Raw genomic sequence first — 55923 nt, forward strand, 5'->3', positions numbered from 1 at the left:
CGCCCACGGATTCGTGCAGCATGTCCACCTCACCGGATTCGATCGCGGCCAGCCATGCGGCGCTGTCTGTGCCCAGGTCGATATATTCGATCCGGTCCACATAGGGCCCGCCATAGACATCGGTGCCCCACCAGCTGTGGTCGGCATTGCGCACCAGGACAGCTTTGACGCCCACTTCCAGTTCTTCGATGATGAAGGGGCCGGTGCCCACATTCTGCAACTGATCGGGGTTGTAGGAACTGTGCACGATTGCGGCCGGATAGTCCGAGAAGTTGGCGATCACGGCGATATCAGGGGTGGAGAGGTTCAGCTTGACCGTCATGTCATCGACAACCTCGATCGCGCCGTCGCGCGCCTTGCCGGTGGCGTCGTCGATCAGACCGCCGACGCGCGCCGCCATCGAGTTGCCTTCGACATCACGCTCGCACCAGCGTGCGATGTTGCGCGCCACGTCTTCGGCGGTGAAGGCGTCACCGTTGTTCCAGGTCACGCCGGGACGGACCTTGAGCGTATATTCGGTCGCGTTGTCGTTGGTTTCCCAGCTATCCAGCAACATGCCGCGGAAGCTGCCGTCACTGTTGTATTCCACCAGATATTCCAGCGTGCCACGTGTCACGTTGGCGATTTCCGACCAGTCGGCGGTGCGGGTGTCCTTGAGGGCTCGCAGGCTCATCTGGCACTTGATCGTGCCGCCCTGCGCGGGGGTCGCCTGTGCCTTTGCCGGCATGTTCAGCCCACCCAGCGCATAGGCCGTGGCGGCGGCCACGCCAAGGCTGGTGGTGCGGGCCAGGAATTCCCGGCGGCTGAGCTTGCCCGCCTTGAACTCTTCGGCATACATCAAGGCGGCCTTGTGGACGGGCTTGCCTTTGAAGGTCGTATGTTTCATCTCGAACTCCCTGTCACGAGTTTGTGCTTCTTGAAGGTTGATCGGTCGCTGCCTGCAGGCCTGCGACACTGTCGCAGCGCACCGGCCCCTTACGCCCCTCATCCTTGCGGGCATTCGGCACCAGATTGACCATCGCGTCAACGCACGCATTCGTCATTCTGTGAGCGGAAAGCGACATCGCCCTCTAACAGAAACGACATCGATGTCGCTGGCAAGCCTTAAACGGGATGCTCACGTGGATTTCAGGATTCCTGGCTGCGCAGCGCCGCGGGCTGGACCGTCCGGGCTGGCGTGCCCTCGCGCTGCGCGCTGCGGCGCAACATGCTGGGGGATTGCCCTGTGTGGTGCTGCACGAAACGCGAGAAATAGGCCGGGCTCGAGAAATTGAGACTCTGGCCGATATCCTGTAGCGGACGGTTCGTCGTCTCGATCATGTCGCGCGCCGCATAAAGGCTGCGCTGGGTCAGGATATCCGCCGCCGTCAACCCCGACGCCTCGCGGCACGAGCGGGTCAGATGGGTAGGTGTGACGCCCAGTTCGGTCGCGTAGTCGCCCATCAGCTTGGGCGTGGCGTAGTCCCGAGCCACCATCGCGCAATAGGCCTGCACCAGACGATGCGCCGCCGGGATCCGGGGACCTTCATCGGCATGTTCCATCATCTGGCGGCGCAGCCAGACAGACAGGAGCATCGAATGGGCGCGCATCGCCTCGTCCGCATAGGGGCGTTGCGCGGTCTGTTCGCGCTGCATCACGTCAAGGATACCCGAGATCTCGGCCTGCGCCTGCACATCCCGGATCCGCAGATGCTGCGGTTCTTCCGGCAGGCCCAGATCACGCCCGTCCGGGCCACGGGCTGACAGATGCGCCGCCAGACCGAATCCCTGCTTGCCCAGATCCAGCGCCAGCAATGTGCCTGCGGGCACAAAGACCGCGTTATGGGTGCCGATGCCGCTGCGCAGCCCTTGCAGGATCATCCGGCCCTGACCGCGCGTGATCCAGAGCAGGATCGGATAATCAAGACTGTGCAGATGTTCCAGCCGCCAGGACGCGCCGCGCGCCATCTGGGCGATGCTGCCGATCCGGACACCGCCCGTCACCGGGGCAGAGCGGCCCGCGGAAAAAGTCGCATTCTGATCCATTCGTGCCGCGCTGGCCTGCATGGGGTCGTGCTCCGTGTCTTGGCTGGACAGGGGGAAAACCTGACCTGTGCCAGAACCCTATAGCAGAGGCTTTGTTGAAAAAAGACAAGTTTGCAAGGGTCAGGCGCTTTCTGGCCGATAGACCGGCCAGTCGCGCATCCGCGCCCTGAACCATGTGCGTTGCCGCTTGGCGAATTGCCGCGTGGCGATGGTCGCGGCCTCTTGCGCGGCGGCAAGTGTCATGCGTCCTTGCAGATGGGCGATCAGTTCGGGCGCACCGATGGCCTTGGATGACAGATGATCCGGGTTCCAGCTGGTCAGATTGGCGCGTGCCTCCTCCAGCGCGCCCTCGGCCAGCATCGCGGCGAAACGGCCCGCGATTCGGGCGTTGAGCCAGTCTTTCGGTGCATCCACAAGGATCGGGACGGTATCGGACAGCGGCAAAAGGGGGGGCGGCGTCGCGTCCTGCCACTCTGCCAGACCGCGGCCCGTGCCATGCCACACCTCCCATGCGCGCTGGACACGCATCGGGTTCTGCCGGTCGATCCGCGCCAGCGTCGCCTCATCAAGATCCGCCAGAAGCGCCCCGATCCCGCCCGCGCGCAGCCGTGCCGTGGCCTCGGGGCGCACATGGTCGGGCAGGGTGGGGATCTCGGCCAGTCCTTCGGTTAATGCGGTGAAATAGAGGCCGGTGCCCCCGACGATGATGGGACGCGGCCCCGAGCGCAGCACAGGCGCCACCTCGCGCAGCCAGTGGCCCACGGAATAGGGCGCATCGCCCGCCACATGCCCATAAAGCAGATGCGGCACTCGCGCCTCATCCTGCGCGGAGGGGCGCGCGGTCAGCACACGCCAATTGGCAAAGACCTGTATCGCATCGGCATTCACGATCACGCCGCCCTGCGCCTCGGCGATCCGCAGGGCCAGGGCGGATTTGCCGCTGGCGGTGGGGCCCGCGATCAGCACAGGACGGTTGGAGGGAAGCTGGGTCAGGTCGGGCATTCTCATGCCCCGCCTGATAGAGCAAACGGGACAAATCGCAAAGGTGGCGCTTCGCGGATTGAACCCGTCCGCGTTTTACGACATTTTGCGCCCGATCAGCCAACCCGGAACGGAGCCCCCATGCCCAACGACGACGACACGCATACCTCGCCGCAGGCGCAGACCAAGTTTCGCCGTGTGATGCTGAAGATTTCGGGCGAGGCGCTGATGGGCGACCAGGGCTTTGGCCTGCACCCGCCCACGGTTCAGCGCATCGCGCAGGAGGTCAAGTCGGTTCATGATCTGGGCGTCGAGATCTGCATGGTGATCGGCGGCGGCAACATCTTTCGCGGCCTTCAGGGCAGCGCGCAGGGGATGGAGCGCACGACGGCGGATTACATGGGGATGCTGGCCACGGTGATGAACGCGCTGGCGATGCAGTCGTCCCTTGAGGCGTTGAACATCCATACCCGCGTGATCAGCGCCATCCCGATGGATCAGGTCTGCGAGCCGTATATTCGCCGCCGTGCGGTGCGCCATCTTGAGAAAAAGCGCGTCGTGATCTTTGCGGCAGGCACGGGCAATCCCTATTTCACCACCGACACGGCCGCGACCCTGCGGGCCAATGAAATGGCCTGCGAGGCGATCTTCAAGGGCACCAAGGTGGACGGCGTCTATGACAAGGACCCCAAGAAACATGCCGATGCCAAACGCTATTCCCGCGTCACCTATGACGAGGTTCTGGCGCAGCATCTGGGCGTGATGGATGCCAGCGCCATCGCTTTGGCCCGCGACAACAACCTGCCGATCATCGTCTTCTCGTTGGACGAGCCGGGCGGGTTCAAGGGCATCCTGGCGGGCAAGGGCACCTATACAACCGTCCACGGTTGAGAGTAATGTGAGCAAAACCCGCCTATGCGGGAGACGGAATGAGGGAAGTGCAGCACGATGTCCGACGAAGATTTCGAGATTGATACCGATGACCTGGAGCGGCGGATGGAAGGGGCCATGGCGGCGTTGAAGACCGAATTCGCGTCATTGCGCACGGGCCGCGCCTCGGCCTCGATGCTGGAACCTGTGATGGTCGAAGCCTATGGCCAGCGGACCCCGATCAACCAGGTGGGCACGATCAACGTTCCCGAACCGCGCATGGTGACGGTGAACGTCTGGGACAAGTCGATGGTCGGTGCCGTGGAAAAAGCGATCCGCAACAGCGGGCTGGGCATCAATCCGCAATTGAACGGCACGATCATCATGCTGCCGATCCCCGAGTTGAACGAAGAGCGCCGCCGCGATCTGACCCGCGTCGCCGCCCAATATGCCGAACATGCCCGCGTCGCCGTGCGCAATGTCCGGCGCGACGGGATGGACCAGATCAAGAGGGCCAAGACCAAAGGCATGTCGGAAGATGACCAGAAGTTCTGGGAAACAAGCGTGCAGGAATTGACGGACAAGTACACCAAGATGGTGGACGCCGCCCTGGAAGGCAAACAGGCCGAGATCATGCAGGTCTGACGACCTGCCGTTTCGCCGAAAGGAAAGCCAGTCATGGCGCGCCAGATCTCTGACAGCCCAGCCGATGCCGATGGCGACCCCCAGCCGTGCGGCGCTGTGCGGTCTGGACCCTGCCACGTGGCCATCATCATGGACGGCAATGGCCGCTGGGCCACGATGCGGGGGCGCCCGCGCCTGTTCGGGCATCATGCCGGGGCCAAGCGCGTCCGCGAGATCGTCGAAGCCTGCCCTGACCTTGGGGTGAAATACCTGACGATCTTCGCCTTCTCGACCGAGAACTGGAAGCGGACGCAGGTCGAAGTGGCCGGGCTGATGAGCCTTTTTCGCCGCTACATCACCCGTGAAGCACGACAGCTGCGTGACGAGGGTGTGCGGGTGCGTTTTATCGGTGACCGGGTGCGGCTGGACACCAAGCTGGTCTCGCTGATGGACGAGCTGGAACTCATCACCTCGCAGAATGACAGGGTGCATCTGACCATCGCGCTGAACTATGGCGGCCGCGACGAGGTGGCCCGCGCCACCAAACGGCTGGCGCAGGACGTGGCGCTGGGACGTCTCAACCCCAAGGACGTGGATGAGGAAACGCTGCCAAAGTATCTGGATACCTGCGTGCTGCCCGATCCCGATCTGGTGATCCGCACCAGTGGCGAGGCGCGGATCTCGAACTTCCTGCTCTGGCAATCGGCCTATGCGGAATACGAGTTTGTCGATACGCTCTGGCCTGATTTCAGCCGCGACGAATTCGCCCGGCTTGTGCAGGCATATGGCACGCGCGACCGGCGTTACGGCGCAGTCAGAGCGTGAGGCGGCGATGACCACGGCACCGTCCAAATGGGATGATCTCAAGACGCGCACCCTGTCGTCGCTCTTCATGATCGTCGTCGGCGCAGGCGAGATCTGGCTGGGCGGGCCATGGTTTCTGGCACTGATCGTGCTGGTCTGCGGCCTCATGATCTGGGAATTGGTGCGGATGCTGACCCCCGGTGCCGAGTCCTTGGCGCGCGGTCTGGGCGCCTTGTCCGGGTTGGCGGTGCTGATCGCGATCATGGCCCCCTCAACTCTGGACGTGCTGGCGCTGCTGACGCCGCTGGCCGCGGGGATCGTTCTGCTGGCGCGCCATCGTGTGATCTATGCGCTTTATGCGCCGGTGATCCTGCTGGCCGCCTATGCCCTTGTCACCCTGCGTGATCGCGACGACGGCCTGACATGGCTGATCTGGCTGGTGCTGGTCGTGGTCATCACGGATGTCGCGGGCTATTTCGCGGGGCGTATGATCGGCGGGCCAAAGTTCTGGCCTGCGGTCAGCCCCAAGAAGACATGGTCCGGCACCATCGCGGGCTGGATCGGGGCAGGGGCGCTGGGGGCGGCCTTCATGCCGATCACCGGGGCGGGTGCTACGCTTATCCTGATCAGCATGGCCACGTCTTTCGCCTCGCAGATGGGGGATATCGCGGAAAGCGCCATCAAGCGGAAAATGGGCGTGAAAGACAGCTCGCGCCTGATCCCTGGTCATGGCGGCGTTCTGGACCGCTTTGACGGGCTGATCGGCGCGGCGCTTCTGGCACTGGTGGTGATGTTGCTTTACGGACAGGTGCCCGCCCAGTGATGAAACGTGTCACGGTCTTTGGCGCAACGGGATCGATCGGGCAGAACACCCTCGATCTGATTGCCCGCGCACCTGCGGAGTATCAGGTCGTGGCGCTGACAGGCGGGCGCAATGTCGCGCAACTGGCCGCTGATGCCCGGCGTCTGGGTGCGGAACTGGCGGTCACGGCCCATGACGACCTTCTGGGTGAATTGCGCGAGGCTTTGGCGGGTTCTGGGGTGCAGGCCGCAGCCGGGAAAGCGGCCCTGATCGAGGCCGCGGCCCGTCCGGCGGACTGGACCATGTCGGCCATCGTGGGCGCGGCGGGGCTGGCCCCCGGGATGGAGGCGCTGAAACAGGGGGCGACACTGGCGCTGGCGAACAAGGAATCGCTGGTGACGGCAGGCCCCTTGCTGATGGCGACGGCGGCGAAGCACGATGCACGCATCCTGCCCGTGGACAGCGAACATTCCGCGATCTTTCAGGCGCTGGTCGGAGAGGATCTGGCGGCGGTCGAGAGGATCATCATCACGGCCAGCGGCGGGGCCTTCCGTGACTGGCCGATCGAACAGCTGGCACGCGCCACATTGGCCGAAGCCTCGTGCCACCCCAACTGGGATATGGGTCAAAGGATCACGATCGATTCCGCATCCATGTTCAACAAGGCGCTGGAAGTCATAGAAACCAAAGAGTTTTTCGGCGTTTCCCCCGACCAGATCGAAGTGATCCTGCACCCTGAATCCCTTGTGCATGCGCTGGTCGGGTTCCGGGACGGGGCCTTGATGGCGCATGTCGGGGCCTCGGACATGCGCCATGCCATCGGATATGCGCTGCACTGGCCCGAACGGCGGGACCTGCCCGTGGCGCGTCTGGACCTTGCGGCCATCGGCACGCTGAACTTCCGCACCCCTGATCCGGCCCGCTATCCCGCGTTGAGTCTGGCGGGCGAGGTGATGCGGCGCGGTGGTCTGGCAGGGGCAGTGTTCAACGCCGCAAAAGAGCGCGCGCTGGATGCCTTCATCGCCGGACGCATCGGTTTTCTGGATATGGCGGCTGTCGTCGAAGAGGTGCTGACGCGGATGTCATCCGAAAGCAGCCTCATTGATGCCGAGATTACTCTTGATACCGTGGCCCATGTGGACCATCTGGCAAGGATACGGGCCGATGAGGCCATGCCGGCCCGCGCGCGCTGAATCACCGCGCCTTACCTAACGAAAGCAGGACAAGACTTGGATATTGCATCGCTTCTTCCCCAGTTCGGCAGTCTTGCCATGACCCTTGCGGCCTTTGTCGTGGCTTTGTCGGTCATCGTGGCGGTGCATGAATACGGCCATTATATCGTGGGCCGCTGGTCGGGAATCCATGCGGATGTCTTTTCGCTTGGCTTCGGCCCGGTGATCTATGCGAGCCATGACAAGCGGGGCACCAAATGGCAGGTGGCGCTTCTGCCCTTTGGCGGGTTCGTGAAGTTCCGTGGTGATGCGGATGCGGCCTCGGCCGGTGTGGATGGCGAGGCGATCCGCGAGATGACGCCCGCCGAACGCCGCAGCACCATGAGCGGTGCCCCGCTCTGGGCGCGCACGGCGACGGTGGCGGCGGGGCCGATCTTCAATTTCGTGCTGGCGATCGTGGTCTTTACCGCCATCGGCTTGACGCGCGGTGTCGCGGTCGAGCCTCTGACGGTTGGTGAGTTGCGCCCCGTTGCCGTCGCGCATGAGGTGATGCCGGGCGATGTGATCCTGGCCATCGACGGGCAGACCCTGCCGCAGATGAGCGAGGCGGGGTTCGGCGCCCTGACCGACAGCCTGCCTGCTGTTCCTTTGCTGGAATATCAGGTGTTACGGGACGGGCAAGAGGTCACGGTGCAGGGCCCGCATCCCATGCCGCCCGTCATCACGCAGCTGGCCCCGCAATCCGCAGCCATTGCCATTGATCTGCGCGCCGATGATGTGATCGTGGCGGTGGATGGCGATCCGATCCATGCATTCCGCGAATTGCGTGAGAAGGTCATGGCCGCCGAAGGCGCGCCGTTGCAACTGGACGTTCTGCGCGACGGGCAAGCGCTGCAATTCACCCTGACGCCGCGCCGCGTGGACGAACCGCAAGCGGGTGGCGGGTTCGAGACAAACTGGCGTATCGGGATCATCGGCGGTCTGTTCTTTGACCCCATGACCGAGTCTCCCGGCCTGGTCGAGGCGTTGGTAAACGGCGTCTCGAGCATGTGGGAGATCATCGTCGGCTCGATCTCGGGCCTGTATCACATGATCACAGGCGCGATCAGCACCTGCAACATGTCCGGCCCCATCGGGATCGCCGAAGTCTCGGGCGCGATGGCCAGTCAGGGCACGGTGAATTTCATCTATTTCATCGCCGTTCTGTCCACAGCGGTAGGCCTGCTGAACCTGTTTCCCATTCCTGTTCTGGATGGCGGACATCTGGTCTTTTACGCCTATGAGGCGGTGGCCGGTAAACCGCCCAGCGACAAGGTGTTGCGCGTGCTCATGGGGATCGGCCTGACACTGATCCTGTCGCTGATGGTCTTTGCCTTGGGCAACGATATCTTCTGCCCGTGACGGCATTCCGCGCCCGCATTCCGCGGGCGTATCGTGTCATTTGCGATGAAGCAGGCTGTCGGTCAAAAATCGGCCATAATTTGCCGATAGGCATCATCGTATCCGTATCGGATTGCGAGAGTCAGACAGATGCAGACCATCCAGAACAGTGCCCGCGGCCTTGGCCTGATGCTTTCCCTGAACTGGGACCGCCTGCTTTATCTGGCGACCATCCTGCTGGCATTGACCGCAGGCGCGTCATTGCCGCTGTTGTTCCCCTGACGCGCGCTTGATCCCGCGCGGCGGGAAAGGTGCCGAAACACAACCATTTGCTGTCCATTTATGGCACGCCCGCATCATATGCTGCGGGCGATCCGTTTTTCCGTGCATGGGCTTTTGACAACGGGTCACAATGCCGATAGTGACGGTATCAACAACAAAGCATGACTGGGTTGACCGATGACCAATCACATGGGAGAGCGGCGCCGCGTCCGCAACAGGCACAAAACCGGCAAAGCCAGGTTGACGGGATGGGTGGCGCCGCTGGTGCTGGCCGGTCTGTCCTTCGGCGCGGTGATGCAGGCCGATCTGGCGCAGGCCCAGTCCTACAGTTTCAATACGGTGCAGGTCGATGGCAACCAGCGGATCGAAGCGGGCACAATCCTGAGTTATGCCGGGATCGCGCGGGGTCAGACGGTGTCGGCCGCCGAGTTGAACGACGCCTATCAGCGCATTCTGGGCAGCGGCCTGTTCGAAGAAGTCTCGCTTGAGCCACGGGGCGGCACGCTGGTGATCAGCGTGACGGAATTCCCGACCATTAACCAGATCAGCATCGAAGGGAACCGGCGCCTCAAGACCGAGGCGCTGGAAACCGTGATCCAGTCGCAATCGCGCCGCGTGTTCAACCCGTCCACGGCCGAGCGTGACGCCGCCGCCATCGCTGATGTCTATTCGCAGGCGGGGCGACTGGCCGCGACCGTGAACCCGCGCATCATCCGGCGCAGCGACAATCGCGTCGATCTGGTGTTCGAGATTTTCGAAGGCGGCATCGTCGAAATCGAGCGTATCGGTTTCGTCGGCAACCGGGTCTTTTCGGATGCGCGCCTGCGCCGCGTGCTGGAAACCAAACAGGCCGGTCTTCTGCGGGCCTTGATCCAGCGCGACACCTTCGTGGCGGACCGCATCGAATTCGACAAGCAGGTCCTTCAGGACTTCTATTTCTCGCGCGGCTATGTCGATTTCCGCACGACCGCCGTGAATACTCAGCTTTCGCGCGAACGCGATGGTTTCTTCATCACCTTCAATGTCGAGGAGGGACAGCAGTTCCGCTTTGGCACGGTGACCACAACATCGGATCTGACCGATGTGAATCCCGATGAATTCGCAGCGGCCCTGACGATCCGCGACGGCAGCGTCTACTCTCCCATGACGGTCGAGAACAATATCGCCCGGCTGGAGCGTCTGGCGATCCAGAAGGGGCTGAACTTCGTGCGGGTCGAGCCGCGCATCGTGCGGAACGATCGCGATCTGACGCTGGATGTGGAATTCGCGCTGGTGCGCGGCCCGCGGATCTTCGTCGAACGGATCGACATCGAGGGCAATGCCACAACGTTGGACCGTGTGGTCCGCCGTCAGTTCCGGGTGGTCGAGGGCGATCCCTTCAACCCGCGCGAGATCCGCGAAAGCGCCGAGCGTATCCGCGCCCTGGGCTTTTTCAGCGACGCCCGTGTGAACGCCCGCGAGGGATCCACGCCCGATCAGGTGATCGTCGATGTGGATGTCGAAGAACAACCGACCGGCAGCCTGTCCTTCGGCGGCGCATATGGCACCAACGGGGGCTTCTCGCTGATCGCCAGCTTCAGCGAAAGCAATTTCCTTGGGCGTGGTCAGCGTCTGGAACTGACCTTTTCGGGGGCCGAGGAGAATCAGGCCTATGAGATCCGTTTCACCGAGCCCGCGCTTCTGGGCCGTGATCTGGCGCTGGATCTGGAACTGGGCTACCGCGAGACCAACAACTCGTTTGCGGATTACGACACCGCCATCGCCCGCTTCAGCCCGGGTCTGACCTTCCCGATCAGCGAGTCGGGGCGTCTGCGCGCCTTCTACAAGGCCGAAAGCGTCGAGATCAGCAACTATGCCTTCACAGGCACGCTTCTGGATGCCGAGGAGGAACAGGGGCAACTCTGGAGTTCCGCTGTCGGATATACTTACAGTTTCGACAACCGCCGCACCGGGCTTGATCCCGATACCGGCTTCCTGCTGCAGTTCGGGCAGGAATTCGCGGGTCTGGGCGGGGACAGCACCTATATCAAGACCACGGCCAAGGCGCAGGCACAGACCACGATCCTGAACGACGAGATTACCTTGCGCGCCTCGATCGAGGGGGGGATGCTCAACTTTTCCTCCGGCACCAGCCGCGTGACGGATCGTTACCTGATCGGTGGCTCGATCATGCGCGGTTTCGCGCCCGATGGCATCGGTCCGCGCGAAGTGGGCACCGACAGTTCGGGGGCGGCCTATAATGACGCGCTTGGCGGCAATGTCTATGCCGTCGCCAAGATCGAGGCCGAGTTCCCGCTGGGCCTGCCAGAGGAATACGGTATCCGCGGCGGCGTCTTCTATGATGTCGGCTCGGTCTGGGATCTGGATCTGTCCAACGCCAATGTGCTTTATGAAGATTTCTCCCTGCGCCATGTGATCGGCGTGTCCATCTTCTGGGACTCGGTCGTGGGTCCGTTGCGTTTCAACTTCTCGAAGGCGCTGGAGAAGGAAGATTTCGACGACGAGCAGACCTTCAACCTGACCGTTTCGACGCGGTTCTGATGTCGCGTTGTGGCCTGTCCGCACGCGGCGGGCTGGCCGCCCTGCTGGTGCTGTTGGCGCTGGCGGCAACGCCTGCGCCTGTGACGGCACAGGATAACCAGTTGATCCGCAGCCCGGTGCTTTCGCTGGATCAGGACCGCATGTTTGCCGTGTCCGCATTCGGGCAGAGGATCGAGGCCGAGTTGCAGGCGGATGGCAGCCTTCTGGAAGCCGAGAACCGCCGCATCGAGGCCGAGCTTGAAGCCGAAGAGAAGGACCTGACCGCGCGGCGCCCGGCGATGAGCGCGGACGCCTTCCGGGCGCTGGCCGATACCTTCGACACCAAGGTCCAGCGCATCCGCAACGAGCAGACCGCAAAGGCACGCGCGCTCGGACTGCGCACCGAAGAGGCGCAGCGCCAGTTTATCGAAGCGGCCCGTCCGGTGCTGGAACAGATGATGGTCGATGCCGGCGCCGTGGTGATCATCGACCCGCGCAGCGTCGTGATGAGCCGTGCGGCGATCGACGTGACCGAAGAGGCCATCCGCCGGATCAATGCGAATATCGGAGATGGCACCGGTGAGGCCATGCCGCAGGACCTGTCACCGGACAGCCCGGCCCGTCCCGCCACGCCGGATGCTCCCGCCACACCACAGGACTGACCGCCGATATGCTTGCCCCTGCGGGGGCGAATTGTTACTGACAGACACGACACGATGACGGCCGGGCAGGGCTGCGGGCCGCAACTGGCCCCGACCATGTCCGGTGAAACAGACCCGGACGTGGCCCGGGCCAGACAGGGGGGCAGATGACAGAGCCTTTGAAGAGCGCCGATATCCTCATGATCCAGCGGATATTGCCGCATCGCTATCCTTTCCTGCTGGTGGACAAGGTGGTCGATATCGACGGCACCGCCTCGGCTGTGGGTATCAAGAATGTCACCATGAACGAGCCGCATTTTCAGGGCCATTTCCCTGGCAACCCGATCATGCCGGGCGTCACCATCGTGGAGGCCATGGCCCAGACAGCGGCTGTCATGGTGGGTGTGGCGCTGGACATGGCCGACAAGGAATTGCTGGTCTATTTCATGGCCATCGACGGCTGCAAGTTCCGCCGCAAGGTGGTGCCCGGCGATGTGTTGCGCATGACGATCACCACCCTGCGCGGCAAGCCCGGCGGCAAGGTCTGGCGCTTCAAGGGCGTGGCCGAGGTGGAGGGTGAAATGGCGGCAGAATGCGAGTTCACCGCCATGATGGACCTGCCCAAGGAGTAACCCATGCCCAGCTGGATCCATCCCTCTGCCATCATCGAGGACGGCGCCCAGATCGGCGCGGATGTCATGATCGGTCCCTTCTGCCATGTCGGCCCGCAGGTCCGTCTGGCCGATCGCGTGCATCTGCACAGCCATGTCGTGGTCACCGGCCGGACCGAGGTGGGCGAGGCGACCGAGATCCATCCCTTCGCCGTGATTGGCGGCATTCCGCAGGACCTCAAGTTCAAGGGCGAAGACACGCGTCTGGTGATCGGTGCGCGCAACCGCATCCGCGAACATGTCACCATGAATACCGGCACCGAAGGCGGCGGCGGCATCACCCGCGTGGGCGATGACGGGCTGTTCATGGCGGGCTGCCATGTGGCCCATGACGTGCAGATCGGCAACCGGGTGATCGTGGTCAACAACGCGGCCTTGGCCGGGCATTGCATTATCGCCGATGACGTTATCATCGGCGGGTTGTCGGGCGTGCATCAATGGGTGCGCATCGGGCAGGGAGCCATCATCGGGGCGGTCACGATGGTCACCAATGATGTGATCCCCTACGGTCTGGTGCAGGCTCCGCGCGGGGTGCTGGACGGGCTGAACCTTGTGGGGCTCAAGCGGCGTGGCGTGCCGCGTGCCGACATCACCGCGCTGCGGGCCGCCTTCCAGATGCTGGCGCAGGGCGAGGGCGCGTTTCAGGATCGTGCCCGCCGTCTGGGCGAAGAGACGCAGTCGGACTATGTCCGCCAGATCGTCGATTTCGTCACTGCCGGGTCGGACCGGTCCTTTCTGACGCCGGGCTGATGCTGGCGCTGATCGCAGGACGGGGGCAATTGCCGGGTCATGTGGTGGCCCGCCATGGCGCACCTGTGCTGGTCGCGGCGCTTGAAGGCTTTCCCCCGGACCACCTGACCCCCGATCTCACCTTTCGCGTTGAACGGCTGGGATCGTTCATCGCCGATCTGAGATCACGCGGCGTGACAGAAATCTGCATGGCGGGCGCGATTGGCCGGCCAAAGCTGGACCCCGCGCTGATCGACACGGCCACCATGCCCTTGGTGCCGCGGATGATGCAGGCGCTGGGGCAGGGCGACGATGGCGCGCTGCGCGTGGTGATCGCGCTGTTCGAGGAGGCGGGCTTCACTATCCGCGCCGCGCATGAGATCTGTCCCGATCTGCTGCTGCCTGAAGGCATCCCCACCCGCGCGCAACCGGAACCAGAGCATGAGTCCGCCGCCCGTCTGGGCATGGCCACGATTGCCGAGATGGGCCGTAGTGATACCGGCCAGGCCTGCGTGATCCGGCGCGGTGATGTGCTGGCCCGCGAAGGCGCGGATGGCACCGATGCGATGTTGGCGCAACTGGCCAAGGGCGGCACCGGCAGCAGTGACCCCGACCCGCTGACATGGGGATTTACGGCGATCACCGACGCCGCGACAACCGCCCTTGATTGGCTGGGCGGACGCGAGACGACAGACCACAATGACGCGATCCTCTGCAAGGCCCCTAAACCCGCGCAGGACCGCCGCGTGGATCTTCCGACCATCGGCCCCGGCACCGCAATGCGCGCGGCGGATGCCGGCCTCGACGGGATCGTGATCGAGGCGGGAGGCGTCTTCGTCCTTGACCTGCCTTCGGTGCTGCGAATCCTTGACGAACGCGGCCTCTTTCTTTGGGTGCGCCGCCCATGAAGGTCTTTCTGATCGCGGGCGAATCCTCTGGTGACAAGCTGGGGGCTGCATTGATGACGGGCCTCAAGCAACTGACAAACCCTGTCTTTTCCGGTGTCGGCGGCCCCTTGATGCAGGCCGAGGGGATGGAGAGCCTGTTCCCGATGGATGAGTTGAGCATCATGGGCTTGGCCGAGGTGCTGCCCAAGTATTTTCACCTGAAACGCAGGATCGCGCAGACAGCCCAAGCCGTGCTGGCCGCAAAGCCCGATGTGCTGGTTACCATCGACAGCCCGGATTTCTGCCTGCGTGTCGCGAAACTGGTCAAGGCGCAAAGCAATATCCGCATCGTGCACTATGTGGCGCCTTCCGTCTGGGCCTGGCGGCCAGGGCGCGCCGCCAAGATGGCCCGCGTGGTTGATCATGTGCTGGCGCTTCTGCCTTTCGAGCCACCCTATATGCAGGCCGCCGGGATGGACTGCGATTTCGTCGGCCACCCGGTCGTGGCTGAACCGCTGGCAAGCGAGGCTGAAGCGCAGGCTTTCCGCGCACACCACGGCATCGGTGAGGCGCCGCTCTTGCTGGCGCTCCCTGGGTCGCGGCGAGGCGAGGTGTCGCGGCTGGCCCCCCGTTTCGGCGCGGCATTGGCGCAGGTGATGCAGGCGCAGCCCGACCTGCGGATCGTGGTGCCGACCACCCCTAATGTCACGGCACTGGTCCGGGATCTGACGGCCAGCTGGCCCGGCGCGCCGATCATCCTTGATCCGCACAGCATGAACCCAATCGCCTATCATGCTGAAAAACGGGCCGCGTTCCGCGCCGCTGACCTTGCTTTGGCCGCCTCCGGCACTGTCTCGCTGGAACTGGCCGCCACTGCCACGCCTATGGTCATCGCCTATGACATGAACCCGATCAGCCGCGTCCTTATCGGGCGGATGCTGAAGATCGAGACGGTGACGCTGGTCAATCTGGTGTCGGACACCCGCGCCGTGCCGGAATGTCTGGGCCGCAATTGCACGCCCGAGACGATTGCCGCCGCCCTGAAAGACGTGATGCGCAGTCCCGACCTACAGCAAGAGGCGATGCGTCTGACCATGGAACGCTTGGGCGCAGGTGGCCCGCCACCGGGGCTGCGGGCCGCTCAGGCGATACTTGAACACCTGCCCGCAAGCACCTGACACTCGGCCTTCATCTTGCCAAAAATACTCATGGCAACGCCGCCCCAATCGCGGCCTTCAGCCTTTCCAGATCCAGCCGCCACCCAGAACCCGGCTGCTGCCCGGATCATAGAACACGCAAGCCTGCCCCGGTGACACGCCTTCCTCGGGTGTCAGCAGTTCGACCGTGGCCGTGGTCGGCGACAATGGCCGGATCACCGCCTCGCGCGGGGGGCGCGTCGAGCGGACCTTGACCGCCACATGCCATTCATCCGCACTGTCGAAGGGCGCATCGCCCAGCCAGTTGATCTCGCGCAGGGGCACGACCCGAGTCGAGAGCATGTCTTTCGGCCCGACGATCACGCGCTTGGTATCGACGTCCAGCTTGACCACATACAGCGGGTCTTCAAGCCCCCCGATCCCAAGCCCGCGCCGTTGCCCGATCGTATAATGGATCACGCCCTTATGCGTGCCCAGAACGCGGCCTTCGACATCGACGATCTCGCCGGGTTCCGCGGCGCCGGGGCGCAGCTTCTCGATCACCGCGGCATAGTTGCCATTGGGCACGAAGCAGATATCCTGACTGTCGGGCTTATCCGCCACCGGCAGGCCATATCGCGCAGCCAATGCCCGCGTTTCCGCCTTGGAGGTCAGATGCCCCAGCGGAAAGCGCAGGTAATCCAGTTGTTCCGCCGTGGTCGAGAACAGGAAATAGCTCTGATCCCGCGCCGCATCCGCCGCTGCGTGCAACTCGGGTCCCATCGCCCCCAGCTTGCGCTGGATGTAATGCCCCGTGGCCATGCAATCCGCCTCAAGATCGCGTGCGGTTTCCAGCAGGTCCTTGAACTTCACCCGCTCGTTGCAGCGGATGCAGGGCACCGGGGTCGCCCCCGCCAGATAGCTGTCGGCGAATTCGTCGATCACCGCATCCTTGAAAACGTTCTCGTAATCCAGAACATAATGCGGGAATCCCATGGTTTCCGCCACGCGCCGCGCGTCATGGATATCCAGCCCGGCGCAGCAGGCACCCTTCTTGGCCAGCGCCGCGCCATGATCGTAAAGCTGCAGCGTCACGCCCACCACGTCATAGCCTTCCTCGGCCAGTTGCGCGGCCACCACCGAACTGTCCACGCCGCCCGACATCGCCACGACCACACGCGTCTGCGAGGGCGGCTTGGCAAAGCCCAGCGAATTCAGCGGGTGATCGGTGTCGAGGGCCATCATGGCCTCCTTGGTCAGGGGAGCGGTTGAGAGCGGCGGGGCCTCTATGCGGCCCCGGAAACTCCACGGGAATATAGGAAAATCCTAGATACTCTCAACCCCCTGTTTCACCGGCTGTTAAGCGCGCTTGCCCAATCTGCGGCAAATGGAAAGGATAAAAGGCATGTTTCTGAAAAAGGTGGATGGGCCGCGGGCCGTGACACTGCCTGACGGCTCGGTGATGACACGCGCCGATCTGCCTCCGGCTGACACCACCCGCTGGGTGGCCAGTCGCAAGGCGGCCGTGGTGCGCGCGGTGCTGCATGGACTGATCTCTCGCGCCGAAGCGCTGGAACGATACGGATTGAGCGATGATGAATTCGATGGCTGGCTGCGGGCCATCCGCGATCATGGCGTCGCCGCACTCAGAGCGACGGCGGTGCAAAAGTATCGACAACCATGAGCTGTAGTGATAGTTTCAAGGTCTCGGGTAACGGTGGATTAACTATTTTTGGTCAGGGTAGGTGAATATCGTATCCCCTGATGGAGTGTGTTCATGCGAGTGCTGCTGGTTGAAGACGACCCTACGACATCCAAAAGCATCGAAATGATGCTGACCCATGCCAATCTGAACGTCTACACGACGGATCTGGGAGAGGAGGGGATCGATCTGGCCAAGCTCTATGACTATGACCTGATCTTGCTTGATCTTGGCCTGCCCGACATGCACGGACATGAGGTGTTGCGCCAGCTCCGCCTGGCCCGGGTCGAAACCCCGATCCTGATCCTGTCGGGGGCCGATGACACCGACAACAAGATCAAGGGCTTCGGCTTTGGCGCGGATGACTATCTGACCAAGCCCTTTCACCGCGAAGAACTGGTGGCGCGCATTCACGCGATCATCCGCAGGTCCAAGGGACATTCGCAGTCGGTGATCCGGACCGGCAAGATCAACGTCAATCTGGATGCCAAGACCGTCGATGTGCTGGGCAAGGGGGTGCATCTGACCGGCAAGGAGTATCAGATGCTGGAACTGCTCAGCCTGCGCAAGGGCACGACCCTCACCAAGGAGATGTTCCTGAACCATCTCTATGGCGGCATGGACGAGCCCGAGTTGAAGATCATCGACGTCTTCATCTGCAAGCTGCGCAAGAAACTGGCCACGGCCACGGGTGGGGACAATTACATCGAAACGGTCTGGGGCCGGGGCTATGTGCTGCGCGACCCTGATCCTGCCAGCCTTGATGGTCACCGCCTGGCGATCGGGGCGTGACGGGTTGACGTCATCGAAAGACAGGGTCTTGCACCACTCACGGACTGGACCTTGATCCCAAGCCCCCTTATCACTTTGGCACGAAACAAGCGCCGGGTGACAAGGGGGCTGTGGTGACGGACAGGATGCAGAACACCGCGACAGAGGCCGCCATGTCGCGCGCGCCAGAAGATCTGACCCTGTCCGAGGCCCGCGCCGAACTGGCGCGTCTGGCCCGCCTGATCGAGGCTGCGAATATTGCCTATCACCAGAAGGACGCACCCGAGATCTCGGATGCGGACTATGACAGCCTCAGGCAACGCAATGCGCGGATCGAATCGCTCTTTCCCGATCTCAAGCGCGCCGACAGTCCCAGCGAGCAGGTCGGCGCACGTTTGGCTGACGGCTTCGGCAAGATCACCCATGCGGTGCGGATGCTGTCGCTGGGCAATGCCTTCGAGGATGAGGAGATTGCCGAGTTTGACGAGTATATCCGCAAATACCTGAACCTGGGCAGCGCCGATCTGACCTATACGGCCGAACCCAAGATCGACGGGTTGAGCCTGTCGCTGCGCTATGAGGATGGCCATCTGGTGCAGGCCGCCACCCGCGGCGATGGCGAGGTGGGCGAGAATGTCACCGAGAACGCCCGCACCATTGCCGATATTCCCACCCGTCTGAGCGGCGCCCCTGACCTTCTTGAAGTGCGCGGTGAGGTCTATATGAGCCACGCGGATTTCGCGGCGCTCAACGCCCGGCAGGCCGAAACGGGCGGCAAGACCTTTGCCAATCCGCGCAATGCCGCGGCCGGATCGCTGCGCCAGCTCGACGCCGCGATCACCCGCGCCCGGCCGCTGCGCTTTTTTGCCTATGGCTGGGGCGCGCTGTCCGCGCCTTTGGCGACGACGCAGATGGGGGCGATCGAACGGCTGGCGGATTTGGGTTTCGTCACCAATGACCTGACGCGCCTGTGCAATGGCCCCGAAGAGATGCTGGCGCATTACCGCCAGATCGAGTCGCAACGCGCGACCTTGGGCTATGACATCGACGGGGTCGTCTACAAGGTCAACGATCTGGCGCTGCAGGCACGGCTTGGGTTCCGCTCGACCACGCCCCGCTGGGCCATCGCGCATAAATTTCCCGCCGAACTTGCCTGGACGCGTCTTGAGGGGATCGACATCCAGGTCGGCCGGACCGGGGCGCTGTCTCCTGTGGCGCGCCTACTGCCGGTCACCGTGGGCGGCGTGGTCGTGTCGAACGCCACGCTGCATAACGAGGATTACATCGCCGGTCGCGACGCGCGCGGCAACCCGATCCGCGAGGGCAAGGACATCCGCGTGGGGGATTGGGTGCAGGTCTATCGCGCGGGCGATGTGATTCCCAAGATCGCGGATGTGGACCTGTCGCAACGCCCCGAGGGCGCGGTGCCTTTCGTTTTTCCGGATCATTGCCCCGAATGTGGATCGGACGCCATCCGCGAGGAGGGCGACGCCGTCCGCCGCTGCAGCGGCGGGATGATCTGCCCTGCGCAAGCGGTTGAAAAACTGAAACATTTCGTCAGCCGCGGGGCCTTCGACATCGAAGGTCTGGGCGCGAAACAGGTCGAGATGTTCTATCACGACGATCAGCTGCCGATCCGCGAACCTGCCGACATCTTCACATTGCGTGAACGGGACGAGGGTAACCTGTCGCGGTTGAAGAACCGCGAAGGCTGGGGGGAAAGAAGCGCGACCAATCTGTTCCAGGCGATCGAAGACAAGCGCGACATCCCCTTCGGCAGGCTGTTGTTCGCCCTTGGCATCCGGCATGTCGGCGAGGCGGCCTCGAACCTGATCGCCTCGCATTACGGCACATGGGACAGTTTCGTGACGGCGATGGACGGGGCGGCCTCTCTGGACGGGGCGGACTGGAATGACCTGATGTCGATTGACGGGGTCGGCCCGGTCATGGCCCGCGCGCTTGTCACCGCCTTCGCGCAGGACGCCGAACGGCAGAGTATCGACCGTCTCGTCTCGCATCTGCGCGTGGGCGAGGCGCGCCGCATCGCCGCCGAGGGCAGCCCTGTGGCGGGCAAGACCATCGTGTTCACCGGAACGCTGGAAAAGATGACGCGGGCCGAAGCCAAGGCCAGGGCCGAAGCCTTGGGGGCCAAGGTCGCAGGCTCGGTCAGTGCCAAGACCGATATTCTGGTGGCGGGGCCCGGTGCCGGGTCCAAGGCCAAGAAGGCCGCCGAACTGGGGATCGAGACGCTGGACGAGGATGGCTGGCTGACCCTGATCGGCGCGGCATGAGCGGGCGGCCCGAAGCCCTTTTTCCGCTTTTCGCGGGGATCGAAACGCTGGAGGGCGTGGGGCCGAAAACGGCGCAACTTCTGGAGCAGATCCAGATCACGCGGCCACGCGATCTGATCTTCACGCTGCCGCATTCCGGCGTGGACAGGTCGCGCCGCGCCTCGGTCCGCGATGCGGTCTTGCCTCAGGTCGTAACGGTCGAGGTGGTGATCGGCAAACACAACCCGCCACGCACCAAGGGCGGTGCCTACCGGATCGTGGTCGAGGATGCGGCCACCACCTTTCAACTCGTTTTCTTCCACGCGAGAGGCGACTATCTGCAGAAACAACTGCCCACCGGCCAGCGCCGCGTGGTGTCGGGACGTGTCGAACTGTTCGACGGGATCGCCCAGATGGTCCATCCCGAACACATGCTGCGACCCGAAGAGGCCGGAGAGATTCCGCCTTTTGAACCGGTCTATCCGCTGACCGCGGGCGTCAGCCAAAAGCAGATGTTCAAGGCTGCGCAGGCCGCGCTGACCCGGCTGCCGGTCCTGAGCGAGTGGATCGACCCCGAACAGAAGCGGCGGGCGGGGTGGCCTGACTGGGCCGATGCGGTGCGACAGGCCCATTCCCCCGCGCGCCCCGAGGATCTGGCGGCGACCGCCCCGGCCCGCGAGAGGCTTGCCTATGACGAGATGATGGCCCATCAGATCACGCTCGCACTGGCCCGCGCCACGCTGCGCCGCACCAAAGGGCGTGAAAGCCATGGAACCGGCCGTCTGCAAGCCCGCGTGATGGCGGCGCTGCCCTATACGCCGACCGGCGCGCAAATGCGGGCGATCGAGGAGATCGCCCGCGACATGGCCGCCCCTTTGCGGATGAACCGGCTGCTGCAGGGCGATGTGGGCGCGGGCAAGACTTTGGTCGCCTTCCTGTCGCTGCTGATCGCGGTCGAGGCAGGCGGGCAGGGCGTGATGATGGCCCCAACCGAAATTCTGGCCCGGCAGCATCTGGAAAGCCTTCGGCCCATGGCCGAAAATGCGGGCGTCGTGCTGGAGATCCTGACCGGTCGCGACAAGGGGGCCGAACGGCGCGCCAAGCTGGACGCTTTGGCGCGGGGCGATATCCAGATCCTGCTGGGCACCCATGCGGTGTTCCAGAAGGATGTGGAATTCGCAGACCTGCGGCTGGCCGTTGTCGATGAACAGCACCGCTTTGGTGTGCGTCAGCGGTTGGAACTGGGGCAGAAGGGCGCGCAGGCCGATGTTCTGGTGATGACGGCGACACCAATCCCCCGGTCGCTGGCGCTGGCGCAATATGGCGACATGGATGTCTCGGTGCTGGATGAGAAACCGCCCGGACGCCAGCCGATCAAGACGGCCATGGTGTCAGCGGGCCGGATGGAAGAGGTGATCAATCATCTGCGCCGCGCCATTCTGGACGGCCGCCAGGCCTATTGGGTTTGTCCCCTTGTCGAGGAGAGCGAGTCCGTCGACATGACCGCAGCCGAGGAACGGTTCAAGCACCTGCGCGCCGTTCTGGGGGAAGGCAATGTGGGGCTGGTCCACGGACAGATGCCCGCCCCCGAAAAAGACGCGGCCATGGCGGCGTTTCAGGCGGGCAAGACCGCCGTTCTGGTCGCTACCACCGTGATCGAGGTCGGGGTGAACGTGCCCAATGCCACGATCATGGTGATCGAACAGGCCGAGATCTTCGGACTGGCCCAGTTGCACCAGTTGCGCGGACGCGTCGGCCGTGGGGCAGGTGCCTCTACCTGTCTGCTGCTCTACCGGGCGCCGCTATCCGAGACGGCGGAGCGGCGCCTGACCACGCTGCGCGACACAGAGGACGGTTTCCGCATCAGCGAAACCGATCTGGAAATGCGCGGCGCAGGCGACCTGATCGGCACCGCGCAGTCTGGGTTGCCGCGCTTCCGGGTCGCCGATCTGGAGCGTCAGGCCGCCTTGATGGCCGTGGCGCAAAGCGATGCGCGCAAACTGATGGCCGATGATCCGGCCTTGACCAGCCCCCGTGGCAAGGCCGCACGCGTGCTGCTCTGGCTGATGGAACAGGATCGGGCCATTCGCCTGATTTCAGTGGGTTAGTCTGCCACCCCCTAAAGTAATGCCACTTTGTTCTCAAATGTTCTCATAAAGTTCTTTACAGACCGTAACGAATATGAGAACAAAGGAGCAACAGATACAGATACACGATGAGGGAAAGGACAGACCGATGCTTGAGCAGATCAAAACAACGATCCAGCGGTCGCGCGACACGCTTCTGTCGGATGCAATCGGGGCTATGGCCTTGATGGTGATCTTGATCGTCGGCCTGCATCTTCCCAATTTTTCCTGAGAGGGAGCCCGATTTCTGCCTGCGGTCCTGGTCCGGTGGCGCCTTGCATCTCTGTCCCAATCCGATGCAAGCCTGACGGATACTGCCTGTTCCATTGTCACCATGGCCATCCCCGGCCATGACGCCTTCCACCGAACACACCAGGACACGCTACTTTCCGCCGCCTTCCACTGGGAAGAGCGGCGGTTTTTTTTCGCTAGAGCATTAAGTCAGAGAGTCAGGCGCAACGCGCCTTATCCGCCTCGGCCATCGCTTCGGCCGTTGCCTCAAGCGCCAGGAGGATCGAGGCGTGACGGTTCTTGTAATCCCGTGCGGGCCGCAGCACATCCAGACCATCAAAGGGCGCAGATGGGGTGGGGCCGTCCGCCGTCAACATCGCCTTGAGTTCAGACAGTGCCGTGTCGATCTGCGCCCTTGTGCAGCCGATCACAGCGCGCCCGACAACCGCCGCCGCCGCCTGACCCAGCGCACAGGCCTTGACGTCCTGAGCATAGTCCGCGATGCGCCCATCGCGCATCACGATATCCACCGTCACCGTTGACCCGCAGAGCGGTGAACGCCGCTTGACCGTGGCATCCGGCGCGCTCAGCCGCGTGGTATGCGGCATGTCTGCGGCCAGCGCCAGAATGCGGGCCGAGTAAAGCTTGATCAGATCTGTCTCGCCGCTCATGGCTTTCCCTTTCCGGCTCTTCCCCTTAAATAGGCCCGCAAGCCGCCGATGCAAAAGGTTTTCGTCATGAAATTTGATCCCGCCAGCCTGATCTACAATGACGCAGGTCTGATCCCCGTGATCGCACAGGACGATGCGACCGGCGAGGTGCTGATGATGGCCTGGATGAACGCGGACGCGGTTGTGCAAACGCTCGACACCCGCCGCGTGACCTATTGGAGCAGGTCGCGCCAATCCTTCTGGATCAAGGGCGAGAGCAGCGGCCATGTGCAGGAACTGGTGGACCTGCGCGTCGATTGTGACCGCGATTGCCTGTTGGTGCGGGTGCGCCAGACTGGCCCCGCCTGCCACACCAACCGGCGCAGCTGTTTCTACACGGCGGTGCGGGACGGGGACGAGGTCGAATTGATGCAGCCGATCGCGGATTGATGCCGGCTTCTTTGAGTATTTGAAGAACGATGAAGGTCAGGGCTCAGAGCCCGATGAGCGCGCGGAGTTGCAAGGGCGTCAGCCCTTCGGCGCGGTAAGTGCTGATCGCGCGCGCATCGTCACGCTTGGCCAGACGCTTGCCGGCAGCGTCACGGATCAGACGGTGGTGATGATAGACCGGCACCGGCAGCCCAAGCAGATGTTGCAGCAAAACATGGATCTGCGTTGCCTCGAATAGGTCGGCACCACGGGTGACATGGGTCACGCCCTGCGCGGCATCATCGCAGACCACGGCCATGTGATAAGAAGTGCCCATGTCGCGACGCGCCAGAACCACATCTCCGACATGCTGGACAAGGTGTTCCGGTTCAATGGCTTGCAGCCCGTTCTGTCCTTCCGGTCCGGCGCCGGTTTCGATGAAACGCAGGGGGCTGGCCAGCGTCTCGACCGCGCGCGCCATGTTCAGGCGCAACGCGGCGTCGGGCAGCGGTGTTCCCGGATCGGGGACTAGGCGACATGTGCCGGGGTAGACCGGGCCATCGGGTCCGATCGGCCTGGCCCCTTCCTGCGGGGCGGATGAGGCGTCCTGAATATCGCGGCGGGTGCAGGAGCAGGGATAAAGCAATCCGCGCCGCCACAGGACGGCAAGCGCGTCGCGATAGGCAGGCAGGCGGTCCGACTGGCGCATCACGGGGCCATCCCAGGTCAGGCCCAGCCAGTGGAGATCATCGTGTATCTGTGCTTCCCATTCCGGCCGCGCACGGCTCTGGTCGATATCCTCGATCCGGAGCAGGAATCGCCCACCAACGGCGCGGGCCATGTCATGGGCCACGATCGCCGCATAAGCATGGCCCAGATGCAGTGGGCCAGTCGGCGAAGGGGCAAATCTGGTGACAACTTGTGTTGTCATTCAAGGGCTTTCCCTGCAATTCCAATGCAAAGAATGAAGAGGATCACTGCGCTGCCATGGCGCTGGATTGATCCAGCCAGGCCAGCCACGCGTCCTTGGCGCGGTCTGTATAGGCCTTGTAGCGATCCTTGCGCCCGCGACGACCATGTTTCAGACCCTCAACGGGGCGAAACAGGCCGAAGTTCACGTTCATCGGCTGAAAGGTCTTGGCCTCGGCCCCACCCGTAATGTGGTGGATCAGCGCGCCCATGGCGCTGTCCTGCGGCGGGGTGACTGTCGGCTGGCCCAAGATCTCGGCTGCGGCCATGCGTCCGGCCAGCAAGCCCATCGCGGCGCTTTCGACATAGCCCTCGACCCCGGTGATCTGCCCGGCAAAGCGGATATGTGGGCGCGAGCGCAGGCGCATCTGATCGTCCAGAAGCGTGGGCGAGTTGATGAAGGTGTTGCGATGGATCCCGCCAAGACGCGCGAAACTGGCATCCTGCAACCCTGGAATCATTTTGAAAACAGCGGTTTGCGCGCCGTATTTCATCTTGGTCTGGAATCCCACGATATTGTAGAGCGTCCCCAGTGCATTGTCGCGGCGCAGCTGCACCACGGCATAGGGCTTCACATCCGGCTGGTGCGGGTTGGTCAGGCCCACGGGCTTCATCGGGCCGAAACGCAGCGTTTCACGGCCACGTTCGGCCATGACCTCGATGGGCAGGCACCCGTCGAAATAGCCCGCCGTTTCGCCCTCATGGAACTCGGTCTTGTCGGCGGCCAGCAGCGCGTCGATGAAGGCCTCATACACGTCCTTGGTCATCGGGCAGTTGATATAGGCTTTTTGTTCGGCCTCCGTCTCGCCCTTGTCATAGCGGGATTGTTCCCAGGCCACGGACATGTCGATGCTGTCGGCATAGACGATGGGGGCGATGGCGTCGAAAAAGGCCAGCGCGTCGGTGCCGGTTTCGGCGGCAATGGCGCGGCCCAGCCCTTCGCTGGTCAGCGGGCCGGTCGCGATGATCCAGTGGCCGCTGTCGGGCAGGGCGGTGATTTCGCCATATTCCACGGTCACATTCGGATGCGCCATCAGGGCGGCGGTTACGGATTCGGCAAAGGGATCGCGGTCCACGGCAAGCGCCCCCCCGGCCGGCAGACGATGCTTCTGTGCCATCTGCATGATCAGGCCATTGGCCGCGCGCATTTCCCAATGCAGCAAGCCCACAGCGTTCTGCTCATGGTCATCCGAGCGGAAGGAATTCGAGCAGACCATCTCGGCCAGATGGCCGGTGCGATGGGCGAAGGTGCCCACCTTGGGGCGCATTTCGTGGATGACGACGCGCAGACCCATATTGGCAGCCTGCCAGGCTGCCTCTGATCCGGCCATGCCGCCGCCGATGATGTGAAGGGTTTTGTCCATAGGGCTGATCTAGGCCAAGTCACAGGCTTTGAAAAGGGCAGGGATCACGGGCTGTGGAACGGAGCGGTCGAGTGGGTCACCCGTATCATGTTTCGGCGGTCAGAGAGAGGCTGACCTGGAGGGAAACTGCCGGAGGTGACCCACACCCGTTTCAGGCATGCGACTGTGCAAATCGCATGCCAGATCACTATCAGGGATATTTGCGGCAGCCTAGTGGCAAATGTGGAAAAGACGGGGCTGCAATCGGGAAACATTTACCTCAAATTGCCGCATATGGGGCGATTTCGGCAAAAGGCCGCCCAAGGCGAGCGATCTTTTGCCAGTCCAGTCCCCGGACCAAGAGGGAATCGGTGCAGAGCTACTGGTTCCACTCTGGGTGGCGCTTGTCCAGAAAGGCACTGATTCCCTCGGCGGTGTCGCGGTAAAGCATGTTCTGCACCATGACATCGCCCGTGTAATCATAGGCTTGGGCAATCGGCATGTCGATCTGTGTATAGAAGGCCTGCTTGCCGATCTTGACCGCAGCCCCCAGTTTGTCGGCCACCATGCCCGCAAGGGTTGCGGTCTCGCGCACCAGATCTTCGGGGGGCACGACCTTGTTGATCAGCCCGATCGCCTCGGCCCGCGTGGCGGGAATGAACTGTCCGGTGGTCAGCATCTCGAAGGCCTGCTTGCGCGGCACGTTGCGGGTCAGCGCCACCATCGGTGTCGAGCAGAACAGGCCGATATTGACGCCATTCACACCAAAGCGCGTGCCCTCGGCGGCGACGGCCATGTCGCAACTGGCGACAAGCTGACAGCCGGCGGCCGTGGCGATCCCGTGGACCTGGGCGATCACGGGCTGGGGCAGACGCTGGATCGACATCATCATGCGCGCGCAGCGGTCGAACAGATCCTTGAAATAGGCCGCCCCCCCATCCTCGGCCTGCCGTCCTGCGGTCATTTCTTTCAGATCATGCCCCGCGCAGAAGGCTTTGCCCTCACCGGACAGGACGATGGCGCGGATGCTGCGATCGTCGGCCAGTGCGTCGAACTCCGTCTGCAAGGCCGCCAGCATGGCGTCCGACAGCGCGTTCAACTTCTCGGGCGCGTTCATCCGCAGATGGGCCACAGCGCCCGTGTCGTTACGTTCCAGCAATGCCATCTTGTCCTCCCGCGATGTTCCGGCCAAGTCTAGAACATAATGAGAGAGGGAGGGAAGCATGGCGTTGAAAATGACGCGCGAGGATCTGGAGCAGTTCATCAAGGAGGTGTTCCCGCAGGTCGCCGCCGATTTCACGGTCGAGGACGTGGCCCCGATGGGGATCACCATGCGCCTGAACGTGGGCGATCGGCATCTGCGCCCCGGTGGCACGGTCTCGGGGCCCTCGATGTTCGGGCTGGCGGATGTGGCGATCTACCTTGCGATCATGGCGATGATCGGCCCCAAGGCGCTGGCCGTGACCACCAATGCCAGTTTCGATTTCATGCGCAAACCGGCCGCGGGTGTGGACCTGATCGCCAAATGTCGCCTGCTCAAACTGGGGCGGGTGCTGGCGGTGGGGGATGTGCTGCTGTACTCCGAAGGGATGGCGGAACCGGTCGCGCGGGCCTCGATGACCTATTCGATCCCGCCAGGGTCTTGAAAAAAGATGGGGTATTCTGATACCTATTTTTTAAGTCACTGTTATTATTGAAATAATCCGCCCAGGCCGCGCTTGACTATGCGTTGCGTGCGGATATAACCCCGCAATCGCATTGGACATGGCCGTTCCGGGTCCTGTCCCGAACTGAACAAGGGTAACCCCGCAATGAAAACCTTTTCTGCTACTCCGGCGGATATCGACAAGAAATGGATCCTGATCGACGCCGAAGGCGTTGTTCTGGGCCGTCTCGCTTCGATCGTCGCCATGCGCCTGCGCGGCAAGCACAAGCCGTCCTTCACGCCCCATATGGACATGGGTGACAACGTGATCATCATCAACGCCGACAAGGTGCAGATGACCGGCAACAAGCGCGCCGACAAGAAATACTACTGGCACACCGGCCATCCCGGCGGGATCAAACACCGCACCGCGGCGCAGATCCTTGAGGGTGCACATCCCGAGCGTGTCGTGACCGCCGCCATCAAGCGGATGCTTCCCGGCAACAAGCTGTCGCGTCAGGTCATGACCAACCTGCGCGTCTACGCAGGTGCCGAACATCCGCATGAGGCGCAAGCGCCTGTGGTGCTGGATGTGAAATCCATGAACTCCAAGAATACGCGGGTGTAATGATGGCTGATCAAATCAATTCCCTCGAAGAGCTGGGCGCCGCCACCGGTGCCGTCGCAGCCCCTGTTGAGGTTGCCGCCCCCCGTGAACCCGTCCGTGACGCCCTGGGCCGCGCCTATGCGACCGGCAAGCGGAAAGACGCGGTCGCCCGTGTCTGGATCAAGCCGGGTTCCGGCAAGGTCGTGGTGAACGGCAAGGAAATGGCCGCCTATTTCGCGCGTCCGGTGCTGCAGATGATCCTGCGCCAGCCGTTCAGCGTGGCCGGTGTGGTTGACCAGTTCGACGTCATGGCCACTGTGGCCGGCGGCGGTCTGTCCGGTCAGGCCGGTGCGGTCAAGCACGGCATCTCCAAGGCCCTGCAACTCTACGATCCCAGCCTGCGCGCCGCGCTGAAAGCGGCAGGCTTCCTGACCCGCGACAGCCGCGTGGTGGAACGCAAGAAATACGGCAAGGCCAAAGCGCGCAAGAGCTTCCAGTTCTCCAAGCGCTGATCTGCCTTGCAGGTTTACGGAAAGGGCCGCCTTCGGGTGGCCCTTTTTCTTTGGCGCGCTGAGGGCAGGGACCCGACAAGAAAAAAGGCGGGCCCCGAAGGACCCGCCCGGAATGTTCGCTTGGACCGAGGGCTCAGCCGCCGAACACGTTGAAATCGTAAGACAGGATGAAGGACACGGTCGAGGCCGCGTTGTCTGCATCTTCATAGAGCAGCGAGAAGGCCGCACCTTCTGCAAAGCCATAGCTCGCGCCGACTTCGGCATAGTTGTAGCTGCCTGCGCCGCTTTCATCCACGGTGCCCAGCAGCACATAGGCGCTGATCGCGTCCGAGAAAGCGTATTCAACGCTGGCGCTGGCATCCGTGATCTCGGAGTCGGGGAAGTATTCCACCGCGCCGCCGATGCTGATCGCGTCGGTCAGCCCATAGCCCAGACCCAGAGTGACCGAGTAATCATCGTAGGAATCTTCGATGTAATAGCCGGTCAGCGTCAGGTCATAGGACAGGCCGCTGGCCAGTTCATTGCCGTAACCCAGCGACAGCTCCATCAGGTAATCGGCGGTCGGATCGTCATAGACGCTTTCGGCATAGATTTGCGCGGTGATGCCGGCATAGGACAGCGCAACATAGCCTTCGCCATTGCTCGAGTCGAAATCGAAGCTGTCGCCTTCGACGATGAAATAAGCGGCGATACCTGCGTCGACGCTCACCTCTTGTGCCTGTGCAGCGACCGGCAGGGCCAGCAAGGCGGCAGCGGCGCCGATCATTTTCGTTGTTTTCATGGGATGTCCCTTCAGTCTGGTTTTCTTGTTGAGAGTCATGGTCTTGCTTGTTTTGCTCTGCGTGAATGCACAGGCTCGGTATCTGTAATGATATAACAATCGAGTCGCTCTATCTGCTTGCGCCAGTCCTTTGTCAATCGGGCTTATGCGGCAGTGCAGCATTGCCGTTGAGATCGTCATAATCCTGTTGCAGATTCGACGTCCAGAGTGATGAGGGAGAAAAGGTCAGCACGCCTGACTTTGCCCGAATAACAGGCAGTCGCGGCGATCAGAGGTTACTTGTCGGGCGGAATCAGTCCCAGACCGCGCAGATAGATCCCGATCCCCGACTCAAGCAGGTCCTCGGGTGGAAAGGGCGAGACCGCACTGGGTGAATTGCGCGCGAACAACTCGACCACACCATGCGACATGGCCCAGATATGCGCCGAGAACATGCTGGCCGGTGGCCGCTTCTCCGGCGGGATATGCTGGCTGAGGTCACGGGCAGCACTTTCCAGAACATCCCGCGCGCGCGTCGCGGCAGCCGCCAGTTCAGGCGTGCGGTTCACGGAAATGCTGCTTTCGAACATCGCGATATAGTGGCCGGGATATTTGCGCGCAAAGGCCAGATAGGCGCGCCCCGTCGCTTCGAATGCCGCCAAGGCCGAAGGCTGGCCCTTGTCATAGGCATATTGCATCACATCGGCGAAGATCTCGTACCCCTGACGCGCGGCCTCCGCGATCAGATCCTCGCGGCCTTCGAAATGCCGGTAAACGGCTGCAGGGGTCACGCCCGCCTGTTTGGCGGCCTCTGACAGGGTGAATCCGGTCGGCCCCTGCCGGGTAATCAGATCCAGCGCCGCCTCGACCAAGGCTTGCCGCAGGTTGCCGTGGTGATAGCCCTGCTTACGCATCCCACAGGTCCGGCCCGCCACAAATCGCGCTGTCGCCGGCCCCGATGGCCTCGGCATCCTTGCCGCTATAATCCAGCGCTGTCAGAACATGCCGGATCACGGCCAGACGGGCGCGTTTCTTGTCATCGGACTTGACGATGGTCCAGGGGGCGGCCTCTGTATGGCTGCGATGCAGAGTCTCGCGGATGGCGTCGCTATAGGCGTCCCATTTGTGCAGCCCGTCCACGTCGATCTTGCTCAGCTTCCACTGTTTCAGCGGGTCCCGCTCGCGGGCCAGAAAGCGGCGCAGTTGCTCGGCCCGGCCTACGTTCAGCCAGATCTTGAAGAGGTGTATCCCCTCATCCACCAGCATATCCTCGAATTCGGGCACCTGATGAAAGAACTGCTCGCGCTGAGTCCCGGTGCAGAAGCCGAAGACATGTTCGACCACACCGCGATTGTACCAGCTGCGGTCGAACAGCACGATCTCGCCGCCTGCGGGAAGATGCTGGATATAGCGCTGGAAATACCACTGGGTCGCCTCGGTATCCGACGGCTTGGACAGCGCCACCACCCGCGCGCCGCGCGGGTTCAGGTTCTCGGTGAACCGCGAGATCGTGCCACCTTTGCCAGCCGCATCACGCCCCTCGAAGACGATGGCAATCCGCGCGCCACTGCGGCGCGCCCAGGCCTGCAGCTTGACCAGTTCGATCTGGAGACTCTCCATCTCGCGGTCATAGTCCTTGCCCCCCATCTCGGTGGCATAGGGATAATCGGGATTGATCAGATCATCCTTGCCCGCCCCGCGAATGGCCTCGCGGATATGGTCAGGGGCGTGGTTGTCGAAAAAATCGCTTATGGCGCCGTCGAATGGCAGGCTCATGGCTTCATTGACCCTTGTTTTGCCTGACTATGGCCCAGTGACCGGATCAACGCAATCGCGCGCGGGCGGCGGCGCGGTCGATCGCCTCCGCGACAGCGGCCGGAGCGGAATGGTGCGGCATATGACCGATCCCCTCCAGCCGGGTCAGCACAGCACCGGGGATCTGTCGCGCCAGAGGTTCCGAATGGATATGGATCGGCACGACGTCATCGGCCGTGCCATGCACGATTTCGACCGGCATCGGCAAAGTGCTGTAGCGGGCCGACATCTCGACAACATGGGGGCGCAGGGAATTGACCTGCCGTGCATTGGCACGCAGCGTCTCGCGCCGCAGGGTTAGTCCTGATCCGATATAGTCGGCATAGCCATCGGGCGGCGATTGCGGTGCAAAGATACTGTCCAGCGCGCCATCCACCTGACCACGTGGCGGAAAGGCCGCGATCAGCGGCACCACCGTCGCGCCACCGATGGCCGATGAGGCCACCCCGTAAAGCACACCCAGCCCGCCCGGCCAGGGGTTCGAGGCGCCCGACAGCACGACCAGTGCCGCCGTGTCCTCGGGCCGGCTCAATCCCCAGGCCAACGCGACCGCACCGCCATAGGAATGTCCCAGAACGATGGGATTGCTGACGCCAAGCTGATCGGCGGCGGCCTGAAGAAAAGCCGCCTGTTGCAGCGGGCTTTCCGCAGCCGTGGTGAAAGCACCGCTGAATTCATCCGACACGCGATCCGACCAGCCCAGACCGGGGCGGTCAAAGACGATGACGCGGTAATTGTCCTTCATCCTTTCGACAAAGGAAAAGGTGAAATCCCGCGTATTGCCCGAAGCCCCGTGGATCAACACCAGATCGGGTCCCGCGCCCTCGACATGGGCATGCACACGCTGCCCATTGACCGTCACGAATTGCCCTGTCGGGGGATAGCTGGCCTCGGCCGCTGCGGCGCGCGTGTCGGCGCGACGGTCCACAATGACCCCGCATCCGCCCAAAAGCGCCAGAGTGGCTACGACAGAGATCACCTTATGTGCCGATTTCATCCAGCTCGAACGGGGTTGACTGATAAATCTGGTTTATCCAGTTACCATATAGAAGATGCGCGTGACTTCTCCACCGATTGAGAGGCGTCCTCGCGGGATCGTCATTTGGATAATAGTTCAGCGGCACATTGATCGGGGTGCCGGTGGCGACATCGCGGTCATATTCCTGTTTCAGCGTATCGCTGTCATATTCGAAATGGTTGAAGATATAGAGCGCCCGATGGGACGGGTCCTCGACAAGGGCTGGGCCGACCTCATCGCTGGCCAGCAGCGTCACCAGACCGGGGGCCGCGTCGATCTCGGCCTGCTTGACCTCGGTCCAGCGGCTGACAGGGATCACGCAATCATCCGAAAACCCGCGCAGATAGGGCGAGGCGGGGGCCATGTTCCGATGCCGGAAACAGCCAAAGGCCTTGGCCTCCAGCATATGTTTCCGCACACCGTGGAAATGATAGATCATCGCCATGCCGCCCCAGCAAACGCCGAAGGTGGAATGGACATGGGTTTGCGTCCAGTCAAAGACCTGCCGCAGCTCATCCCAATAGGTCACTTCCTCAAACGGCAGATGCTCGATCGGTGCGCCGGTGATGATCAGACCGTCATATTTCTCGCCCGTGGCCGCCACTTCACTGAAGGGGCGGTAGAAGCTTTCCATATGTTCGGCAGCAGTGTTCTTGGTCTGATGCTCGGACATGCGGATCAGCGACAGCTCGATCTGAAGAGGCGTGGCCCCGATCAGCCGGGCAAACTGGTTCTCGGTCTGGATCTTTTTCGGCATCAGGTTCAGCAGCCCGATCTTCAGCGGGCGAATATCCTGCCGCGCGGCCTGATCCTCGTCCATGACCATCACACCTTCGCGCGTCAGCACGTTGAAGGCGGGCAGGGTGGCAGGGATCTTGATGGGCATGTGGAACGTCCTTCTGGGTCTTGTCGGATGGGTGCAGATAGGGCGGGTGTCAGCCCCGCTCAAGGGCCATGGCGATCAGCGCATCGACATCGGCGGCGCTGCGGACGGCGGCGACCTCATCGGCGGTGACGGTCACGCCCCAATTGCGCGCCATCGCCGCATAGCGCGGTTGCCGATGCGCCAAGGCCTGCGCATAGGTCCAGCGGATGAAGGCATCCGGATCGACATCACCCTCGGACACATGGTTCAGGCTCAGATATTCGTGCCAGACCCGGTCCAGAAACGCCGCCTGATAGGACATGGGCTTTGGCGCCTTGTCGAAACGGCGGATCAGTTCGGCGGTATGCGCTTCGTCGCCCTTGATCCAGACCATCAGCGTGGTCTCGGACAGCGCCTTGAGCACCGGATCGTGCGGGTTCTCGGGGTCCACCCATTCGCAGATCGACCCGCCGGTATCGCAGACGAAATGCGGATAACCATACAGCGCCTCGGCCCTCTCGATGAAATAGCCGGTATCCATCAGGGCATGGATCTCGGCTTGCCGGAACTGCGACTGACGGCGGGTATATTCGGCGTAAGGAAGACCGCCCTTGGCCGGATCACCGGGCTTGCCCAGATAGGAGGATACGGGCTTGAGGTTATGAAACGTGATGTTCGACCCGATATAGATCGAATCCGACAACAGCAGATCACGCAGGAAGGGCACTTTCATCGCCTCGGCCTTGGCATTGTCGGCGATATATTCGCCCATGTAGCGCGTGCCGATCCGGTAATCGATCGAGTAGTGGAACCAGTCCCCGTGATCGCGCAGCAGCGTGGCCAGATGGGTCTTGCCCAAGCCCGACATGCCGAAGAACAACACCCGCTTGCGCGGCGCTGCCAGCCATTCTGCCGCTGAACTATAGATCATGGACGCATCCCCTTTGCCTGCGCGATGTGGTAGCCCCGCCTGCAAGGGTGGTCAACGCTCTTGCAGCCTCACTGAACAGGCGGCGGCATTGCCCCCGCCGCGCGGCGCCGGTTCAGGATGCGCCCGTCGATCACCACCAGACCCGCCGCCAGCAGCGCGAAACCCGCATAGGCGCGGATCGGCAGCGCCTCGTCCAGAAAGACAGATCCCAGCAGGATGGCGACCGGGGCCACCAGCAGCGTGACCAACAGCACATTGCCCGACCCGGCCATGGCCAGCACACGATAATACAGCAGATAGGCCAGAGCCGTGGCCACGACCGACAGATAGGCGATGGCCACCCATGTGACGTCCGCATAATCCAGACGCGGCACCCCCTCCTGCCACAAGGCCAGCGGCAGGATCACCAGCGTTGCCCCGCTCAGCATCCCCGCCGCCGCCACCTGCGGGGCCAGACCCGACAGACGCGCCCGGTTGAAGACGCTCCCGAACGCATAACACAGCGCCGCCCCGATCAGCGCCAGTTGCGCCAGCGCCGTCAGGTCCAGCCCGCGCACCGCATCCGGCCCGATCACCGTGACCGCGCCCGCAAAGCCCAGCCCGATCCCCGCCAGCTTGCGCCGCGTCAACCGCTCGTCCGCGAAGACCAGCGCGGCGACCAACACGCCGAACACCGCCGTGGAACAGTTCAGGATCGAAGCCAGCCCCGACGGAATATGTGTCTGCCCCCAGGTGATCAGCGCAAAGGGCAGGGCAGTGTTCAACACGCCCGAAAAGACAAACCCCGCCCAGACGACCGGATCACGCGGCAGCGCCAGGCGGCGGATCAAGACATAGGCCCACAGGATCAGCGCCGCGCCCGTCACGCGAAAGGCGACCACGCTGACAAACCCCACCTCGCGCAGGATCACCGCGTTCGACAGGAAGGAGGCCCCCCAGATGCCGCCCAAGAGCAGCAGTTCGACCCAGGCCCGCAGAGAGATGGATTTTTGTGTCATGGCGCGGTGTTATGCCTGTGACAGGACGCCCGCAACCCGTTTCCTGCGGTTACCCGCGCCGCCGCGTCTCGTGCCAGATGTTCAGATAGTTTCCGGCAAAGATCACCAGCGCGCCCGCAAAGACGAACAGATCCAGCGGCTCGCTGTAAAGCAGCATCCCCACGATCGCGATGACAGGCAGGCGGGTGAAGTCGATGGGGATCACCACCGTCGCCGGCGCGATGGACAGCGCATTGGTCAGGCAGAAATGCGCCATCAGCCCGGCACAGCCGATCACGACGACCCAGGGCAGGCTCGTGGCAGAAGGAAGAGCGATATCCCCGTCATAGCCCGCCGCGATCAGACCGAACACAACTTGGGTCGTTGTCAGATAGAACAGGATGCAGGCGATGCTTTCCGTGCGGGTCAGCTTTTTCGTGAACATGATGGTGAAGGCGAAACAGATCGCCGACAAGGCCGCCGTGATGACACCTGGGTTCAGACTGTCTGGGCTGGGCCGCGCCACGATGAGGATGCCGATGAACCCCAGCACCGCCGCCAGCGTCCGCATCGGCGTCATCCGCTCGCCCAGCACCAGTGGCGACAGCACCAGCACCCAGAGCGGCGAGGTGAATTCCAGCGCAAAGACCTGCGCCAGCGGGATCACGGTCACCGCATAGAACCACAGGTTCTGCCCGCTGAAATGCGCCAGGTTCCGCATGATCTGCAAACCGGGATGGCGGCGAGACACCTCGTGCCAGCGCCGCGTCAGGGTCAGCACGGCAAAGACGATGAGCACGCCCACGATAGAGCGGTAGAGCATGATCTCGAACGTATCCAGATCCAGCGACGCCTCACGTCCCGCCACGGCCATGGCCGAAAACGACCCGATGGCCCCGATCATCCAGAGCGCCGCGCGCAGCACAGGCGGCGGCGCAGGCAGGATCGCCGGGATCGGGGTGGTCATGCGGCACCGTCCTCGGTGATGGCGTAATCGCGGGTGATCCCGGATGTCTGCACTGCCCAATCGGTCGCCGCCGCCCGCGCCTGATGCGCATCGAATGCGGCACGATCCAGAAAGGACTCCGCGACCTGCCAGATCAGCGGATCATCCGTGGGCGTCACGTCAAATGTTACGCATCCCGGCTCGGCCCGTGTCAGGCGGATATGCTCGGGCAGGGCCATCATCACGGCACGCGCCTGCGCATGGGATGCGCAGATCAGGCGTCCTGTGAGATGGATCATTCCCATTCGATCGTGCCCGGCGGTTTCGAGGTCACATCATAGGTGACGCGGTTGATCCCCTTGACCTCGTTGATGATCCGCGTGGCGGTCTCGCCCAGAAAATCATGGCTGAACGGGTAATAATCGGCTGTCATCCCGTCCACGGATGTGACCGCCCGCAGCGCACAGGCGAAATCATAGGTCCGCCCGTCGCCCATCACGCCGACCGTGCGCACAGGCAGGATCGCCACGAAAGCCTGCCAGATATCGTCATACAGCCCATGCCTGCGGATCTGGTCGATAAAGACCGCATCCGCCTTGCGCAGGATCTCCAGCTTCTCGCGGGTGATCTCGCCGGGGCAGCGGATTGCCAGACCGGGGCCGGGGAAGGGGTGACGCCCTATGAAACTGTCCGGCAGGCCAAGCTCACGCCCCAGGGCGCGGACCTCGTCCTTGAACAGCTCGCGCAGCGGTTCCACCAACTTCAGGCCCATCTTCTCGGGCAGGCCGCCCACATTGTGATGCGACTTGATCGTGACCGACGGACCGCCGCTGAAGCTGACCGATTCGATCACATCGGGATACAACGTGCCCTGGGCCAGAAATTCCGCACCCTCGATCCCGCTGGCGTATTTCTGGAACACGTCGATGAACAGCCGCCCGATGATCTTGCGCTTGGTTTCGGGGTCGGACACACCTTCCAACTCGCCCAGAAACAGATCCGCCTCATCGGCATGGATCAGCGGGATGTTGTAATTGTCGCGGAACATGGCAACCACTTCAGTCGCCTCGTTCTGCCGCAACAGCCCGTGATCGACGAAGACGCAGGTCAGCTGATCGCCGATCGCCTCGTGGATCAGCACAGCCGCGACCGAGGAATCGACCCCGCCCGACAGCCCGCAGATCACGCGCTTGTCGCCCACCTGTTCGCGGATCTTGCGGATCGCTTCCTCGCGATAGGCCCCCATGGTCCAGTCGCCGGTAAAGCCCGCGTCGCGGATGAAATTCTCATAGAGCGTCTTGCCATTGGGCGTGTGATGCACCTCCGGGTGGAACTGCACCGCATAGAACCGCCGCTCCAGATCCGCCGTGATGGCGAAGGGCGCGTTGGGCGAGGTGCCGTAGACCTCGAACCCCGGCGCGATGCGGCTGACATGGTCGCCATGGCTCATCCAGACCTGCTCACGCTCTTCAAGGAACCAGCCCTTCAGAAGGTCGATCCGGCCATTGGCGGGGGTCACATAGGCGCGTCCGAACTCGGCAGTGCCGTGGCCCGATTCGACCTTGCCTCCCAGCATCTCCATCATGACCTGCTGGCCATAGCAGATGCCCAGAAGCGGCACGCCAAGGGTGAACACGCTTTCGGGCGGGCGTGGCGATCCTTCGCGGGTCACGCTGTCCGGCCCCCCCGACAGGATCACGGCCTTCGGCGCGAATTCGGCCAGAAAGGCATCCGTCACCTTCTGATAGGGATGGATTTCGCAATAGACGTTCAACTCGCGCAGGCGACGCGCGATCAGCTGCGTCACCTGGCTGCCAAAGTCGATGATGAGAAGGCGGTCATGGGATGTCTGGCTCATGTCAGCCTCCTAGGCCAAGGTCTTGCTTTGCGCAAGTCTCCCTGCGGCATGGCACGACAGGCCAAGGGGTGGATATGTCGCTTTTCCCCCTCAATAGCCGGATTTTGCGCCCACGGCCCGGCGCGAACCCGGTATCAGGTGGCAAACCGCCGAAGGGGCGGTGGCATCGGCATGAAGGATGAGACAGATGGAAGAGGTTCAGACGCGCAGACCGGCACGCGGTGGTGGTGGTGCAGCGCGACGCGCCGAGCGCGGGGCCGTATCCTTTGAAACGGCGCAATATATCCGCCGCAACATTCCCAATTTCGAGGTGCTGACCGAAGAAGCGCTTGAGATCATCGAGACCAATGCCGAAACGGTGCTGGCCGAGATCGGGGTGAATTTCGTCAACAACCCCGCCGCACTGGAGCTCTGGCGCAATGCCGGGGCCGAGATCGAGGGCGAGCGTGTCCGCATCCCGCGCGGTCTGGCCCGCCAGCTTTGCGCCACGGCCCCAAAGGAATACACCCAACACGCTCGCAACCCCGCGCGCAATGTGGTCGTGGGTGGCAAGAACCTTGTCCTGGCCCCCGTCTATGGCCCGCCCTTCGTGCATGACGCCAAAGGGGGCCGCCGCTATGCCACGATGGAGGATTTCCGCAAATTCGTGAAGCTGGGCTATATGTCGAAATGGCTGCACCATTCGGGCGGCACGGTCTGCGAGCCCACCGACATCCCCGTCAACAAGCGCCATCTGGACATGCTCCATGCCCACATGACCCTGTCCGACAAGCCCTTCATGGGATCGGTGACGGAACCAAGCCGGGCGCAGGATTCGGTCGAGATGTGCGAAATCCTGTTCGGCCGAGACTTCGTGCAGAACAACACGGTGATGACCAGCCTCATCAACATCAACTCGCCGATGACCTTCGACGATGTGATGATGGGCAGCCTTGAGGTATACGCCCGCAACAACCAAGCCTGCATCATCTCGCCCTTCATCGTGGGCGGTGCCATGGCCCCTGTCTCGGTCGCGGGCACGCTGACGCAGGTTCTGGCCGAGGTGCTGGCCGGCATCGCCTATAGCCAGCTGGTGCGCAAAGGCGCGCCCGTGATCTTCGGCGCTTTCGTGACCTCGATCGACATGAACTCCGGCGCGCCCACCTTCGGGACGCCCGAGGCCAGCCATATCACCTATGGCGCGGGTCAACTGGCGCGCCGCATGGGTCTGCCGTTCCGCTCGGCAGGTTCTTTCTGCGGCTCGAAACTGCCAGACGCGCAGGCCGCCTATGAAACCGCCAACAGCCTGAACATGGGCCTGCTGTCCGGCGTGAACTTCATGCTGCATGCCTGCGGCTGGCTGGAAGGCGGGCTTGTCTCCAGCTTCGAGAAATTCGTGATGGACGCAGACCAGTTGGGCGCGCTGCACAAGTTTGCCGAAGGCGTCGCCATGGACGAGAACGCGCAGGCCATGGGGGCTATCCGCGAAGTCGGCCCCTCTGGGCATTATCTGGGCTGCGCCCATACGCAGGCGAATTTCAAATCCGCCTTCTGGCGCTCGGACGTGTTCGACTACAAACCCTATGAGACATGGCACGAGGAAGGCGCCCGCGACACCATGGCGCTGGCAGGCGCCAAGGTCGAGCAGATGCTGGCCAATTACCAGCAACCCGCGATGGACCCCGCAATCGCCGAGGCGCTGGCCGGCTATGTCGCTAAGAAGAAAGAAAGCATGGCCGACGCCTTCATGTAAGGCGCGCCCATCCTGAAAAGCTTGGCAGGGCGGTCCGCGGGCCGCCCTGTTGCATGTCGGGCAGCCCGCCGTCGCGGCGGATCAGGCCGGAACGGCCAGTTCCGGGGCTGGGGTGGCAGGCGGCACCAGCGTTGGCCGGGTCGCCCGCAGGATGCGCGCCTCGCCGATGACCGCGATCATCACCTCGACATGGCGCATGCTGGAGTAAGCCGCGTCACCCGCGCGGCGGCTGTCATCCAGACCGGCCTCCATCTCCATCAGATGCGCCAGAGCTACCGCGTTGCGCGGCAAGCCCCCATGGCCCAGAAGCCGCGGCAGATGAATGTCGCGCCGGTAATCCTCGGCCCCGATCCGCGCCGCGCGGATCAGAAGGCGCGGGCGGCGCAGATGGTCCAGACGGTGCAGGATATCGGTCATGGCGTGGCGTCCTATGCAGCATCGGGCACAGCGCCCGATGGCATCCACACAAGCACGGGTCAGGGGGATGTTGCGTGCCGTGCCGGACCAGCGCGCGCCCCCTTTGCCATTATTCAATATTTGGAAACAATTATGGCAAAAACGCCAAATCGTTAACGAACTGGTAAGAAGTGCATTCTTAGGTTGAAAGTTCTTCTGGGGATAACCTGTGGATAACTGTGGCAGGAGGGCTGACATGACAACCATAGACGGGGGTGTGACCACAATTAACGGACCTTGCGACCCTCAGCCACCCGGATGCGCCCCCGCATGGGTGCCGCAGGATGCGCTGCGCTATCTGGCCCATACCGAAGCCGGATTGCCGATCCGCGCTCTGGCCCGCAGCGCGGGTTGCCATGCTTCGACCGTATTGCGCCAGATCCGGCGGCTGGAGAACCGCCGCGATGACCTGCTGGTCGATGAGGCGCTGCGCCGCCTTGGCACCATCCACTTCACCCGCGCCCCGGCCAAGGTTCCGGTCGTGGCGCGACCCCAACCCTCGCAGAAAGAGGTAGCGCCCATGCAGACGGAATGCCTGACCCAGACACCGACGAGCGATACGGCTCCGTCCTACGAGGTGCTGCGCCGCGAGGCGCGCCGCGTCCTGCGGCGGCTGTCCGAACCCGGTGCCGTTTTGGCCGTGGCGACCGAGATGGACAAGGCCGTGGTCGTGCGTGACATCGCGGGCGGTGCCACAACCCGCACGGCCGTCGTGGACCGTCCGGTGGCGCAGGCCATGGCGCTCAAGGAATGGATCGCCTGCGATGCACCGGGCCGGATCTCGCGCTACCGGATCACCGGTCTGGGGCGCACGGCGCTGGCAACCCTGATGGCCGAAGCCGAGAACATGGCCCGCCGCGATCTGGCCGAAGGTCAGGCGCGCTTTGCGGGGCAGGGCCATCCGGCGGAAGGGGACATTGAGGACGATACCCCCCCGACGGCGACAAGACGCAGGATGCGCTACTGCGTGAACGAATCCCCGCTGCTGGCGCTGTCACGGCGGCGCGACAAGGCGGGTAAACCCTTCCTGTCCGACGAGCTTGTCGCGGCAGGCGAGAGGTTGCGCGAGGATTTCGAACTGTCCCAGATGGGGCCGAAAGTGGCCCAGAACTGGGACCGGTTCCTGACCGCAGGCGTGCAGGGTGGCGCGGCCGAGACCGGCTTGCAGCGCGGGCCCGAGGCCGCACGCACACGGATCGGCGCCGCCCTGCGTGACCTCGGGCCTGGCCTTGGGGATGTGGCCCTGCGGTGCTGCTGCTATCTGGAGGGGCTGGAACAAGCCGAGAGAAGGATGGGTTGGTCCGCGCGCTCGGGCAAGATCGTGTTGCGGATCGCGTTGCAACGCCTGCGACGGCACTATGACGATCAGGGGCAGGCGGGGTCGATGATCGGCTAAGGTTTCAGCCGCCCACCAGCCAGCCCACGAAATACGCCACCAGCGCACAGACCGACCCCACTGCCACTGTCTCGAGCAAGGCGCGGCGCAGCCTGTCGCGCGTGGCGACCCACCGCAGCAATCCCAGCGCCACCAGCGCAAGAAGGGTCATCGCGACCGACAGATAGAAGGTCGCCTGCGTCGGCTCCATGACGAAATAGGGGCTCAGCGGCACCGCACCGAAGATGACAAAGGACAGGAAGGTCATCAGACCATTCAACGCCGGATTGGCATCCTCGGGCGCCTGCATCCCAAATCCCCAGGACAGGGTCAGATCCGCCATCAAGGGCGGATGCACCGCCAGCAGACGCGCCGTCTGCACGGCCTCATCCTCTGGCAGACCCCGCGTTTGCAGCAATTCGGCCATCAGGTCGGTCTCGGTCTCGGGATCCTTGCCGATCCGCCTGATCTGGGCGGCGTGACGCTGATCGTAAAGGTCGTTCTGCGACCGCATCGACAGGAATTCGCCCAACCCCATGCTGACCGCATCCGCGAACAGGTTCGCCAGACCGAAGACCAGCACCGCCAAAGCGCCGATCTGCGCGACACCTTCAGCCCCCGCTCCGGCAAAACCGGCCACGATGGCGAAGGTGGTGACGATCCCGTCATTGCCACCAAAGACAAGCTGCTTGAGATGGTCCTGCGTCCGGGCAAGTGCGGAAGGTCCGCCCCGTTTGGCTGGCTGGGTGGCTTGCTCGGTCATGGGACCTCGTGACTGTGCAGACGCTGTTGCGGGGATAGCAAGCCCCGGCCCAAGGCGCAATCGGCGCGTGGCGGCACGGCCACTGCCGCAGACCTTCCGCAGTTTGTCACGCTTTCGTCCCAAAAACGGGCGAACCCGCTGATAAGCTTAGCCTGTTCATTCAAAGGTATGCCCATGGTCGACAATCACCACACCACATCCGCCCCGCAACTGCCCGTGACGTTCCGGCCGCACTATCCCTGGTTCGTCTGGCCCAGCATGGCCATGATGACCGTGCTCGGCCTCATCCCGCTCTGGGCCGCAAGCCATACCCTGAGCGCAAGCCCTGACGGGCTGGCCGCCGTGATCGAAACCCACCTGCTGATGATCGCCATGGGGCTTTTCCTGCTGGCCTTCCCGGCCTTGCTCATCGTCTCGACCCTGAAGGGCCTGCCCACGCTCGAGATTGACCAAGGGACAGTGTATCACAGGTCCATCACAGGCCGGGTACAGGTGATCCGCCTGTCCGACTATGCCGAAGTATCTCTGGGCGAGGCGGTTCTGGCCAAAGGCTATCAGCCCCGGCTCGAAGCCGTGCCGATGCAACCGGGCGACCCCCTCAGAACGCTTCCGCTACGTCCCTTCGTCCACACCCGCGCCGATGCCGAGGCACTGGTCTCTCTGATCCGCCACGCGGCTGGCGAAAGACCCAAGCCCACTCCGACACAGGCGATCCAGCAGAAAAACCACACCCGCAGGGAATGGCGGACCCTTTGGTTCATCATTGGCGGCGCGACAATCCTGCTGATCCTGCTCAAGTGGTATGACTGAACCCGCCGTGAACAATAACGCACATTGCGGAAAGGCGCCCCGCCACATAACTTAAGGTTATGAACATCACCCTGCGGCAACTGACTTATTTCAAGGCGCTGGCCGAGCAGCGCAATTTCGGCCGCGCGGCCGAGGTCGTGCATGTCTCGCAACCTGCCTTGTCGGTCCAGATCCGCGAGCTTGAGAAAACATTGGGCGCGGTTCTGGTTGAACGGCAGGCCCGCGATGTGGTGCTGACGCCCTTCGGGCGGCGCATCCTTGCCCATGCCGAACGCGTTCTGGCCGCGACACAGGCGCTGGGGGACGCGGCCCGCTGGCGCGGCGGGCTGTCCGGGCAGTTGCGCCTTGGTCTGATCCCGACCATCGCCCCCTATCTGCTGCCCACCGCGCTCGAAGCTCTGCGCTCGCGCGATATCTCGCTGGATGTGCAGGTGCAGGAAGCCAAGACCGGTCGCCTGTTGGCGGAGCTGCGCGCGGGCCGTCTCGATGCCGCGGTCATCGCACTCCCCTCGGCAGAAGAGGGGTTGATCGAGATCCCGCTTTTCGAGGATCGCTTCCTGCTGGCAGGCTCCGCAGCCCGTCTGGCCGCGCAGGGCGGCGGACCGGGGGCCGATGCGCTGCGCCCGATGGAACTGGGGGCAAGCCAGCTTCTGCTGCTGGAAGAAGGCCACTGCCTGACCGATCAGGCGCTGGATGTTTGTGGCCGTGGACGCGGACATGCGCAAATCAATATGGGCGCCTCATCGCTCAGTACGCTGTCGCGTCTGGTCGCGGCGGGCTTCGGCCTGACATTGATGCCCGAACTGGCCGCCCTGCAGGAACAGCGCGCCGCCCCCGACATGCATCTGATGCGCTTCTCCGCGCCCGAGCCCGCGCGTCAGGTGGGACTTGTCCGGCGCGAGGCCAGCGAGGATGACGGCTGGTTCACCGCCCTTGCCACCATGCTGTCCGACGTTGGCACCACACTCGTGGCCGAGGCGCGGCGGGGATGTCCCTGATCCCGCCATCACGGGTCCGCGCGCGGAACATTCAAGCCCTTTAAACGCCTGCGCAAAAAGAGTATCTGAAAACAACACCTCACCATCCCCCGAAAGGCAGTGCGATGCGCGACCTGAAAATCCCCGGCCAACGGCACCCCGAAAAGGCGCATCGCCCCGACAATGCCCAGCCGAAAAAGCCCGACTGGATCCGCGTGAAGGCACCGACTTCGCAGGGTTACAAGGACACGCGCAACATCATTCGCGAACACAAGCTGGTCACGGTCTGCGAAGAAGCAGGCTGCCCCAATGCGGGCGAATGCTGGAGCCAGGGCCACGCCACCATGATGATCATGGGTGAGATTTGCACCCGTGGGTGCACCTTCTGCAACATCGCCACTGGCAAACCCCAGACGCTGGACGTGTTCGAACCGGGCCGCGTCGCGGATGCCGTGGCCAAGCTGGGGCTGAACCATGTGGTCGTCACCTCGGTGGACCGTGACGATCTGGACGATGGCGGGGCCGAGCATTTTGCACAGACCATCCGCGCCATCCGCCACCGCGCCCCCGGCACCACGATCGAGGTGCTGACCCCCGATTTCCTGAAATGCGCGCCCTCCGCCCTTGAAACCGTGGTGGCCGCGCGCCCCGATGTGTTCAACCACAACCTTGAAACCGTGCCGGGCCTTTATCCCGAAGTCCGCCCCGGCGCGCGCTATTTCCACTCGTTGCGCCTCTTGCAGCGGGTCAAGGAACTGGACCCGTCGATGTTCACCAAATCCGGCATCATGGTCGGCTTGGGCGAGGATCGGCAATCCGTGCTGCAAGTCATGGACGACATGCGCGCCGCCGATATCGACTTCCTGACCATCGGCCAATATCTGCAACCCACGCCCAAACATCATGCGGTGGATCGTTTCGTGCATCCTGATGAGTTCGAAACCTATGAAAAAGCAGCCTATGGCAAGGGCTTTCTCATGGTCTCGGCCACGCCGCTGACCCGGTCAAGCTATCACGCGGGCGAGGATTTCGCGCGCCTCAACGCCGCTCGGCAAGCCAAGCTGGGCCGGGTCTGACCCGGCCAGTCATTCAACCGCGGGCAACCGCTTGAGATAGGCCGCTAGGGCGGCGCGATCCGTATCCGGCAATTGCGCCAGACTTTCCACGACAGCGGCCATGCTGCCGCCAGCGGTGTCATAGTCCGGCGTAAAACCGGATGTGAAATAGGCGATCAGATCCGCCTCGGACCAGTCCAGTTTCGCAGGCGTGATATTGGGAATCGTCCCCTGACCCGATGGATTGGGTGCCCCCGCCATCCAGCGGTCCCGGTCCAGCCCGCCCAAGACCCCGCGCGGCGTGTGGCATTCCGCGCAATGGCCCAAAGCTTCGGCCAGATAGCGGCCCCGCGCCTCGACCTCGGTCAGATCGCCCGCCACCTGCCAGCCATCCGTCACATAAAGCGCCTTCCACAGCCCCAGCCCCCGCCGAAGGGTAAAGGGAAAGGCCAGATCATGCGCCCGGTCCGGCGTCGCATCGGCGGGCAGGGTGATCAGATAGGCATGCAGATCCGCGATATCCTGCGGGCTCACCCGAGAATAGGCAGCATAGGGAAAGGCCGGATAATAGTGCTGCCCAGTGGGCGAGGTGCCGTGGATCATCGCATTGGCCAGATCGGTCACCGACCAGTCGCCGATGCCATGTTCCGGGTCAGCCGAGATATTGGGCGCGTGAAAGGTGCCGAAATCCGACACGAAGGCGCGCCCCCCGGACAGGACAAGCTTCTTATCGCCACTGGCCCCTTCGGCACTGTGACAGGACGCGCACCCGCCCGCATGAAAGACCACGGCACCGCGTGCCGGCACCCCGATCAGATCAGCATAGTCACCCGCATCAACCCGTTCAGGCGTGGTGATCCACCACCCCGCGCCGGCCAATGCGACCGCGAAAAAGCCGATGATCGTCAGCGTCTTGCGCATCCAGCGTCACGTGACGGACCGCCCCGGTCCGTCACCTGCTCCTGTCAGTTGCTGGGCACGCGATAGGCCTTGTGGCAGGCACCGCAAGCCCCGCCCAAGGGGCCCATCGCCGCCTGCAGACTGGCCAGATCGGTTCCCGCCGCCACTTCCATCGCCGTGGCCGCCGTCACCAGATCGGCGCCCTTGGACATGACGTCGGGCATGTTCTGCCACAGCTCGGCCATGACCTTGGACCCCTCGACACCCATCTCGTCCGACCCCTCGGGCCAAAGCCGCGACTGATCCAGCTGCGCCAGACTGGCCAGATTTCCCGCCGCAGCCGAGGCGGCGGTCGCGTCATAGGGCACCTCGCCCTTGGCCATGCCCCCAAGCAGACCCAGATTGAACGCATAGAGCTGCATCTGTGCCTGCCGCGCCTTGGTGGCATCGGCCAGCGCCTTTTGCGCGGCATCCTGTCCGCTGGCGGCCCCGGCCAGAATGGCCAGCCCCAGAACAGTGCCGACGACGGTCATTCCCTTGAACATTCGCGATGACTCCCAATGGTTATGCTTCACAATGTCGCAAGCCTAACAGAGAATCCGCCGTCCCGAATGAACTTTTGGTGACTTTCACCGCAGCATGCGAAACCTTGCCCGCCGACCTGTCAGGGCTCGGTGAAGCGAACCTTGCCGATATAGGGCAGGTTCCGATTGCGCTGCGCGTAATCGATACCGTAGCCCACGACGAATTCGTCAGGGATCTCGAATCCGGTCCAGTCGGCCTTGATCGGTGCCTCGCGGCGGCTGGGCTTGTCCAGAAGCGCGATGGTCCGCAGCCTGTGCGGATTGCGCGACAGCAACAACTGCCGCACATGATACAGCGTGTGGCCCGTATCCACGATATCCTCGACCACAAGCACGTCACGCCCTTCAATGGCGCCGCGCAAGTCCTTGAGGATACGCACTTCCCGGCTGCTCTCCATCGCATTGCCATAGGATGACGCCTCAAGGAAATCGACCTCGACCGGCAGGTCCAGTTCGCGCACCAGATCGGCAATGAACACGAAGGACCCGCGCAGCAGCCCCACCACGACCAGCTTGTCCGTATCGGCGAATTCCGCTTCGATCTCATGCGAGAGACTCTCGATCCGGGCCGCGATGGATTTGGCCGAAATCATGCGGTCGATGACATAAGGACGCGTCGTCATGGGTTTTCCTTGCAATTCGGCGCTCACTCTACGAAATGGTGGCCCACTGTCACGCCCAAACTGTAGCGGAACTGCGCCTGCCCATGCCCACCCATCACGAAACCCGCCGTCTGCCCTATAGCGCGCAGCAGATGTATGATCTGGTCGCGGATGTGGGAAGCTATCCGCAATTCCTGCCGTGGTGCGCTGCCGCCCGCATCCGTTCGGTCACACCGCGCGCCGACGGGGCAGAGGTGATGGAGGCGGATCTGGTCATCAGCTTCAAGGTGTTCCGCGAACGATTCGGCAGCCGCGTCACGCTCTGGCCCCAGACCAAGAAGATCGACACCGAATATCTGGACGGTCCTTTCCGCTATATGAAATCCAACTGGGCCTTTGCCGACGCCCCCGACGGCGGTTGCAACGTCACCTTCTTCGTGGATTTCGAATTCCGCAATGCGGTCTTGCAGGGCATCATCGGCGTGGTCTTCAACGAAGCCATGCAGCGCATCGTCCGCGCTTTCGAGCGCCGTGCGGCACAGCTTTACGCCGCCTGAAACCCCGCTATGCTGGCCCGCGATCACAGGAGCCAGTCAACATGAGCATCACCCGTCACCTTTCTGAATTCGCGGCTGAAACACCGACTTCCCGGATTCCCGCCTCTGCCTTGCGGATGATGCAGCTATCCTTTCTGGACTGGGCGGCGGTGGGCATTGCCGGGCGGGATGAGCCTGTCTCGCGCATCACTCGCGACATGGTTCTGGATGAGGGCGGACATCCCCGTGCCAGCCTGATCGGGCATGACGCCCGCGTGCCCCCTCGCGCGGCGGCCCTGTCCAATGGCACGACTAGCCACGCGCTCGATTATGACGACACGCATTTCGCCCATATCGGCCACCCGTCTGTTGCGGTGATCCCGGCAGCATTGGCCGTGGCCGAAGACCTGGGCGCGGACGGGGCGGCGCTGCAAACAGCCGCCCTGATCGGGGTCGAGGCGTCGATCCGCATCGGTGTCTGGCTGGGGCGCAGCCACTATCAGACCGGCTTCCACCAGACCGCCACAGCCGGAGCTTTCGGGGCAGGGCTGGCCGCAGCGCGGCTGATGGGACTGGATGCCCAAGGGTGCGCCATGGTTCTGGGCCTTCTTGCCACGCGGGCATCTGGTCTGAAATCGCAATTCGGAACCATGGGCAAACCCTTCAACGCAGGCTTGGCCGCGGCGAACGGGGTCGAGGCGGCGTCTTTGGTCGCGCGCGGCTTTGTCGCCAACGCAGAGGCATTGGAAAGCGCGCAAGGATTCGGGCCGACTCATGCCGGTGAGAAGATAAGCTCCGGTCTGGAAAGTATTGGCCAGGAATGGCTTTTCGAATCCATCAGTCACAAGTTCCACGCTTGCTGCCACGGTCTGCACGCCGTTCTGGAGGCGGGGTTGTCACTGGCGCCACTCGACGCAGGCACCATCGCGCGGATCGAGGTCACGACCCATCCGCGCTGGATGACCGTCTGCAACCAGATCGCGCCCATGACCGGGCTGGGGGCCAAGTTCAGCTATGGCACGGTGCTGGCCATGCAGGTGCTGGGCCATGACACGGCCGTTCTGGACAGTTACTCCGACGCCGTCTGTGCCGATCCTGCGGTGCAGGCTCTGCGGGCGCGGGTCCATGTGACGGCGGATGACAGCGTGGCCGAAACCGCCACGCGCCTGCGTGTGGTGCTGCATGATGGCACGGCGCACGAGGCCACACATGACCTCAACGCACCGATGACGCTTGAGGCGCGGCAGTCCAAGATCCAGACCAAGGCCCGCAGCCTGCTGGGGGATCAACGCGCGGATGCGATCTGGTCACTGATCGCGGCGCAGGCGGATGCGGCGACCTTCGCAGCAACCCTGAAATAGTATTATTTTCAATATTTTGTCGGACGAACCTTAGGCGATAGCCGCCATCAGCAACACCAAGGCATGCGCGGTGGCGGCTTGCCTGACCTCTGCCCGCCCAAGGGGCCCGAACTCGACCGTTTCAACCCGCACAGGCACTCCGTGCCGCGCGATGCCGAAACAGACCCGCCCTTCGGGTTTGAACTCCGACCCGCCCGGACCGGCAATCCCCGTGATCGAGACTGCGACATCCGCCTCGGACGCCTGCAACGCGCCGGTGGCCATCTCTTGTGCCACAGGCTCGGACACCGCCCCATGCGCGAACAAGGTAGCGGGAGAGACCCCTAGCATCTGGGTCTTGGCAGCATTGGAATAGGTCACGAAGCCGCGCTCGAACACATCGGACGACCCGGCGATATCCGTCAACGCGGCCGAGACCATTCCGCCGGTGCAGCTCTCTGCCGTGGCGATGCGCAATCCTTTTTTGCGATACGCATCAATTATTTGGGATGCTATGGTCATGTCACAACCCCAGCACGCCATGCGAGATCCACGCGCCCAGACCCACCACAAGCGCGGCCATGACACCCGCAATCACATCATCCAGCATCACGCCCAAGGGTCCGTGCTGCCGGTCCGCCCAACCCACTGGCCCGGGCTTGGTGATGTCGAACAGGCGAAAGGCCACAAAGGCCGTGACCCAACCCGGCCAGAGCGCCAGAACACCCGCGCCGGAATGGCTCGCCCCGATCATCACGGGCAAAAGGGCGATCCACTGTCCCGCAACCTCGTCGATCACGATCTCGGACGGGTCGTGATCCTCTTTTCCCTGCGTTTCCAGTGCCGTAGCCCACCATCCCAATCCAAAGACCAGCAGAATGCCAAGTCCGAACAGCGGCACGCCGCCCAGCGTGAACAGCGCCCAGCCCACAGGCAAGGCCGCCAGCGACCCCCATGTCCCCGGCGCAGGCGTCAGGTGACCGACCCCGCCAAAGGTCGCGATGATATGGCTGGCCCGGCTCATGGCTTGATCAGCGTCGCTGTCGCAAGGGCGGCAATGCCTTCCTCGCGCCCCGTGAAACCCAGACGTTCACTGGTCGTCGCCTTCACCGATACGCGCGCCGGATCAAGCTCCATGATTGCGGCCATCTCGGCCTGCATCGCGCCCGCATGCGGCCCGATCTTGGGATATTCGCAGACAAGCGTGCAGTCTATATTGCTGATCTGAAATCCATTTTCGCGCGCAAGGCCAACAGCATGGCGCAGGAAAATATGGCTCGGCGCCCCTTTCCACTGCGGGTCAGAAGGCGGGAAATGCCGTCCGATATCGCCCATGGCCAGCGCGCCGTAGATCGCATCCGTCACGGCATGCATCCCCACATCGGCGTCCGAATGGCCTACCAATCCGCGCCCATGCGGCACCTTGACCCCGCAGAGCATCACGTGGTCGCCATCCCCGAACCGATGCACGTCATAGCCATTGCCAAGCCTGATATCCATCCCGCCCCCTTGTCCTGCCAATATCCGTTCTGCCCGCGAAAAATCCTCGGGCGTGGTGATCTTCAGGTTATCCGCATGCCCCGGCGTGATGACAACCCCGATCCCGGCGGCACGGGCGACCGCGACATCATCGGCGGCACCGCCCGGATGGGCGCGATGCGCCGCCAGCAAGGGCGCATAGTGAAAGCCCTGCGGCGTCTGCGCGCGAAACAGCCCGTCACGGGACTGCGCGCCCTGCACCAGACCGGCGGCGCCTTGCCACAGCGCATCCGTGACCGGCAGACCGGGCGCTGCCCCCTCGGCCTGCGACAAAGCCGACAGCACATCCGCAATCACCTGCGGCGGCGTGCAGGGCCGCGCCACATCATGAATCAGCACGCGGGTCACGCCCTGACCCTCCAGCGCCTCAAGCCCCCGCAGGACCGAGACGTCACGGCTCGCACCGCCCGTTGTGACCACAAGCCCGGCTTCCGGTGCCAGCAGATCAAGGTCTTCGGGATGCAGCACAACCACAACGCGGTCGATCCCCGGCGCGCGGCGAAACAGATCCAGCGTCCAGTCGATCACCCGCCGCCCGGCCAGCATCTGCCACTGCTTGGGGCGATCCCCCCCGGCGCGCGTGCCGCGCCCGGCGGCCACGATGATGGCCGCAGTCGTCATGCGGGCCTGTCCTGCGGGATAACTTGGCGTCTCAACGTCGGGTCCGGTCTTGCTGTTCGTGATTGCCTTCTGCATAGGGCGCAGGCGGCCAAAGGGCAATCTGCCAGTTTCACGGTCAGTTTGCCTAAATATTAGGCAATCATTTCGGGATTGCCTATATTAGGGCCATCTCCCCGGCTGGTATCGTTGTCGGCTCGTCCGCGCTGCGATAGCCAAGCACCAACGCACAAGGAATAGGCACGTGTCACTTCAGATCGGAGACCATTTTCTGTCCTCCCCAGTCCTGCTGGCCCCATTGGCCGGAATCACCGACCTGCCGTTCCGGTCACTGGTCGCCTCTTTCGGCGCGGGGCTCGTGGTCAGCGAGATGGTCGCCTGCCGCGAGATCGTGACCGGCCGGGTAGAAGCGCGCGAACGGGCGGAACTGGGGGCGGATGTGGCGGGAACCTCGGTCCAGATCGCGGGGCGCGATCCGCACTGGATGGCCGAAGCCGCCCGGATGATCGAGGCCAATGGCGCGCGCATCATCGACATCAACATGGGTTGCCCCGCGAAAAAGGTCGTAGGCGGCATGTCGGGTTCCGCCCTGATGCGCGAGCCCGATAACGCCCTGCGCCTGATCGAGGCGGTGGTGGGCGCGGTCAATCTGCCCGTGACGCTCAAGACCCGCCTTGGCTGGGACGATGATTGCCTGAACGCCCCCCAGATTGCCCGCAACGCGGAAGGGGCCGGGATCAGGATGATCACGATCCACGGACGCACGCGCTGCCAGTTCTACAAGGGCAGGGCCGATTGGGCGGCCATTTCCCGCGTGAAACAGGCGGTGGGCATCCCGGTCATCGCCAATGGTGATATCGTGGATGCCGTCACCGCGCGCCAGGCACTTCGCCTGTCCGGCGCGGATGGCGTCATGGTCGGGCGCGCAGCACAGGGGCGGCCTTGGCTGCTGGCGCAGATCGCCCATGATCTCTATGGCACACCCGCGCCGCAGATCCCTATCGGGGCCGCTTTTATAGACATGGTGACAAGGCATTACGAGGCGATGCTGATGTTCTATGGGGCCGAACTTGGCCTGCGCGTCGCGCGCAAGCATCTGGGCTGGTATATGGATCACGCGGGCAGCCAGACCACGCTGCGCCAGCGCGTTCTGACCGCCAAAACCCCGTCCGAGGTGCTGGCCCTGCTGCCCGACGCCTTGGGCGACGCCGCCCCCCAACAAGGGAGGCAGGCCGCGTGATCGACGATTCCGCCCTGTGGTCCTCCTTGCCGGTGCCGGCCATTCTGCTGGACCCCCAAGACATGATCGCCGATGTGAACCCCGCGGCAGAACTGTTCCTCAACGCCTCGCTCAAATCCGTGCGCGGACAACCCGTCTGGGACCGGGTCATGGTTGACGCCCCCATGCAGGAGGCGTTCGACCGCGCCCGCGAAACCTCGACCCCGCTTTTCGTCAATGACGTGGACGTGGGCACGGGCGAACGCGTGCCGCTGCACTGCAACCTGCAAATCTCGCCCATGCAGGGCCAGCCCGGCTTCATGATCCTGCTGATCTCGCCGCGTGAACTGGCGGGGCGTGTGACCCATTCCCATTCCGTGAAATCCGCCGCCAAGTCCGCCATCGGCATGGCCGAGATGCTGGCGCATGAGATCAAGAACCCGCTGGCGGGCATCACCGGGGCGGCGCAGCTTTTGTCCATGGGCCTCAGCGCCGAGGATATGGAACTGACCGACCTGATCGTCGAGGAAAGCCGCCGCATCGTGAAACTGCTCGAACAGGTCGAACAGTTTGGCAACCTCAGCCCCCCCGACCGGCGCGAGGTGAATATCCATGATGTGCTGGACCGCGCCCGCCGCTCCGCGCTTCTGGGTTTCGGCGCGCATATGAAGATCATCGAGGATTACGACCCCTCCTTGCCGATGGCCTGGGGCGACCCGGACCAACTGCTGCAAGTAGTGCTCAATCTGGTGAAGAACGCCTCGGAAGCCGCTGACAGGAATGGCGGAACCATTCGGCTGCGGTCCTATTACGAACATTCCTTCCGGCTGCGACGCAGCGATGGCCTGGGCCAATCCCTGCCGCTTCAGATCGAGGTGATCGACGATGGCCCCGGTCTGCCGGCCGACATCGCGGGCGATATCTTCGACCCCTTCGTCTCGGGCCGCGAGAATGGCACAGGTCTGGGCCTCGCTCTGGTGAGCAAGATCATGTCGGATCACGACGGCTGGATTTCGGTCGATTCCGTGCCGGGACGCACGGTGTTCCGCATGTCCCTGCCACGGGCGCCGCGCGAAAAGACCAAGGATCGCAAATCAACCACTGACCAACCCTCAAGGGAGTAGACGCCGATGGACGGAACCGTTCTGGTCGCCGATGACGATCGCACCATCCGCACTGTGCTGACTCAGGCACTGACGCGGGCGGGCTGCAAGGTCCATGCGACCTCGAGCCTGACGACGCTGATGCGCTGGGTGGCCGAGGGGAAGGGCGACGTGGTGATCTCGGATGTCATGATGCCCGATGGCAACGGGCTGGAGATGCTGCCCAAGATCGCGCAGGATCGCCCCGGCCTGCCGGTCATCGTGATTTCCGCACAGAACACGATCATGACCGCCATTCAGGCCGCCGAGGCCGAGGCTTATGACTATCTGCCCAAACCCTTCGATCTGCCCGACCTGATGAAGCGCACGGCGCGCGCGCTGGAAAGCCGCCGCCGCGTTGCCCCCTCGGCCCCGGTCAATGATGTGGCCGAACGCCCCGACGATCTGCCTTTGGTGGGGCGGACCCCCGCGATGCAGGCGCTCTATCGTCTGGTGGCGCGGGTCATGAATACGGATCTGCCCGTTCTGATCTCTGGTGAAAGCGGCACCGGCAAATCCCTGATCGCACGCGCCATCCACGACTTCTCGGACCGCCGCACCTTGCCCTTCGTGACGGTCACCGTCACCGACTTGCAGGATATCGAAGGTCCGGCCCGCGTGCTGGCGCGCGCCAAAGGCGGTTCCGTCCTCTTCGACGAGATCGGCGATATCGACATGGAAAGTCAGGCCCGGATCGTGCGGATGATGGACAGCCCCGGCGATCACGTGCCGCGTTTCATGGCCACCAGCCAGTCGAACCTGTCTCAGGCGATGGAAAAGGGCCGGATGCGGCAGGACCTCTACTATCGCCTCGGCGGTGCCACGGTCGAGGTGCCATCCTTGCGTGAACGTGTGGACGACATCCCGCTGCTGGCCGAGCACTTCCTCTTCCGCAGCGAAAGGGACGGAGCGCCCAAGCGGCGGCTGTCACGCGACGCGCTGGACCTGATGCGCGCCTATAGCTGGCCCGGCAATGTGCGCCAGTTGGAAAACGCGATCCGCCGCCTTGTCCTGACCAGCCGTGCCGACGAGATCACCCGCGCCGAGGTCGAGGCCGTTCTGGGCAACCAGCCCGAGATGGAACCCGTGCTGGGGGGCGGCAATGATACCGAGAAGCTGTCGGCCTCCGTCAACCGCCACCTGCGCCGCTACTTCGACCTGCATGGCAACATGCTGCCGCCGCCGGGCCTCTATGGCCGGATTCTGCGCGAGGTTGAGGGCCCGTTGCTGGAAATCGCCCTTGAGGCGACAGGCGGCAACCAAGCAAAATGTGCTGATCTTCTTGGGATCAACCGCAATACCTTGCGCAAGAAGATCACCGATCTGGATATTCGCGTGACACGGCGCCGCAAATTGATGTAAAACCGCAACAGATAAGTGGCAGATTGGCGTCGGTGCCGATCTGACCCGAAAAACGGCGGTCAGGCGCGTCAGCGCCGCATCAATCAGGACGGGGGCAACGGGTGATCACCCGGGCGCAGGGACGTATCGACTGGAACAGGCTTGCGCGGTTGCGCCGCCTGAAGAAGGTGGAGAATGTCGCCACATTGGGACTGGTCGTTCTGGGGCCGGTGCTGGCCGTGGCCACCTTTTTGGTGCTCGGACCGCTGGATCAGGGCTCCTCGGCCATCGGGCTGCGGCTGATCCTGCTGGTCGATCTGGTCTATGTCCTGCTTGTGGCGGCGCTGGTCCTGCAAAAGGTGGCAGGGCTAATCGCCGCCCGCCGCGCCCGGTCGGCCGGATCGCAGTTGCACTTGCGCCTGACGGGCGTGTTCGCGCTGTTGGCGCTGATTCCCACCGTGTCGGTCGCCATCTTCGCAGGTCTCACGATCAATGTCGGTCTGGAGGGCTGGTTCTCGGATCGTGTGCGGCAGGTGGTCGGCAGTTCGCTCGCCGCCGCAGAAGCCTATGAGGAAGAACACCGCCGCGACCTGACCGAAGATGCCATCGCGCTGGCCACCTATCTCGACAACACGCGCCGCAACACATTTTTCATGGGCGACGGCGATGTGCGTCGCGTGCTGGCCCAGGGGCAGGGCCAGATCCAGCGCGGCCTGCGCGAGGCCTATGTGATCGACGGCACGGGCGAAATCCGCGCGCGGGGTGAGCGGTCCTATCTTTTCGACTTCGAAACACCCAGCGCCGCCGTCATCTCTGCGGCGAGCGCGGGCGATGTCCAGATCATCGAGGATTGGGACAACAACGAGTTCCGCGCCCTGATCCGTCTTGGCGAATTCGTGGACCGCTACCTCTATGTCAGCCGCGACGTGGACGGCGAATTGTTGAACCTGCTGGATGACACCAAGGAAACCGCGCGTTTCTATCA

The 55923-nt window shown here is 63.4% G+C and carries 59 protein-coding genes (2 of these 59 running past the window's edge); 33 read left to right on the forward strand and 26 right to left on the reverse strand.

Annotated features, from left to right (window positions below; translation table 11 throughout):
• The 3 genes from PVW27_RS07875 to miaA all read right to left on the reverse strand — a co-directional run.
• Positions 1-886 carry the 5' portion of an ABC transporter substrate-binding protein gene (locus tag PVW27_RS07875; RefSeq protein WP_274556633.1) on the reverse strand. The gene continues 776 nt to the left of window position 1, outside the view, so 886 of the gene's 1662 nt are visible here — the first part of the coding sequence; its start codon is at positions 884-886; its stop codon lies off the left edge, out of view.
• A 242-nt stretch (positions 887-1128) separates the two neighbouring features.
• Positions 1129-2046, reverse strand: a complete 918-nt coding sequence (locus tag PVW27_RS07880; protein ID WP_274556635.1) for a helix-turn-helix transcriptional regulator — start codon at positions 2044-2046, stop codon at positions 1129-1131.
• 99 nt (positions 2047-2145) lie between these two features.
• Positions 2146-3033: a tRNA (adenosine(37)-N6)-dimethylallyltransferase MiaA gene (gene miaA / locus PVW27_RS07885; protein WP_274556637.1), complete on the reverse strand. Its 888-nt coding sequence runs from the start codon at positions 3031-3033 to the stop codon at positions 2146-2148.
• 114 nt (positions 3034-3147) lie between these two features.
• Here miaA and pyrH point away from each other — a divergent pair, with 114 nt between their 5' ends.
• From pyrH to lpxB, 13 genes are all read left to right on the forward strand, one after another.
• Positions 3148-3897 (forward strand): UMP kinase, encoded by a 750-nt coding sequence (gene pyrH / locus PVW27_RS07890; protein ID WP_274556639.1) that lies wholly within the window; start codon positions 3148-3150, stop codon positions 3895-3897.
• Positions 3898-3954: 57 nt separating this feature from the next.
• A complete protein-coding gene (frr, locus tag PVW27_RS07895; RefSeq protein WP_274556641.1) occupies positions 3955-4521 on the forward strand; it encodes a ribosome recycling factor in 567 nt (188 codons plus the stop codon).
• Between the two features lie 129 nt (positions 4522-4650).
• The gene (uppS, locus tag PVW27_RS07900; RefSeq protein WP_274556736.1) at positions 4651-5325 is read left to right on the forward strand and encodes a polyprenyl diphosphate synthase; all 675 of its coding nucleotides are present in this window, start codon (positions 4651-4653) and stop codon (positions 5323-5325) included.
• On the forward strand, positions 5285-6127 hold the full coding sequence (locus tag PVW27_RS07905; protein ID WP_338019943.1) for a phosphatidate cytidylyltransferase: 843 nt from the start codon (positions 5285-5287) through the stop codon (positions 6125-6127). Before uppS ends, PVW27_RS07905 begins: the two co-directional genes overlap by 41 nt.
• Positions 6127-7299, forward strand: a complete 1173-nt coding sequence (gene dxr, locus PVW27_RS07910) for a 1-deoxy-D-xylulose-5-phosphate reductoisomerase (RefSeq protein ID WP_274556642.1) — start codon at positions 6127-6129, stop codon at positions 7297-7299. Before PVW27_RS07905 ends, dxr begins: the two co-directional genes overlap by 1 nt.
• A gap of 36 nt (positions 7300-7335) precedes the next feature.
• Positions 7336-8679, forward strand: a complete 1344-nt coding sequence (gene rseP / locus PVW27_RS07915; RefSeq protein WP_274556643.1) for an RIP metalloprotease RseP — start codon at positions 7336-7338, stop codon at positions 8677-8679.
• A 129-nt stretch (positions 8680-8808) separates the two neighbouring features.
• Positions 8809-8940, forward strand: coding sequence for a hypothetical protein (locus PVW27_RS07920; RefSeq protein WP_274556644.1), 132 nt, complete (start codon positions 8809-8811; stop codon positions 8938-8940).
• Positions 8941-9117: 177 nt separating this feature from the next.
• Positions 9118-11481 (forward strand): outer membrane protein assembly factor BamA, encoded by a 2364-nt coding sequence (gene bamA, locus PVW27_RS07925; protein ID WP_432762065.1) that lies wholly within the window; start codon positions 9118-9120, stop codon positions 11479-11481.
• A complete protein-coding gene (locus tag PVW27_RS07930) occupies positions 11481-12122 on the forward strand; it encodes an OmpH family outer membrane protein (RefSeq protein ID WP_274556646.1) in 642 nt (213 codons plus the stop codon). The genes bamA and PVW27_RS07930 overlap by 1 nt, the downstream gene beginning before the upstream one ends.
• Before the next feature lie 146 nt (positions 12123-12268).
• A complete protein-coding gene (gene fabZ / locus PVW27_RS07935; protein WP_274556648.1) occupies positions 12269-12733 on the forward strand; it encodes a 3-hydroxyacyl-ACP dehydratase FabZ in 465 nt (154 codons plus the stop codon).
• 3 nt (positions 12734-12736) lie between these two features.
• A complete protein-coding gene (gene lpxA / locus PVW27_RS07940) occupies positions 12737-13522 on the forward strand; it encodes an acyl-ACP--UDP-N-acetylglucosamine O-acyltransferase (RefSeq protein ID WP_274556649.1) in 786 nt (261 codons plus the stop codon).
• The gene (locus PVW27_RS07945; RefSeq protein WP_274556651.1) at positions 13522-14409 is read left to right on the forward strand and encodes an LpxI family protein; all 888 of its coding nucleotides are present in this window, start codon (positions 13522-13524) and stop codon (positions 14407-14409) included. The genes lpxA and PVW27_RS07945 overlap by 1 nt, the downstream gene beginning before the upstream one ends.
• A complete protein-coding gene (gene lpxB / locus PVW27_RS07950; RefSeq protein WP_274556653.1) occupies positions 14406-15566 on the forward strand; it encodes a lipid-A-disaccharide synthase in 1161 nt (386 codons plus the stop codon). Before PVW27_RS07945 ends, lpxB begins: the two co-directional genes overlap by 4 nt.
• 57 nt (positions 15567-15623) lie before the next feature.
• Here lpxB and mnmA read toward each other — a convergent pair whose 3' ends face one another.
• Positions 15624-16766 carry a tRNA 2-thiouridine(34) synthase MnmA gene (gene mnmA, locus PVW27_RS07955; RefSeq protein WP_274556739.1) on the reverse strand — a complete coding sequence of 381 codons (1143 nt, stop codon included), beginning with the start codon at positions 16764-16766 and terminating at the stop codon, positions 15624-15626.
• 163 nt (positions 16767-16929) lie between these two features.
• On the opposite strand from mnmA, the gene sciP reads away from it, so the two are divergent.
• From sciP to PVW27_RS07980, 5 genes are all read left to right on the forward strand, one after another.
• Complete coding sequence (sciP, locus tag PVW27_RS07960) at positions 16930-17208, forward strand: CtrA inhibitor SciP (protein ID WP_274556655.1); 279 nt, start codon at positions 16930-16932, stop codon at positions 17206-17208.
• Positions 17209-17301: 93 nt separating this feature from the next.
• Entirely contained in the window at positions 17302-18018 is a 717-nt protein-coding gene (gene ctrA, locus PVW27_RS07965; protein ID WP_274556656.1) for a response regulator transcription factor CtrA, read from the forward strand.
• A 152-nt stretch (positions 18019-18170) separates the two neighbouring features.
• Entirely contained in the window at positions 18171-20288 is a 2118-nt protein-coding gene (ligA, locus tag PVW27_RS07970) for an NAD-dependent DNA ligase LigA (protein ID WP_274556740.1), read from the forward strand.
• Positions 20285-22375, forward strand: a complete 2091-nt coding sequence (recG, locus tag PVW27_RS07975) for an ATP-dependent DNA helicase RecG (protein ID WP_274556658.1) — start codon at positions 20285-20287, stop codon at positions 22373-22375. Before ligA ends, recG begins: the two co-directional genes overlap by 4 nt.
• Positions 22376-22502: 127 nt before the next feature.
• The gene (locus PVW27_RS07980; RefSeq protein WP_274556660.1) at positions 22503-22625 is read left to right on the forward strand and encodes a hypothetical protein; all 123 of its coding nucleotides are present in this window, start codon (positions 22503-22505) and stop codon (positions 22623-22625) included.
• A gap of 217 nt (positions 22626-22842) precedes the next feature.
• On the opposite strand, the gene PVW27_RS07985 is transcribed toward PVW27_RS07980, so the two are convergent.
• Positions 22843-23295 (reverse strand): iron-sulfur cluster assembly scaffold protein, encoded by a 453-nt coding sequence (locus tag PVW27_RS07985; protein WP_274556662.1) that lies wholly within the window; start codon positions 23293-23295, stop codon positions 22843-22845.
• Positions 23296-23343: 48 nt separating this feature from the next.
• Here PVW27_RS07985 and hisI point away from each other — a divergent pair, with 48 nt between their 5' ends.
• Complete coding sequence (gene hisI / locus PVW27_RS07990) at positions 23344-23724, forward strand: phosphoribosyl-AMP cyclohydrolase (protein WP_274556663.1); 381 nt, start codon at positions 23344-23346, stop codon at positions 23722-23724.
• A 43-nt stretch (positions 23725-23767) separates the two neighbouring features.
• Here the strand turns inward: hisI and gluQRS are convergent, their stop codons facing one another.
• The 3 genes from gluQRS to PVW27_RS08005 all read right to left on the reverse strand — a co-directional run bounded on the left by gluQRS (position 23768) and on the right by PVW27_RS08005 (position 27180).
• Positions 23768-24634 (reverse strand): tRNA glutamyl-Q(34) synthetase GluQRS, encoded by an 867-nt coding sequence (gene gluQRS, locus PVW27_RS07995; protein ID WP_274556665.1) that lies wholly within the window; start codon positions 24632-24634, stop codon positions 23768-23770.
• 43 nt (positions 24635-24677) lie between these two features.
• The gene (gene trmFO, locus PVW27_RS08000; protein ID WP_274556666.1) at positions 24678-26036 is read right to left on the reverse strand and encodes a methylenetetrahydrofolate--tRNA-(uracil(54)-C(5))-methyltransferase (FADH(2)-oxidizing) TrmFO; all 1359 of its coding nucleotides are present in this window, start codon (positions 26034-26036) and stop codon (positions 24678-24680) included.
• Positions 26037-26394: 358 nt separating this feature from the next.
• Positions 26395-27180 carry an enoyl-CoA hydratase gene (locus PVW27_RS08005; protein WP_274556667.1) on the reverse strand — a complete coding sequence of 262 codons (786 nt, stop codon included), beginning with the start codon at positions 27178-27180 and terminating at the stop codon, positions 26395-26397.
• A 58-nt stretch (positions 27181-27238) separates the two neighbouring features.
• Between PVW27_RS08005 and PVW27_RS08010 the strand changes: the two genes are divergently transcribed.
• The 3 genes from PVW27_RS08010 (at position 27239) to rpsI (ending at position 28779) form a co-directional block, all read left to right on the forward strand.
• Positions 27239-27661 (forward strand): PaaI family thioesterase, encoded by a 423-nt coding sequence (locus tag PVW27_RS08010; RefSeq protein WP_274556669.1) that lies wholly within the window; start codon positions 27239-27241, stop codon positions 27659-27661.
• A 165-nt stretch (positions 27662-27826) separates the two neighbouring features.
• Complete coding sequence (gene rplM / locus PVW27_RS08015; RefSeq protein WP_274556671.1) at positions 27827-28288, forward strand: 50S ribosomal protein L13; 462 nt, start codon at positions 27827-27829, stop codon at positions 28286-28288.
• Between the two features lie 2 nt (positions 28289-28290).
• Entirely contained in the window at positions 28291-28779 is a 489-nt protein-coding gene (gene rpsI, locus PVW27_RS08020) for a 30S ribosomal protein S9 (RefSeq protein WP_274556672.1), read from the forward strand.
• 133 nt (positions 28780-28912) lie between these two features.
• Here rpsI and PVW27_RS08025 read toward each other — a convergent pair whose 3' ends face one another.
• The 10 genes from PVW27_RS08025 to guaA all read right to left on the reverse strand — a co-directional run bounded on the left by PVW27_RS08025 (position 28913) and on the right by guaA (position 37949).
• Positions 28913-29560 carry a hypothetical protein gene (locus PVW27_RS08025; RefSeq protein ID WP_274556673.1) on the reverse strand — a complete coding sequence of 216 codons (648 nt, stop codon included), beginning with the start codon at positions 29558-29560 and terminating at the stop codon, positions 28913-28915.
• A 275-nt stretch (positions 29561-29835) separates the two neighbouring features.
• Entirely contained in the window at positions 29836-30453 is a 618-nt protein-coding gene (locus PVW27_RS08030; RefSeq protein WP_274556674.1) for a TetR/AcrR family transcriptional regulator, read from the reverse strand.
• A complete protein-coding gene (gene ppk2 / locus PVW27_RS08035; RefSeq protein ID WP_274556675.1) occupies positions 30446-31315 on the reverse strand; it encodes a polyphosphate kinase 2 in 870 nt (289 codons plus the stop codon). Before ppk2 ends, PVW27_RS08030 begins: the two co-directional genes overlap by 8 nt.
• 46 nt (positions 31316-31361) lie before the next feature.
• Positions 31362-32330: an alpha/beta fold hydrolase gene (locus PVW27_RS08040; RefSeq protein WP_432762066.1), complete on the reverse strand. Its 969-nt coding sequence runs from the start codon at positions 32328-32330 to the stop codon at positions 31362-31364.
• A gap of 4 nt (positions 32331-32334) precedes the next feature.
• Positions 32335-33258: a homoserine O-acetyltransferase MetA gene (metA, locus tag PVW27_RS08045; protein ID WP_274556677.1), complete on the reverse strand. Its 924-nt coding sequence runs from the start codon at positions 33256-33258 to the stop codon at positions 32335-32337.
• 49 nt (positions 33259-33307) lie between these two features.
• Positions 33308-34168, reverse strand: coding sequence for an ATPase (locus PVW27_RS08050; protein WP_274556679.1), 861 nt, complete (start codon positions 34166-34168; stop codon positions 33308-33310).
• 68 nt (positions 34169-34236) lie between these two features.
• Entirely contained in the window at positions 34237-35166 is a 930-nt protein-coding gene (locus PVW27_RS08055) for a DMT family transporter (RefSeq protein WP_274556681.1), read from the reverse strand.
• A 49-nt stretch (positions 35167-35215) separates the two neighbouring features.
• Complete coding sequence (locus tag PVW27_RS08060) at positions 35216-36049, reverse strand: DMT family transporter (protein ID WP_432762067.1); 834 nt, start codon at positions 36047-36049, stop codon at positions 35216-35218.
• A gap of 59 nt (positions 36050-36108) precedes the next feature.
• On the reverse strand, positions 36109-36390 hold the full coding sequence (locus PVW27_RS08065) for a putative quinol monooxygenase (RefSeq protein ID WP_274556684.1): 282 nt from the start codon (positions 36388-36390) through the stop codon (positions 36109-36111).
• A complete protein-coding gene (gene guaA, locus PVW27_RS08070) occupies positions 36387-37949 on the reverse strand; it encodes a glutamine-hydrolyzing GMP synthase (protein WP_274556686.1) in 1563 nt (520 codons plus the stop codon). Before guaA ends, PVW27_RS08065 begins: the two co-directional genes overlap by 4 nt.
• Positions 37950-38136: 187 nt before the next feature.
• Here guaA and PVW27_RS08075 point away from each other — a divergent pair, with 187 nt between their 5' ends.
• On the forward strand, positions 38137-39681 hold the full coding sequence (locus PVW27_RS08075; protein ID WP_274556688.1) for a trimethylamine methyltransferase family protein: 1545 nt from the start codon (positions 38137-38139) through the stop codon (positions 39679-39681).
• 81 nt (positions 39682-39762) lie between these two features.
• Here the strand turns inward: PVW27_RS08075 and PVW27_RS08080 are convergent, their stop codons facing one another.
• Positions 39763-40098, reverse strand: coding sequence for a DUF6477 family protein (locus PVW27_RS08080; RefSeq protein WP_274556689.1), 336 nt, complete (start codon positions 40096-40098; stop codon positions 39763-39765).
• A 235-nt stretch (positions 40099-40333) separates the two neighbouring features.
• On the opposite strand from PVW27_RS08080, the gene PVW27_RS08085 reads away from it, so the two are divergent.
• A complete protein-coding gene (locus PVW27_RS08085) occupies positions 40334-41533 on the forward strand; it encodes a DUF6456 domain-containing protein (protein ID WP_274556690.1) in 1200 nt (399 codons plus the stop codon).
• Between the two features lie 4 nt (positions 41534-41537).
• Here PVW27_RS08085 and PVW27_RS08090 read toward each other — a convergent pair whose 3' ends face one another.
• Positions 41538-42275, reverse strand: a complete 738-nt coding sequence (locus PVW27_RS08090) for a VIT1/CCC1 transporter family protein (RefSeq protein ID WP_274556692.1) — start codon at positions 42273-42275, stop codon at positions 41538-41540.
• 174 nt (positions 42276-42449) lie between these two features.
• Between PVW27_RS08090 and PVW27_RS08095 the strand changes: the two genes are divergently transcribed.
• From PVW27_RS08095 to lipA, 3 genes are all read left to right on the forward strand, one after another.
• Positions 42450-43085, forward strand: a complete 636-nt coding sequence (locus PVW27_RS08095) for a hypothetical protein (RefSeq protein WP_274556693.1) — start codon at positions 42450-42452, stop codon at positions 43083-43085.
• 59 nt (positions 43086-43144) lie between these two features.
• Positions 43145-44083 (forward strand): LysR substrate-binding domain-containing protein, encoded by a 939-nt coding sequence (locus PVW27_RS08100; protein WP_274556694.1) that lies wholly within the window; start codon positions 43145-43147, stop codon positions 44081-44083.
• Positions 44084-44187: 104 nt separating this feature from the next.
• Positions 44188-45138, forward strand: coding sequence for a lipoyl synthase (gene lipA / locus PVW27_RS08105; protein WP_274556695.1), 951 nt, complete (start codon positions 44188-44190; stop codon positions 45136-45138).
• 9 nt (positions 45139-45147) lie between these two features.
• Here the strand turns inward: lipA and PVW27_RS08110 are convergent, their stop codons facing one another.
• The 3 genes from PVW27_RS08110 to hpt form a co-directional block, all read right to left on the reverse strand.
• Positions 45148-46038 (reverse strand): cytochrome c, encoded by an 891-nt coding sequence (locus PVW27_RS08110; RefSeq protein ID WP_274556696.1) that lies wholly within the window; start codon positions 46036-46038, stop codon positions 45148-45150.
• A gap of 44 nt (positions 46039-46082) precedes the next feature.
• The gene (locus tag PVW27_RS08115) at positions 46083-46562 is read right to left on the reverse strand and encodes a c-type cytochrome (protein ID WP_274556698.1); all 480 of its coding nucleotides are present in this window, start codon (positions 46560-46562) and stop codon (positions 46083-46085) included.
• A gap of 119 nt (positions 46563-46681) precedes the next feature.
• Positions 46682-47224: a hypoxanthine phosphoribosyltransferase gene (gene hpt, locus PVW27_RS08120; RefSeq protein ID WP_274556699.1), complete on the reverse strand. Its 543-nt coding sequence runs from the start codon at positions 47222-47224 to the stop codon at positions 46682-46684.
• A gap of 83 nt (positions 47225-47307) precedes the next feature.
• Between hpt and PVW27_RS08125 the strand changes: the two genes are divergently transcribed.
• Entirely contained in the window at positions 47308-47760 is a 453-nt protein-coding gene (locus PVW27_RS08125; RefSeq protein WP_274556700.1) for a type II toxin-antitoxin system RatA family toxin, read from the forward strand.
• A 41-nt stretch (positions 47761-47801) separates the two neighbouring features.
• A complete protein-coding gene (locus PVW27_RS08130) occupies positions 47802-49100 on the forward strand; it encodes an MmgE/PrpD family protein (protein WP_274556701.1) in 1299 nt (432 codons plus the stop codon).
• Between the two features lie 30 nt (positions 49101-49130).
• Here PVW27_RS08130 and PVW27_RS08135 read toward each other — a convergent pair whose 3' ends face one another.
• Genes PVW27_RS08135 through PVW27_RS08145 form a run of 3 tightly spaced genes read right to left on the reverse strand, consistent with a single transcriptional unit; the run spans position 49131 to position 51239 of the window.
• Positions 49131-49601: a CinA family protein gene (locus tag PVW27_RS08135; RefSeq protein WP_274556702.1), complete on the reverse strand. Its 471-nt coding sequence runs from the start codon at positions 49599-49601 to the stop codon at positions 49131-49133.
• A 1-nt stretch (position 49602) separates the two neighbouring features.
• Entirely contained in the window at positions 49603-50103 is a 501-nt protein-coding gene (locus tag PVW27_RS08140; protein ID WP_274556703.1) for a phosphatidylglycerophosphatase A family protein, read from the reverse strand.
• On the reverse strand, positions 50100-51239 hold the full coding sequence (locus PVW27_RS08145) for a bifunctional 2-C-methyl-D-erythritol 4-phosphate cytidylyltransferase/2-C-methyl-D-erythritol 2,4-cyclodiphosphate synthase (RefSeq protein WP_274556705.1): 1140 nt from the start codon (positions 51237-51239) through the stop codon (positions 50100-50102). Before PVW27_RS08145 ends, PVW27_RS08140 begins: the two co-directional genes overlap by 4 nt.
• A 241-nt stretch (positions 51240-51480) precedes the next feature.
• Here PVW27_RS08145 and dusB point away from each other — a divergent pair, with 241 nt between their 5' ends.
• The 4 genes from dusB to PVW27_RS08165 form a co-directional block, all read left to right on the forward strand.
• On the forward strand, positions 51481-52476 hold the full coding sequence (gene dusB / locus PVW27_RS08150; protein ID WP_274556706.1) for a tRNA dihydrouridine synthase DusB: 996 nt from the start codon (positions 51481-51483) through the stop codon (positions 52474-52476).
• Positions 52473-53579 carry a two-component system sensor histidine kinase NtrB gene (locus tag PVW27_RS08155; RefSeq protein WP_274556707.1) on the forward strand — a complete coding sequence of 369 codons (1107 nt, stop codon included), beginning with the start codon at positions 52473-52475 and terminating at the stop codon, positions 53577-53579. The genes dusB and PVW27_RS08155 overlap by 4 nt, the downstream gene beginning before the upstream one ends.
• A gap of 6 nt (positions 53580-53585) precedes the next feature.
• Entirely contained in the window at positions 53586-54959 is a 1374-nt protein-coding gene (locus PVW27_RS08160; protein ID WP_274556709.1) for a response regulator, read from the forward strand.
• A 101-nt stretch (positions 54960-55060) separates the two neighbouring features.
• A protein-coding gene (locus PVW27_RS08165) for a sensor histidine kinase NtrY-like (RefSeq protein ID WP_274556710.1) crosses the window boundary here: on the forward strand, positions 55061-55923 show its beginning. 1471 nt of this gene lie beyond the right edge of the window; only the first 863 of its 2334 coding nucleotides appear in the window; it begins with the start codon at positions 55061-55063; the stop codon falls past the right edge of the window.

The organism is Seohaeicola sp. 4SK31 (assembly GCF_028802875.1).
Lineage (GTDB): Bacteria > Pseudomonadota > Alphaproteobacteria > Rhodobacterales > Rhodobacteraceae > Seohaeicola.

Bases quoted from the DNA above. Each gene is read 5' to 3' on its own strand.
- PVW27_RS07880 (WP_274556635.1), bottom strand. From the start codon at position 2,046: ATGCAGGCCAGCGCGGCACGAATGGATCAGAATGCGACTTTTTCCGCG.
- miaA (WP_274556637.1), bottom strand. From the start codon at position 3,033: ATGAGAATGCCCGACCTGACCCAGCTTCCCTCCAACCGTCCTGTGCTG.
- pyrH (WP_274556639.1), top strand. From the start codon at position 3,148: ATGCCCAACGACGACGACACGCATACCTCGCCGCAGGCGCAGACCAAG.
- frr (WP_274556641.1), top strand. From the start codon at position 3,955: ATGTCCGACGAAGATTTCGAGATTGATACCGATGACCTGGAGCGGCGG.
- uppS (WP_274556736.1), top strand. From the start codon at position 4,651: ATGGACGGCAATGGCCGCTGGGCCACGATGCGGGGGCGCCCGCGCCTG.
- PVW27_RS07905 (WP_338019943.1), top strand. From the start codon at position 5,285: ATGGCACGCGCGACCGGCGTTACGGCGCAGTCAGAGCGTGAGGCGGCG.
- dxr (WP_274556642.1), top strand. From the start codon at position 6,127: ATGAAACGTGTCACGGTCTTTGGCGCAACGGGATCGATCGGGCAGAAC.
- PVW27_RS07920 (WP_274556644.1), top strand. From the start codon at position 8,809: ATGCAGACCATCCAGAACAGTGCCCGCGGCCTTGGCCTGATGCTTTCC.
- bamA (WP_432762065.1), top strand. From the start codon at position 9,118: ATGACCAATCACATGGGAGAGCGGCGCCGCGTCCGCAACAGGCACAAA.
- PVW27_RS07930 (WP_274556646.1), top strand. From the start codon at position 11,481: ATGTCGCGTTGTGGCCTGTCCGCACGCGGCGGGCTGGCCGCCCTGCTG.
- fabZ (WP_274556648.1), top strand. From the start codon at position 12,269: ATGACAGAGCCTTTGAAGAGCGCCGATATCCTCATGATCCAGCGGATA.
- lpxA (WP_274556649.1), top strand. From the start codon at position 12,737: ATGCCCAGCTGGATCCATCCCTCTGCCATCATCGAGGACGGCGCCCAG.
- PVW27_RS07945 (WP_274556651.1), top strand. From the start codon at position 13,522: ATGCTGGCGCTGATCGCAGGACGGGGGCAATTGCCGGGTCATGTGGTG.
- lpxB (WP_274556653.1), top strand. From the start codon at position 14,406: ATGAAGGTCTTTCTGATCGCGGGCGAATCCTCTGGTGACAAGCTGGGG.
- mnmA (WP_274556739.1), bottom strand. From the start codon at position 16,766: ATGGCCCTCGACACCGATCACCCGCTGAATTCGCTGGGCTTTGCCAAG.
- sciP (WP_274556655.1), top strand. From the start codon at position 16,930: ATGTTTCTGAAAAAGGTGGATGGGCCGCGGGCCGTGACACTGCCTGAC.
- ctrA (WP_274556656.1), top strand. From the start codon at position 17,302: ATGCGAGTGCTGCTGGTTGAAGACGACCCTACGACATCCAAAAGCATC.
- ligA (WP_274556740.1), top strand. From the start codon at position 18,171: ATGTCGCGCGCGCCAGAAGATCTGACCCTGTCCGAGGCCCGCGCCGAA.
- recG (WP_274556658.1), top strand. From the start codon at position 20,285: ATGAGCGGGCGGCCCGAAGCCCTTTTTCCGCTTTTCGCGGGGATCGAA.
- PVW27_RS07980 (WP_274556660.1), top strand. From the start codon at position 22,503: ATGCTTGAGCAGATCAAAACAACGATCCAGCGGTCGCGCGACACGCTT.
- PVW27_RS07985 (WP_274556662.1), bottom strand. From the start codon at position 23,295: ATGAGCGGCGAGACAGATCTGATCAAGCTTTACTCGGCCCGCATTCTG.
- hisI (WP_274556663.1), top strand. From the start codon at position 23,344: ATGCAAAAGGTTTTCGTCATGAAATTTGATCCCGCCAGCCTGATCTAC.
- gluQRS (WP_274556665.1), bottom strand. From the start codon at position 24,634: ATGACAACACAAGTTGTCACCAGATTTGCCCCTTCGCCGACTGGCCCA.
- trmFO (WP_274556666.1), bottom strand. From the start codon at position 26,036: ATGGACAAAACCCTTCACATCATCGGCGGCGGCATGGCCGGATCAGAG.
- PVW27_RS08005 (WP_274556667.1), bottom strand. From the start codon at position 27,180: ATGGCATTGCTGGAACGTAACGACACGGGCGCTGTGGCCCATCTGCGG.
- PVW27_RS08010 (WP_274556669.1), top strand. From the start codon at position 27,239: ATGGCGTTGAAAATGACGCGCGAGGATCTGGAGCAGTTCATCAAGGAG.
- rplM (WP_274556671.1), top strand. From the start codon at position 27,827: ATGAAAACCTTTTCTGCTACTCCGGCGGATATCGACAAGAAATGGATC.
- rpsI (WP_274556672.1), top strand. From the start codon at position 28,291: ATGGCTGATCAAATCAATTCCCTCGAAGAGCTGGGCGCCGCCACCGGT.
- PVW27_RS08025 (WP_274556673.1), bottom strand. From the start codon at position 29,560: ATGAAAACAACGAAAATGATCGGCGCCGCTGCCGCCTTGCTGGCCCTG.
- PVW27_RS08030 (WP_274556674.1), bottom strand. From the start codon at position 30,453: ATGCGTAAGCAGGGCTATCACCACGGCAACCTGCGGCAAGCCTTGGTC.
- ppk2 (WP_274556675.1), bottom strand. From the start codon at position 31,315: ATGAGCCTGCCATTCGACGGCGCCATAAGCGATTTTTTCGACAACCAC.
- metA (WP_274556677.1), bottom strand. From the start codon at position 33,258: ATGCCCATCAAGATCCCTGCCACCCTGCCCGCCTTCAACGTGCTGACG.
- PVW27_RS08050 (WP_274556679.1), bottom strand. From the start codon at position 34,168: ATGATCTATAGTTCAGCGGCAGAATGGCTGGCAGCGCCGCGCAAGCGG.
- PVW27_RS08055 (WP_274556681.1), bottom strand. From the start codon at position 35,166: ATGACACAAAAATCCATCTCTCTGCGGGCCTGGGTCGAACTGCTGCTC.
- PVW27_RS08060 (WP_432762067.1), bottom strand. From the start codon at position 36,049: ATGATCGGGGCCATCGGGTCGTTTTCGGCCATGGCCGTGGCGGGACGT.
- PVW27_RS08065 (WP_274556684.1), bottom strand. From the start codon at position 36,390: ATGATCCATCTCACAGGACGCCTGATCTGCGCATCCCATGCGCAGGCG.
- guaA (WP_274556686.1), bottom strand. From the start codon at position 37,949: ATGAGCCAGACATCCCATGACCGCCTTCTCATCATCGACTTTGGCAGC.
- PVW27_RS08075 (WP_274556688.1), top strand. From the start codon at position 38,137: ATGGAAGAGGTTCAGACGCGCAGACCGGCACGCGGTGGTGGTGGTGCA.
- PVW27_RS08080 (WP_274556689.1), bottom strand. From the start codon at position 40,098: ATGACCGATATCCTGCACCGTCTGGACCATCTGCGCCGCCCGCGCCTT.
- PVW27_RS08085 (WP_274556690.1), top strand. From the start codon at position 40,334: ATGACAACCATAGACGGGGGTGTGACCACAATTAACGGACCTTGCGAC.
- PVW27_RS08090 (WP_274556692.1), bottom strand. From the start codon at position 42,275: ATGACCGAGCAAGCCACCCAGCCAGCCAAACGGGGCGGACCTTCCGCA.
- PVW27_RS08095 (WP_274556693.1), top strand. From the start codon at position 42,450: ATGGTCGACAATCACCACACCACATCCGCCCCGCAACTGCCCGTGACG.
- PVW27_RS08100 (WP_274556694.1), top strand. From the start codon at position 43,145: ATGAACATCACCCTGCGGCAACTGACTTATTTCAAGGCGCTGGCCGAG.
- lipA (WP_274556695.1), top strand. From the start codon at position 44,188: ATGCGCGACCTGAAAATCCCCGGCCAACGGCACCCCGAAAAGGCGCAT.
- PVW27_RS08110 (WP_274556696.1), bottom strand. From the start codon at position 46,038: ATGCGCAAGACGCTGACGATCATCGGCTTTTTCGCGGTCGCATTGGCC.
- PVW27_RS08115 (WP_274556698.1), bottom strand. From the start codon at position 46,562: ATGTTCAAGGGAATGACCGTCGTCGGCACTGTTCTGGGGCTGGCCATT.
- hpt (WP_274556699.1), bottom strand. From the start codon at position 47,224: ATGACGACGCGTCCTTATGTCATCGACCGCATGATTTCGGCCAAATCC.
- PVW27_RS08125 (WP_274556700.1), top strand. From the start codon at position 47,308: ATGCCCACCCATCACGAAACCCGCCGTCTGCCCTATAGCGCGCAGCAG.
- PVW27_RS08130 (WP_274556701.1), top strand. From the start codon at position 47,802: ATGAGCATCACCCGTCACCTTTCTGAATTCGCGGCTGAAACACCGACT.
- PVW27_RS08135 (WP_274556702.1), bottom strand. From the start codon at position 49,601: ATGACCATAGCATCCCAAATAATTGATGCGTATCGCAAAAAAGGATTG.
- PVW27_RS08140 (WP_274556703.1), bottom strand. From the start codon at position 50,103: ATGAGCCGGGCCAGCCATATCATCGCGACCTTTGGCGGGGTCGGTCAC.
- PVW27_RS08145 (WP_274556705.1), bottom strand. From the start codon at position 51,239: ATGACGACTGCGGCCATCATCGTGGCCGCCGGGCGCGGCACGCGCGCC.
- PVW27_RS08160 (WP_274556709.1), top strand. From the start codon at position 53,586: ATGGACGGAACCGTTCTGGTCGCCGATGACGATCGCACCATCCGCACT.